Origin of the sequence: Colwellia asteriadis (genome assembly GCF_039523295.1) — a bacterium.
In the GTDB taxonomy this organism is placed as follows: Bacteria; Pseudomonadota; Gammaproteobacteria; order Enterobacterales; family Alteromonadaceae; genus Colwellia; species Colwellia asteriadis.
On the sequence record NZ_BAAAFA010000006.1, the window covers coordinates 230,685 to 288,355 of the forward strand.

General features: G+C 36.8%; 49 protein-coding genes, 1 tRNA gene and 1 pseudogene (2 of these 51 cut by a window edge). 29 read left to right on the forward strand and 22 right to left on the reverse strand.

Going from position 1 to position 57,671, the window contains the following annotated elements:
- Positions 1-157, reverse strand: the 5' end (the start) of a protein-coding gene (locus ABD005_RS10390) for an XrtA system polysaccharide deacetylase (protein ID WP_343817356.1). The gene continues 710 nt to the left of window position 1, outside the view; 157 of the gene's 867 nt are visible here — the first part of the coding sequence; the start codon lies at positions 155-157; its stop codon lies beyond the left edge, outside the window.
- A 4-nt stretch (positions 158-161) separates the two neighbouring features.
- A complete protein-coding gene (locus ABD005_RS10395) occupies positions 162-1,565 on the reverse strand; it encodes a TIGR03013 family XrtA/PEP-CTERM system glycosyltransferase (RefSeq protein ID WP_215981297.1) in 1,404 nt (467 codons plus the stop codon).
- A 199-nt stretch (positions 1,566-1,764) separates the two neighbouring features.
- On the opposite strand from ABD005_RS10395, the gene ABD005_RS10400 reads away from it, so the two are divergent.
- The 5 genes from ABD005_RS10400 to ABD005_RS10420 all read left to right on the forward strand — a co-directional run bounded on the left by ABD005_RS10400 (position 1,765) and on the right by ABD005_RS10420 (position 7,576).
- Positions 1,765-2,400 (forward strand): XrtA/PEP-CTERM system exopolysaccharide export protein, encoded by a 636-nt coding sequence (locus tag ABD005_RS10400; protein WP_215981298.1) that lies wholly within the window; start codon positions 1,765-1,767, stop codon positions 2,398-2,400.
- Positions 2,401-2,493: 93 nt separating this feature from the next.
- On the forward strand, positions 2,494-4,080 hold the full coding sequence (locus ABD005_RS10405; protein WP_215981299.1) for an XrtA system polysaccharide chain length determinant: 1,587 nt from the start codon (positions 2,494-2,496) through the stop codon (positions 4,078-4,080).
- A 2-nt stretch (positions 4,081-4,082) separates the two neighbouring features.
- Entirely contained in the window at positions 4,083-4,964 is an 882-nt protein-coding gene (locus ABD005_RS10410; RefSeq protein ID WP_215981300.1) for an XrtA-associated tyrosine autokinase, read from the forward strand.
- Positions 4,924-6,531: a TIGR03016 family PEP-CTERM system-associated outer membrane protein gene (locus tag ABD005_RS10415; protein ID WP_343817357.1), complete on the forward strand. Its 1,608-nt coding sequence runs from the start codon at positions 4,924-4,926 to the stop codon at positions 6,529-6,531. Before ABD005_RS10410 ends, ABD005_RS10415 begins: the two co-directional genes overlap by 41 nt.
- A 1-nt stretch (position 6,532) precedes the next feature.
- Positions 6,533-7,576: an XrtA/PEP-CTERM system-associated ATPase gene (locus ABD005_RS10420; protein ID WP_343817358.1), complete on the forward strand. Its 1,044-nt coding sequence runs from the start codon at positions 6,533-6,535 to the stop codon at positions 7,574-7,576.
- 71 nt (positions 7,577-7,647) lie between these two features.
- On the opposite strand, the gene prsR is transcribed toward ABD005_RS10420, so the two are convergent.
- The 4 genes from prsR to ABD005_RS10440 are packed head-to-tail and all read right to left on the reverse strand — an operon-like array spanning position 7,648 to position 15,211.
- Complete coding sequence (gene prsR, locus ABD005_RS10425; RefSeq protein WP_215981303.1) at positions 7,648-8,997, reverse strand: PEP-CTERM-box response regulator transcription factor; 1,350 nt, start codon at positions 8,995-8,997, stop codon at positions 7,648-7,650.
- Positions 8,998-9,020: 23 nt separating this feature from the next.
- A complete protein-coding gene (prsK, locus tag ABD005_RS10430) occupies positions 9,021-11,051 on the reverse strand; it encodes an XrtA/PEP-CTERM system histidine kinase PrsK (RefSeq protein ID WP_343817359.1) in 2,031 nt (676 codons plus the stop codon).
- 41 nt (positions 11,052-11,092) lie between these two features.
- Complete coding sequence (locus ABD005_RS10435) at positions 11,093-14,146, reverse strand: efflux RND transporter permease subunit (protein WP_343817360.1); 3,054 nt, start codon at positions 14,144-14,146, stop codon at positions 11,093-11,095.
- A 6-nt stretch (positions 14,147-14,152) separates the two neighbouring features.
- On the reverse strand, positions 14,153-15,211 hold the full coding sequence (locus tag ABD005_RS10440) for an efflux RND transporter periplasmic adaptor subunit (protein ID WP_343817361.1): 1,059 nt from the start codon (positions 15,209-15,211) through the stop codon (positions 14,153-14,155).
- 264 nt (positions 15,212-15,475) lie between these two features.
- Between ABD005_RS10440 and ABD005_RS10445 the strand changes: the two genes are divergently transcribed.
- Positions 15,476-15,552, forward strand: a tRNA-Arg gene (locus ABD005_RS10445).
- Between the two features lie 206 nt (positions 15,553-15,758).
- Entirely contained in the window at positions 15,759-17,858 is a 2,100-nt protein-coding gene (locus ABD005_RS10450; RefSeq protein WP_343817362.1) for a TonB-dependent siderophore receptor, read from the forward strand.
- Between the two features lie 101 nt (positions 17,859-17,959).
- On the opposite strand, the gene ABD005_RS10455 is transcribed toward ABD005_RS10450, so the two are convergent.
- The 10 genes from ABD005_RS10455 to rpmH all read right to left on the reverse strand — a co-directional run bounded on the left by ABD005_RS10455 (position 17,960) and on the right by rpmH (position 27,349).
- Positions 17,960-18,874 (reverse strand): ParB/RepB/Spo0J family partition protein, encoded by a 915-nt coding sequence (locus ABD005_RS10455; RefSeq protein ID WP_343817363.1) that lies wholly within the window; start codon positions 18,872-18,874, stop codon positions 17,960-17,962.
- A 14-nt stretch (positions 18,875-18,888) separates the two neighbouring features.
- Positions 18,889-19,695, reverse strand: coding sequence for a ParA family protein (locus tag ABD005_RS10460; protein WP_215981309.1), 807 nt, complete (start codon positions 19,693-19,695; stop codon positions 18,889-18,891).
- A gap of 35 nt (positions 19,696-19,730) precedes the next feature.
- Positions 19,731-20,360: a 16S rRNA (guanine(527)-N(7))-methyltransferase RsmG gene (gene rsmG / locus ABD005_RS10465; RefSeq protein ID WP_215981310.1), complete on the reverse strand. Its 630-nt coding sequence runs from the start codon at positions 20,358-20,360 to the stop codon at positions 19,731-19,733.
- 46 nt (positions 20,361-20,406) lie between these two features.
- Positions 20,407-22,296, reverse strand: coding sequence for a tRNA uridine-5-carboxymethylaminomethyl(34) synthesis enzyme MnmG (gene mnmG / locus ABD005_RS10470; RefSeq protein ID WP_215981311.1), 1,890 nt, complete (start codon positions 22,294-22,296; stop codon positions 20,407-20,409).
- Between the two features lie 431 nt (positions 22,297-22,727).
- Positions 22,728-23,195 carry a flavodoxin domain-containing protein gene (locus tag ABD005_RS10475; RefSeq protein ID WP_215981312.1) on the reverse strand — a complete coding sequence of 156 codons (468 nt, stop codon included), beginning with the start codon at positions 23,193-23,195 and terminating at the stop codon, positions 22,728-22,730.
- 190 nt (positions 23,196-23,385) lie between these two features.
- Positions 23,386-24,789 (reverse strand): tRNA uridine-5-carboxymethylaminomethyl(34) synthesis GTPase MnmE, encoded by a 1,404-nt coding sequence (gene mnmE / locus ABD005_RS10480; RefSeq protein WP_343817364.1) that lies wholly within the window; start codon positions 24,787-24,789, stop codon positions 23,386-23,388.
- Positions 24,790-24,919: 130 nt separating this feature from the next.
- The gene (yidC, locus tag ABD005_RS10485; RefSeq protein WP_343817365.1) at positions 24,920-26,566 is read right to left on the reverse strand and encodes a membrane protein insertase YidC; all 1,647 of its coding nucleotides are present in this window, start codon (positions 26,564-26,566) and stop codon (positions 24,920-24,922) included.
- Positions 26,567-26,570: 4 nt separating this feature from the next.
- Positions 26,571-26,819, reverse strand: a complete 249-nt coding sequence (gene yidD, locus ABD005_RS10490) for a membrane protein insertion efficiency factor YidD (protein ID WP_215981315.1) — start codon at positions 26,817-26,819, stop codon at positions 26,571-26,573.
- Positions 26,786-27,172, reverse strand: coding sequence for a ribonuclease P protein component (gene rnpA / locus ABD005_RS10495; RefSeq protein ID WP_215981316.1), 387 nt, complete (start codon positions 27,170-27,172; stop codon positions 26,786-26,788). Before rnpA ends, yidD begins: the two co-directional genes overlap by 34 nt.
- A 42-nt stretch (positions 27,173-27,214) precedes the next feature.
- Positions 27,215-27,349, reverse strand: coding sequence for a 50S ribosomal protein L34 (gene rpmH / locus ABD005_RS10500; protein ID WP_068547039.1), 135 nt, complete (start codon positions 27,347-27,349; stop codon positions 27,215-27,217).
- A 439-nt stretch (positions 27,350-27,788) separates the two neighbouring features.
- Between rpmH and dnaA the strand changes: the two genes are divergently transcribed.
- The 10 genes from dnaA (at position 27,789) to ABD005_RS10550 (ending at position 40,171) form a co-directional block, all read left to right on the forward strand.
- A complete protein-coding gene (gene dnaA / locus ABD005_RS10505; RefSeq protein WP_215981317.1) occupies positions 27,789-29,180 on the forward strand; it encodes a chromosomal replication initiator protein DnaA in 1,392 nt (463 codons plus the stop codon).
- Between the two features lie 32 nt (positions 29,181-29,212).
- The gene (gene dnaN, locus ABD005_RS10510) at positions 29,213-30,316 is read left to right on the forward strand and encodes a DNA polymerase III subunit beta (RefSeq protein WP_215981318.1); all 1,104 of its coding nucleotides are present in this window, start codon (positions 29,213-29,215) and stop codon (positions 30,314-30,316) included.
- A 26-nt stretch (positions 30,317-30,342) separates the two neighbouring features.
- A complete protein-coding gene (recF, locus tag ABD005_RS10515; protein WP_343817366.1) occupies positions 30,343-31,452 on the forward strand; it encodes a DNA replication/repair protein RecF in 1,110 nt (369 codons plus the stop codon).
- Between the two features lie 72 nt (positions 31,453-31,524).
- Entirely contained in the window at positions 31,525-33,969 is a 2,445-nt protein-coding gene (gene gyrB, locus ABD005_RS10520) for a DNA topoisomerase (ATP-hydrolyzing) subunit B (RefSeq protein WP_343817367.1), read from the forward strand.
- A 159-nt stretch (positions 33,970-34,128) separates the two neighbouring features.
- The gene (gene glyQ / locus ABD005_RS10525; protein WP_215981321.1) at positions 34,129-35,049 is read left to right on the forward strand and encodes a glycine--tRNA ligase subunit alpha; all 921 of its coding nucleotides are present in this window, start codon (positions 34,129-34,131) and stop codon (positions 35,047-35,049) included.
- Positions 35,049-37,115, forward strand: a complete 2,067-nt coding sequence (gene glyS, locus ABD005_RS10530) for a glycine--tRNA ligase subunit beta (RefSeq protein WP_215981322.1) — start codon at positions 35,049-35,051, stop codon at positions 37,113-37,115. The genes glyQ and glyS overlap by 1 nt, the downstream gene beginning before the upstream one ends.
- A gap of 182 nt (positions 37,116-37,297) precedes the next feature.
- Positions 37,298-37,630 carry a TraR/DksA family transcriptional regulator gene (locus ABD005_RS10535; RefSeq protein ID WP_215981323.1) on the forward strand — a complete coding sequence of 111 codons (333 nt, stop codon included), beginning with the start codon at positions 37,298-37,300 and terminating at the stop codon, positions 37,628-37,630.
- A gap of 67 nt (positions 37,631-37,697) precedes the next feature.
- On the forward strand, positions 37,698-37,949 hold the full coding sequence (locus ABD005_RS10540) for an HP1242/YdcH family protein (RefSeq protein WP_215981324.1): 252 nt from the start codon (positions 37,698-37,700) through the stop codon (positions 37,947-37,949).
- Positions 37,950-38,196: 247 nt separating this feature from the next.
- Entirely contained in the window at positions 38,197-38,940 is a 744-nt protein-coding gene (locus tag ABD005_RS10545) for a metallophosphoesterase family protein (RefSeq protein WP_343817368.1), read from the forward strand.
- Between the two features lie 106 nt (positions 38,941-39,046).
- Positions 39,047-40,171 carry an acyltransferase family protein gene (locus tag ABD005_RS10550; RefSeq protein WP_215981326.1) on the forward strand — a complete coding sequence of 375 codons (1,125 nt, stop codon included), beginning with the start codon at positions 39,047-39,049 and terminating at the stop codon, positions 40,169-40,171.
- A 46-nt stretch (positions 40,172-40,217) separates the two neighbouring features.
- Here the strand turns inward: ABD005_RS10550 and lepB are convergent, their stop codons facing one another.
- Entirely contained in the window at positions 40,218-40,931 is a 714-nt protein-coding gene (gene lepB, locus ABD005_RS10555; RefSeq protein ID WP_215981327.1) for a signal peptidase I, read from the reverse strand.
- A gap of 222 nt (positions 40,932-41,153) precedes the next feature.
- Between lepB and ABD005_RS10560 the strand changes: the two are divergent.
- Positions 41,154-41,429, forward strand: a pseudogene (locus ABD005_RS10560) (hypothetical protein).
- Here ABD005_RS10560 and tusA read toward each other — a convergent pair.
- The gene (gene tusA, locus ABD005_RS10565; protein WP_343817369.1) at positions 41,406-41,651 is read right to left on the reverse strand and encodes a sulfurtransferase TusA; all 246 of its coding nucleotides are present in this window, start codon (positions 41,649-41,651) and stop codon (positions 41,406-41,408) included. The pseudogene ABD005_RS10560 and the gene tusA overlap by 24 nt on opposite strands.
- Positions 41,652-41,834: 183 nt before the next feature.
- Between tusA and ABD005_RS10570 the strand changes: the two genes are divergently transcribed.
- The 4 genes from ABD005_RS10570 to ABD005_RS10585 all read left to right on the forward strand — a co-directional run bounded on the left by ABD005_RS10570 (position 41,835) and on the right by ABD005_RS10585 (position 47,470).
- Positions 41,835-43,775, forward strand: a complete 1,941-nt coding sequence (locus ABD005_RS10570; protein WP_215981239.1) for a transglycosylase SLT domain-containing protein — start codon at positions 41,835-41,837, stop codon at positions 43,773-43,775.
- Positions 43,776-43,930: 155 nt separating this feature from the next.
- Positions 43,931-45,262, forward strand: a complete 1,332-nt coding sequence (gene pepQ, locus ABD005_RS10575) for a Xaa-Pro dipeptidase (protein ID WP_343817370.1) — start codon at positions 43,931-43,933, stop codon at positions 45,260-45,262.
- Positions 45,263-45,355: 93 nt separating this feature from the next.
- Positions 45,356-45,982: a YigZ family protein gene (locus ABD005_RS10580; protein WP_343817371.1), complete on the forward strand. Its 627-nt coding sequence runs from the start codon at positions 45,356-45,358 to the stop codon at positions 45,980-45,982.
- A 36-nt stretch (positions 45,983-46,018) separates the two neighbouring features.
- The gene (locus tag ABD005_RS10585) at positions 46,019-47,470 is read left to right on the forward strand and encodes a TrkH family potassium uptake protein (protein ID WP_215981242.1); all 1,452 of its coding nucleotides are present in this window, start codon (positions 46,019-46,021) and stop codon (positions 47,468-47,470) included.
- Positions 47,471-47,540: 70 nt separating this feature from the next.
- On the opposite strand, the gene trkA is transcribed toward ABD005_RS10585, so the two are convergent.
- The 4 genes from trkA to def form a co-directional block, all read right to left on the reverse strand.
- Positions 47,541-48,917, reverse strand: coding sequence for a Trk system potassium transporter TrkA (gene trkA / locus ABD005_RS10590; protein WP_215981243.1), 1,377 nt, complete (start codon positions 48,915-48,917; stop codon positions 47,541-47,543).
- Positions 48,918-48,973: 56 nt separating this feature from the next.
- Entirely contained in the window at positions 48,974-50,281 is a 1,308-nt protein-coding gene (gene rsmB, locus ABD005_RS10595) for a 16S rRNA (cytosine(967)-C(5))-methyltransferase RsmB (RefSeq protein ID WP_343817372.1), read from the reverse strand.
- 4 nt (positions 50,282-50,285) lie between these two features.
- A complete protein-coding gene (fmt, locus tag ABD005_RS10600; RefSeq protein ID WP_343817373.1) occupies positions 50,286-51,269 on the reverse strand; it encodes a methionyl-tRNA formyltransferase in 984 nt (327 codons plus the stop codon).
- A 61-nt stretch (positions 51,270-51,330) separates the two neighbouring features.
- The gene (def, locus tag ABD005_RS10605; protein WP_215981255.1) at positions 51,331-51,837 is read right to left on the reverse strand and encodes a peptide deformylase; all 507 of its coding nucleotides are present in this window, start codon (positions 51,835-51,837) and stop codon (positions 51,331-51,333) included.
- Between the two features lie 114 nt (positions 51,838-51,951).
- Here def and ABD005_RS10610 point away from each other — a divergent pair, with 114 nt between their 5' ends.
- From ABD005_RS10610 to aroE, 7 genes are all read left to right on the forward strand, one after another.
- Positions 51,952-53,073 carry a LysM peptidoglycan-binding domain-containing protein gene (locus tag ABD005_RS10610; RefSeq protein WP_343817374.1) on the forward strand — a complete coding sequence of 374 codons (1,122 nt, stop codon included), beginning with the start codon at positions 51,952-51,954 and terminating at the stop codon, positions 53,071-53,073.
- A gap of 59 nt (positions 53,074-53,132) precedes the next feature.
- Positions 53,133-54,287: a DNA-processing protein DprA gene (dprA, locus tag ABD005_RS10615; RefSeq protein WP_343817375.1), complete on the forward strand. Its 1,155-nt coding sequence runs from the start codon at positions 53,133-53,135 to the stop codon at positions 54,285-54,287.
- A 22-nt stretch (positions 54,288-54,309) separates the two neighbouring features.
- Positions 54,310-54,783: a DUF494 family protein gene (locus ABD005_RS10620; RefSeq protein WP_215981248.1), complete on the forward strand. Its 474-nt coding sequence runs from the start codon at positions 54,310-54,312 to the stop codon at positions 54,781-54,783.
- Positions 54,784-54,917: 134 nt separating this feature from the next.
- Positions 54,918-55,493 carry a DNA topoisomerase family protein gene (locus ABD005_RS10625; RefSeq protein ID WP_215981249.1) on the forward strand — a complete coding sequence of 192 codons (576 nt, stop codon included), beginning with the start codon at positions 54,918-54,920 and terminating at the stop codon, positions 55,491-55,493.
- 33 nt (positions 55,494-55,526) lie between these two features.
- Positions 55,527-56,099, forward strand: coding sequence for an L-threonylcarbamoyladenylate synthase type 1 TsaC (gene tsaC, locus ABD005_RS10630; protein WP_343817376.1), 573 nt, complete (start codon positions 55,527-55,529; stop codon positions 56,097-56,099).
- Between the two features lie 163 nt (positions 56,100-56,262).
- Complete coding sequence (locus ABD005_RS10635; RefSeq protein ID WP_343817377.1) at positions 56,263-56,937, forward strand: OmpW/AlkL family protein; 675 nt, start codon at positions 56,263-56,265, stop codon at positions 56,935-56,937.
- A 116-nt stretch (positions 56,938-57,053) separates the two neighbouring features.
- Positions 57,054-57,671, forward strand: partial view of a shikimate dehydrogenase gene (gene aroE / locus ABD005_RS10640; RefSeq protein ID WP_343817379.1) — the 5' portion only. 219 nt of this gene lie beyond the right edge of the window; 618 of the gene's 837 nt are visible here — the first part of the coding sequence; its start codon is at positions 57,054-57,056; its stop codon lies beyond the right edge, outside the window.

A 57,671-nucleotide genomic window follows, 5' to 3' on the forward strand; every position in this document is an offset into this window, starting at 1 on the left:
AAGTATTTTTTTCAACACGTAGCTCTAAGTTTTTCCAGTCTGATTTTTGAATATCATTCTCAAAAGCAGAAACATGGAAATAGTCTTCGACATCGACTGTCATTACTTGTTTTTGAGGCACGTTTAACGTATCTACAATATTACTATTAGACTGCATGTACTTAACGCCCCTTGCCAAACAAGACTACTTCAACGGTACGAATTAAAATAAGTAAGTCTAATAGAAAGCTACGATGCTTAATGTAATACAAATCGTATTTTAATTTTTCAAGTGAGTCGTTCTCAGTTGCACCATACGGGTACTTCAACTGTGCCCAACCAGTTAAGCCAGGCTTAACATTATGACGCTCGTTATAATAAGGGATGTTTTTAATCAGTTGTTGCACGAATTCTGGACGCTCAGGTCTTGGACCAACAAACCCCATATCCCCACGCAATACATTATAAATTTGAGGTAGTTCATCTATTCTATACTTACGTAAATAATTACCTACTTTAGTAATACGGTTATCATTTTCGCTAGCCATTTGCGCACCATTTTTTTCGGCGTCTAAACGCATACTGCGAAATTTAATAATATTGAATGGTTCGCCATCTAAACCAACACGCTCTTGACGATAAAAGACAGGAACATGCATTCCCTCTGTTAGTTTAATTATAATGACCGTAAGCAGCATAATAGGCCAGGTCACTAATAATAAACCTAACGCCATAAAAGCATTAAACACCCAATCTAAGGTGTTGCGCAGGTGATTGTTAGAAGCAAAGCCATTAGAATATATTACCCAACTAGGGTAAATCAGGTTAACCGCTATTTGACCGGTTTCACGCTCAATAAAGTCTAATATTTCGGTAATTTCAATACCGCGAATTTTACATGCAAACAATTCATCAACAGGTAAGTTATTACGTCGCTCATCGCTAGCAACAACAATTTCATCAATTTCATGCTCAAGCGCATAACTCACTAATGAACCATCAAGTGTTATACGTGTCTCTTCTCTAATGCCTTCCTCAGAATCACCTTCCATAACAATAAAGCCATGAACGGTGAAGTCTTGTCTATCGACATCTCGGCGCATTCTCTTTTCAATAATTGAAGCTCGCTGTCCTGCACCAACCACTAAGATTCGGCGCTTGCCAAAACCAAAAAAATCTATTTTAAACGTTAAATAACGAAATGAGCTAACAAGCACGACACTAAATAATGAGGCGATAGCAATTACTTCAATAGGTAAATGATATGCTCCGTAAAATGGGTTGATTAATGTTGCAGCAAAAAATCCTACGGCTACACACATTAGCATCCTGCGAAATATGCCACGAAAGCTCTCTCTTAATTTAGAGTTGTAAAGTCCTAAGGCTAAAGAACTTAATTGATTAATTAACGCAAAAATAATGGCGTACAATAATAAAAGACCGTTAGGTATATTATTATGTTCAACTAACCCTAACCACTCATTAAAATAAAGTGCTAAAAATAATGCGCTAACAAACAGTATTTGTTCGATGATAATTAGTGACTTACTTCCGGCGGATAAATCTCGAAATTTTGAACTAGACATGATCGGTCTGATTCCCTCTAACTAATGACTACAGCGTAACCATTTACCGATTAAAAACGACGCTTATTCTAACAAAATAATAACCAATGTTAATTGTTTATTTACATTGGTTAATTTAAATTGCTAAAAATAGCAAAAATGCCATACAATTAGGCTTTGAATAAAAAATAAATTTAACGTCAAAATGAAGGTATTAACCATGGATATACGTTTTACCGAAACAGCCAAAGTTTTCTTGGTGCTTATTACTGCTGCTTTATTTAGCGGCTGTAGTTCAAATACGCTACCTACCGCAACCGTACAGCCCTCAACTACTACAGATATTAATTCATACAAATATTTAATTGGTGCCGGTGATGTGCTTAATATTTTTGTCTGGCGTAACCCCGAAGTTTCAGGCTCTTTTGTTGTCAGACCTGATGGTATGATTACCACCTCATTGGTTGAAGACATTAAAGTCGCAGGAAAAACCCCCACAGAACTAGCTCGTTCAATAGAAGAAACTCTTGCAACTTATCTACGTGACCCGATAGTAACGGTAACCGTTCAAAGCTTTGTTGGCCCTTTTAGCGAACAAATACGTGTTATAGGTGAAGCAGCACAACCCCAAGCAATTAATTACACTCAGAATATGTCTTTACTTGACGTTATGATTCAAGTGGGTGGTTTAACTGAATTTGCTGACGGTAATGATGCCGTATTAATTCGTGTAGAGAATGGTAAGCAAAAACAATACGAAATAATGATTGACGATTTACTGAGAGACGGCGAAATTAGCGCCAATGTTGATATGTTACCTGGTGACATAATTATTATACCTGAAGCGTGGTTTTAATCATTTAGTAACCATCTACAAGCAAGCCTAGCAGAAAGACCCAAGGGTTTTCTGCTATTTATCATATAAAAAACATGGAGTTAAACGTTAGGAATGCAAGAAGTATTTGAAGACATTATTGATTATCTTAAGGGTATATGGCTAAAACGTCGTTATATTATTATTGCGACTTGGCTTATATGTCCTGTTGGCTGGTACTTAGTATCAATAATGCCCAATGTTTATAAATCTGAAGCTCGTGTTTATGTAGATACTCAATCGCTACTACGCCCTTTATTAAAAGGACTCACTGTTGAAACCAATCCAAACATCCAAATTAACTTAATGGTAAAAACCTTATTAAGCCGACCTAATTTAGAGCGAATTGCTCGTATGACTGATCTTGACGTACAAGCCAATACCCCTGAAGAGTTTGAAATTATTATTAAAGGATTAAAAGAAAAAATTAAAATTTCAAGTGGTGGTCGAGAGAACATTTATACTTTATCTATTCAGCATAAAGATCCTGAGATGGCTAAAAACATTGTACAGTCCGCACTAACTGTTTTTATTGAAAATACGCTGGGTGATACTCGTAACGATTCTGACAGTGCTCAAAAATTCTTAGATGCGCAAATTAAAGACCGTAAAAATGAGTTATTAGCAAGAGATGCGCGTTTAACTAACTTCAAACAAAGAAATAGTGACGTTTTACCGGGTCAATCAGGCGGTTATTACAATAAACTCAATAGCAGTAAAGAACAGCTAAAAGCAATAAACCTGGAAATATTAGAAAAAAAGACCCAGCTCGAATCTGCAAAACTACAGTTATCACAATCTGTTAATACTAAAACGACCGAAGGTAATGAAATCAAATCAGAAACCTCAATACAAACTACCTTTGATGATCGTATTAGTGAACTAGAAACTCAACTTGACGGTTTATCTTTACGCTATACCGACAAACACCCCGATGTAGTTGAAGTGACTCGTAGTCTTACTCATTTAAAAAAACAACGCTCGGATGAAATTAAAAAATATCTTGAACTACGTTCAGGTGATGACGGTACATTAAACCGATTAAGTACCAACCCTGTTATTCAAGAAGTGCAAATTCAAATCAATACCTTAGAAAACCAAATTGCCTCTTTAAATGTTAGAGCAAGTGACTATCACCAACAGGTTATTGATCTTGAGGGAAAAATACACACCCTACCTGAAGTAGAAGCTAAATTTAAAGAATTAACACGCGATTACGAACTTAAAAATAAAGAGTACTTACAGTTAATATCACGACGTGCCACGGCACAACTAGCCCAAGAAGCTAATGAAACCACGGATAAAATTCAATTTAAAGTGATAGACCCACCGCGAGCAGCAACCAAACCCTCAGGTCCTGCGCGATTTGTATTATTTGGCGTTGTCACCGTATTAGGTTTAGGTACTGGTGTTGCTTTATCATTTTTAATGAGCCAATTATCTCCTGTGGCAACCTCGGTAACTCAACTAGCTAAAGTCACTGGTGTGCCTATCTTTGGTGTTGTATCAGCAAATGCAAATCTGGGTTTACAAAACTGGAATAGAAAAAAGACCTTCATATTTATCGCCTCAAACATCATGTTACTGTTAGTGTTAAGTGCTTTTATTAGTTATTTTTTATTTCCTGACGCCATTCAAGCACCACTTAAAAGGATTTTTTAGCCATGAGTACTATTGAAAAAGCCTTGGCTAAACAAAAACAAGCTGAGCAATCAAATAATATTAACGACACTAAAGATAATAACGCAATAGAAGAAACTGTTGTGGTATCACCACAAACCGTCGCCAGCGAAAACATAGTAAAGAAAGACAAAATTATACTAAATGGTGAGCGCTTAAATGAACGCGGCTTTATTTATAGTGCGAATAGTACCCACCATATCCAAGAAGAGTTTCGCCATATAAAGCGTAAATTAATCAATAATGCCTTTGGTCTTGCAGCAAAAACATTAAACCATAGCAACCTCATTATGGTTAGCAGCTCAAGCCCCAATGAAGGTAAAACCTATATAGCTATTAACTTGGCGCTTAGTATTGCTTTAGAACAAGATAAAACCGTGTTGTTAGTAGATGCGGATGTATTACGCCCAAGTCTTCATAGAGAATTAGAGTTTGAAAGCAAAAAAGGGTTGTTAGAGTATTTACTTGCCGAGGTAACATCGTTATCAGATATTATTTATAGTACCAATATTGATAACCTAAAACTTATTCCAGCAGGTAAACCTCATCATTTAACCAATGAATTATTAGCCAGTGAACGTATGGCTAAGCTAGCAAAAGAGTTAGCTGAACGTTACCCAGATCGTATCGTTATTTTTGATTGCCCACCTATTATCGGTGTAACAGAAACACCAGTTTTATCTGACTTAGTTGGACAAGCTATTGTTGTTGTTGAAGAGTCTAAAACTAAAGTTGATGACGTGAAAAATGCAGTTTCACAGCTCAATAAAGATATAGCTGTTGGCATAGTGATGAACAAAACACTCAGGTCTAAAAAGGATGTCTATGGCTATTACGGTTATGGCTACGGTAGAAAAAATAAATAAAGTGGCAAAAAAACCAGCGCTTTTAGCTGCTTGCTTTATCTTATCACCAACAACACTAGCTGGAGAGTGGACTTTTGTTCCATCTTTAGGCTTCACTGAGACCTTTAGTGATAATGTAGAACTAACCAAGCAAGAGCAAACATCAAGCTTTGTTAGCCAGTTGATTTTTGGCTTTGATGCTAATTTTCAATCTAAAGATGCTTTAATTTCATTTTCAGGCACAGAAACCCTAGCGGCATACAGTCATAACAGTGATTTAAATGATGACTTTCAAACCATGCAGCTTGAAGGTTTATTTTCACTATGGTCATCAGGCCCTCAGCTTATTATTAGCTCAGACATTAGTAATGTAAGTCAGAGTAATAGCAATAACAGCCTTGCTGATTTAGTGTCTGGCGATACCGTACAACGACAGATCCATAGTGCAGGTTTGCAGTATAATATTCAAAATAGTCATCATATTCTAGATTCATCAATAATCTACAGCGTAACAGAATCTGAAGATAATATAGGTGATAGTAACGGGTATACTGCGATACTAAATAGTAAAAACGGTAACGCAGCTAGGGCTATTTTTTGGCAAATTACTGGCAATTTCTCTAACCTTAAAAATAATAGCTTACAGGGTGAGAACTATAGTTTAGAAAGTAAATTAGGGGCAATAACCTCTTGGCGACTTAATCCTTTTATTCGCTATTATAATGAAAGGATTACAGGAAACATTCCAGCTACCAACCCTGACACTACGCCATCATGGGGCCCAGGTGTTCAGTGGTTAGCGACCAAGAACTTTACGTTAGATGTTTCATACAACTACGTACAAGAAGGCAATGATAATAGTGATGACTATCTTGCAGCAAACGTTGATTGGCAGCCTTCCGCTAGAACTTCATTAAAAGCTGGCTACAATCAGCGCTTTTTTGGCGATTCATATAACTTTGAATTAACACATCAAACTAAACGCCTAAAGAACCTTATTTACTATACTGAAACTATTGAAATATTTGACCGATACTCTTATCAAGAAGAAAAGTCAGGCGATTTTTGGTGTCTATCACCAGTTTCACAAGATACAGCATCAAGCGACTGCTTATCCGCAGCACAACCACCTAGTGATACTACTAATTATCAATTAGTGGCATTCAACAATTTAGTGCCTGTTGAAAATAATGAATTTACTTTAAATAAGCGCTTACTTTGGACGTCAACACTAAACCTTTCACGTACTTCATTTAAATTTACCGCCTCAACGAGAGAAAGAGAGGCGTTAAGTACGCATATTATTGATGACTATATAACAGCTGACTTTAAAATATCTCGTAAAACTAGCGCGAGAAGTGCATTAGACTTTCTAGTGAGCTACAGTGAAAATACTTTCGATAAAAATAACCCTAATGGCAGCCGACAAAAAGATATTTATAAATCGATATCAACGACTTATTCTCGAGAGTTAGCTTCATCATTAAGTGCTTTCTTTACCTTAAGATTTCTAGATAGGGAGTCATCGGTCATTGATAGAACCTATAATGAAGTCAGAGCCTCTATCAATATAACAAAAGATTTTTAATATGTATGAAAGTTACTATGGCTTTACTGAACGACCATTTCAATTAAGCCCAGATCCTCGATTTTTCTTTGCGACAAGCCACCACCAAAGAGCGTTATCGTATTTACAATATGGCCTAGATCAAGGGGAGGGCTTTATTGTTATAACTGGCCCTATAGGTACGGGTAAAACCACTATAGCACGTAATTTATTAGCTAACCTTGGTGATGAAAATATTGTTGCTGCACAATTAGTTACAACTAAATTATCTCCTGAAGAACTACTTGAATTGGTCGCATCAGAGTTTAAAATTAATGTTAAAAGTAATAATAAAGCTGATATTTTACAAGCGATTGAAAACTTTTTAATTACGCTCAACAAACAAGGAAAGCGCGCTTTACTCTTAGTTGATGAAGCACAAAACTTACCTGCTGAGACCGTTGAAGAGCTGCGTATGTTATCTAACTTTCAATTAGATAATAAACCACTTATTCAAAGTTTTCTGTTAGGGCAAGAGGAGCTAAAGGGAATTATTTCGGCACCTGATATGGAGCAGTTTAGACAACGAATTATTGCTTCAGCTCACTTAAAGCCCTTAGATGTAGATGAAGTTAAAAATTATATTAATCATAGATTACAGCAAGCTAACTGTAATAAAGAAGCGCTTTTTTCTGATGATGCTTTTCAATTGATTTTTGAGAAAACTCTGGGTGTACCACGAAAAATTAATATTTTTGTCGATCGCTTATTACTATTTGGCTTTTTAGAAGAATTAAACACGATTAGCTGCGCCGCAATTAATGAAGTTGCCGAAGAAATGTCAGTTGAATTAACAGGCTCTTTAAACGGTAACCCAAATGAGGCTTTTGATAATAACACCACAACGCCAGTGGTTGTTAACTCAAGTGAAAACGTTGAACATATTAAAAATGTTTTACGTGAAGTCGAAGAAATATTAGAAACGACTATTCAAGAAAAAGTAAAAATGACACGCTATATAGATAAATTACTTAAGCAAAAAAGTAAGCAATACGCTGAATTACAAACAAAAGAGTCAGAAAGCTAAACACTTTCTGACTCAAAAACTTGCTATTTTTTCTATCGGATAAAAAGGGAATTTATATTCCCTTTAATTAACTATACGTTAATCGCTATTCCATACTTTTCAATAAGCGAATAAAGAGTAGGGCGTGTAATACCTAAAAGCTCTGACGCTTTTGACATATTCCCCTCAGTTAATGCATAAGCTTTTTGAATTGCTATCGTTTCAGCCTGCTCACGCACTGTTCGTAAATTCAATGATAATTCATATTCAGCATTTTCTTTATCAAAAAAGCCTAAATCAAAGGCTGTTACTTGATTTGTGGTGCTCATAATTACCGCTGATTTAACTTTATTTTGTAACTCACGGATATTACCTGGCCAACGATGGCTTTTTAGTCCGTACATGGCATCATTAGCAAACGATTTAACATTTCTTTTATATTCAGCTGCATATTGCTGTAAGAAAAAGTTAGCTAAAATAAGTACGTCTTCATCTCTGTCACGCAACGGCGGAATATTTAGTGTTATCTCTGTTATACGATAAAACAAATCTTCTCTGAATGTTTTATTAGCGACCATTTCTTCTAAGTTTTGGTTGGTAGCGCAAACAACACGAACATCAACCGGGATTTCTTTTCTACCGCCTAAGCGCTCTATTACTTTTTCTTGTAAGAAACGTAATAGCTTTGCTTGCAGCTGATAAGGCATATCGCCAATTTCATCTAAAAATAGTGTACCGCCTTGAGCACATTCTATTTTACCTAATGTGGTTTTATGAGCACCGGTAAAAGCGCCTTTTTCAAAACCAAAGAGCTCACTTTCTAATAAGTTTTCAGGAATAGAGGCACAGTTAATGGCAACAAAAGGACTTTTGCTACGGTTGCTAACACTGTGAATTGCTTTCGCGGTCACTTCTTTACCCGTACCACTTTCACCTAGCAATAGCGCTGTAATCTCTGTAGGCGCAATTCTTTGCACCATAACACGTAAACGGTCTATGCTCTCACTACTACCAATAATACCGCTCTCACAGCCCGCTACAGACTTCATGCTGCGGTTATCACTTTCTATGGTAGATAAACTAAAGGCTCTTGAAACAATAACATTGATAATATCGGAATCTACAGGCTTTTGATAAAAATCATACGCGCCCATTTCAATGGCCTTTAATGCATTAGTACGGTCATCATTACCCGTAATAACAATCACTTTAGTATGTGGCGCTATTTCTAATATTTCTTTAAGTGCTGCTAACCCTTCACTGGCATTAGCAGCATCAGGTGGTAGACCTAAATCTAAAGTAACTACCTTAGGCTCATGGCGTCTTACTGCAGCAATAGTGCTTTGTCTTGAGTCAGCTAATACAACCTCGTAATCTGCTAAGCTCCACTTTAGTTGCTTTTGAATACCTATATCATCATCAACAATCAATAACTTTTCCATTGCGACGCTACTTCCTTTGTCTATTAATCTTTTGTTATTGTCGGGATATTTAACGTAAAAATAGTCCCTTTATTTTCAAAACTAGTGACTTGCATATTACCGCCAATACTTTCAATAAATTGCTTGGCTTCGTATACACCAATTCCCATACCTGCATTACCTTTAGTGGTATCAAATGGTTTAAATAGTCTTTGTTTAATAAAATCAGCTGACATACCACAACCATTATCAATAATGGCAATATGCAGGTTTCCTTCTATTATTTCTGTGTTTATTTTAACCCAGCCATTTTCATTTGTCGCTTCTTGTGCGTTTTGTAGTAAATGATTCAATACCGATGAAAATGTCTCTAGGTCTATTTCTATCGTACTATCAATAAGTGTTTCTATAGATACAGTAGGTAGTTGAATATTACGCTGTGAAATAACTTGGCGGATAACCTCCGCAATATTTATTTTTTTCTTTTCAGATTCAGCAACTTGTTTATTTCTTAATTGATTAAGAACTTTATCAAGTCGCTCGTTTGCTGATTCAATGGTTTCAAAAACGTCATCAATAAATGCTGGATTATTACGGTGACGTATAGCGTTACTGTTAATCAACCCGAGTTGTGCTTGGATATTCTTTAAATCATGTACCAAAAAAGCAGACATACGATTAAAAGCATCAAACTGCTTAGACTCGGCAATGCGTGCATTAGCCTCATTTAACGATAAATAGTTACTTAATTGTTTAGATAAGGCGAATAATAAATCTCGATCTTCAAAGTTTAATAATCCTTGGTCTTCTGGCATCGCGAGTAAAAAGAACCCATAAACCTCTTTTTTCATAAAAATAGGAATAATAATATCAATGTTTTGAGAGTTAAATTGTTCGTAGTCTATTGATAAACCTGGGTAGCTTTTTTCAACAATAGCAAGTTCTCGGACATCAATAATCCAGCCGTGTTGCTGACAAAAATCATCTACCTCTGTTAAGTAGTGCAATTGTGCCGCAAGTGTATAATGATATTGATACTGACATTCATAATTTCCTTTCGCTATTTTTTTTACTAACGCACCTTGATGAATATTCAATGAAGAGCAAATAATTTGCGTCGCGGTTTGATAAAAATCATCACTAGCGCCTATTTCAAGCTGTTCTATCGACTTTAACCACTCTGCGCGATAGTCATATTTGTTAGCAAAAAAGTGTTTAGTAATAAATACTTTAACTTCTCTTCTTAGTTTTTCTGTTATTAATAATGCCGCTAAAACTGAGCCGCCCAAAATAATAAAAGCAATACTGATTACTTCACCCCAAGCACCACCAACATAGTTAATAACATAACCAGCTAATGCTAATAACAGTAAATAAATCCCTGAAATTAATAGCATAGAGCTATAAAAAACCACTTCTCTTGAAACAAAAACATTAACCGACCAGTCTTTAATACGTCGGGTACTTATCAGAATAAGCGGCATGCCTATCGCTATGATAAAGCCTCGCGCATACCAATAAGAAAAGTCGAGTTGATTAACCATTGCCGCTTGTGCAAATAACACAAAATCAAATACAGTGATCATGCCAAGCGCTATCACTAAAGACCAAAGCGCCCACTTAACTTTAACGTCAGCATTACGATAGAGTTGCTCTAACAACACCAATAGCCATAAATTCAGTAATAAAAATAATGAAAATAAGTATTTAGTACTATCGGGAACATATAACGCCATTCCCCAACAACCCAGTGATAATACAGCCCAAATAAGTAAATATTGTTTAACTTTTTTATTACTAACCAGCGCTTTAACATTTTGTAAATTTTCTTGGGTACTTAATATTAATACCGACCAAGCCGCTAATTTAAAGGTTTCAATAGCAAGTACAAAAATTAATGAATAAGACCCTAAGGAGTGAAATGCAGCCATTAAGGTTGAAAATAACGTAAGCACTGCAGTGAATAGTATTAGTCGGCCAGATAAGGCTTTATTACCTGCCGCCAGCAATAATAAAATAAAAATAAGATAAGCACAGGCCGCGAGAAAATAACCTGATGTGCCAATAACTTCCATGAAAACTCCCTAGGTACTACTAATAAACACACAACCGATGTTTAGTAATCCTTTAAATTTGTATTTTTTGTGAAAACGTCAGTCAATATAGGAACGAGTATAAAGCTAGATAACGCCGAAATAAAAAGCCCTGAAATTAATACTACGCCTAGAGGTTGCCATAATACACCACCCAATAGCGTTAACGGTATTAATCCACCAATGGTTGTTAATGTGGTTAGTAAAATAGGGGTAAAACGGGTTGAGCTTGCTTGTAGTATGGCTGATTTTTTATCAAGCCCTGAACGTAAATTAGTATTACTGCAATCAATTAAAATAATCGCATTATTGACCACAATACCAAATAAACTAATTAAGCCAACAAATGCCATCATCGAAAAAGACAGCCCCGTAATATATAAACCAATAATAGAGCCTGCCATGGCAAATGGAATAGAGCTAAAAATAATAATGGGCTGTAAAATAGATTTAAATTGCAGTACTAATACCGCAAATATGCCAATAGCGGTAATTAGCATTATTTGCGTTAAACCGGCAAAGTTTTTTTGTCTTGATTCTTCCTCACCTCCTAAAGTGTAATGCATACCCAGCGGTAAGTTATATTGTTCTAAATAATCAACTAACTGCTGTGTTAACACTCCAACAGAGTGTCCGGTTGCCACATCGGCAGAAACTTTAGCCATACGTAATTTTTGATAATGAAAAAAATCGCTACCTGCTTTTTTAAGTTCAAGAGTAGCTAACTGCTCTAACGGTATGGCAACCCCTTGATTATTGATTATTTCAACCGCCGATAAACCATTAATATCAGGATTATTTCGGCGAACCACTATAGGGTAGTCTTCACCGTTAACATCATTAAACATTCCAATTTGTGTACCCGACAATATTGTTTTTATTGATGTGTCTAAACGGTGAATATTAACGCCGCTTAAGGCAGCTTGTTGGTAGTTAATGTCTAAAACAAGCTCGGTATTTGCCATACCAATAGGGTTGTCTATATTCACCACCCCTTGAGTTTGTCGCATTTTATTTTCTAAATCGTTAGCCACTTGTGCTAAGTCAGTAAGGGATTCACTCAATAAACGAATGGCAATCACTTGATCGGTAACAGGGCCTTGAGTGAATTCTTTTACGGTTATTTCAGCTTGTTGCCAATGATTAAAATCTTCGCGTAGTTTACTGACTAATTGGTTCACCTCATCAGTATCATAATGAGTTAGTGTTACTAACGCTTGACCTAAACGAGCCATACCACGCTTAGGCACTTCGTTGTAATAAATACGCGGGTTAGAGTTGCCTATATTCAACGCCACTTTATCAACCAAAGTAAATTGCTTCATATGAGCACTGACTTGCTGCATAACCTCATTAGTGTATTGAAGCGATGAGTTTTCTGGGGTCATGACATTAATTTGCAACATCGGCTTTTCAGCCTTAGGAAATAAACTGACACCCACTTTGCCAAATAAAGACAACATAATAACTAAACAAATAAGGCTAGCAACAATCACTAAAAAGCGTTGATTAATTAGCTTACTTAAGAAACTTACGTAACTACCATGAGCAAAGCGATTAACGTAATGCTGTAAAGTTTTAAACCCTTTATCTTCAACGTTTTTTGACTGATAAGCGAGTAATTTACTTGAGAGCAACGGTGTTATCGTTAAAGCAACAAGTAACGAAGCAAAAAGCACTAAAACAACCGTTACTGGCATAGAACGAATAAAGTCTCCGGTATTACTTTGAATCATCAACATAGGTAAAAAAGCCAGCATAGTGGTAATCGTTCCGCTTGAAATAGCCCAAGCCACCTTACTTGTACCTTTAGCCGCTGCTTGCTTGATATTTTTTTCTGATTTTTTCTCTTGGTGAATACTCTCTGTAACCACTATGGCGTTATCGACTAACAAACCTAGCGCAATAATAAGCCCGACAATAGACATTTGCTGCAAGCCGTAACCACTAAAATCTAACCAACCAATAGCAATAAGAAAAGAAACTGGAATAGCGGTGATAACCACTAAAGACTCTCTCACTCCTAAAAAGAGTAATGCTAATATCCCAACAATCACTAAACCCTGAACTAAATTACTAAAAAAACCATTAACCCGAGTATTTACACTGTCAGCTTGTTGAAATATTTTTGTCAGTTCTACTCCTGCTGGTAAGGTTTCTTTAAAGCGCTGTAACTCAGTATCTATGGCTTTAGTTAGTGAAAATATATTGGTTTTCTCTCGTTGCTCCACAGTAATAAAAATAACTGGCTTATCATCAAAATACGCTAAGTAATCAGGCTCCGCATCAGCAAAACCCACCTTAGCTATATCCGTTACTCTAACTACGCCATATTCGCCGCTTGTAATCACTGTTTTTTCAATATCAGCAAGCTCAGTGAAGTTACCGCTAGCCTTAACGTTAAAGCGTCGTATATTGGCATCAACGAACCCTGGAGTAATATTAAGTGCACGCCCCTCTAAAAGTTGATTAACATCACTTATGGCTAAACCATATTGCTTTAAAGCAGCCAAATTAATATCAACCGCAATAATTTGTCTTGGATAGCCCCAAATATCAGCCTTACGAACACTGGCAATAGTTTCAAGACGCTTTTCAAGTAGTTTGGCCTGAAACTCCATGGTTTTATAGTCAACAGGATCGGTCCATAACGCCAACTGCATAATAGCGACACCACTTGGGGTAATTTTTACTACGCGTAATTGAGCAATCCCGCTAGGTAAGGTTGGACGTACGGTTGATACAGCTTGTTTTACTTTATTAAAAGCCGCTTCAGAGTTGGTACCATGTAAAAAATCAATTGTGATCCGTGCAGCCCCGTCATGTATTTTTGATTCTATTTTTTTAATGTTTTCAATATCGTTAATTTCTTGCTCAAGGGGGGTTACTACAAGCGTTTCAATATCGCTAGGTGACGCTCCAGGGTAAACCACTTCAATAATACTTACGGGTAAATCAAATTGCGGATCTTCAGAGCGAGGCATATTTAAATAAGAAACCACACCGACAAGCACTAAAAGTAAGGCAATGGTTAACGTAAACTGTGCGTTTTTTATCGCTAAAGTAGGCAGTTTCATTATAAATTACTCATGGCTTGCCGAAGTGTTAGTTGTAATACTTTCAGTTGCGGAATCATTAAGTAATTTTTGCCAGCCATTAGTTACCACAAATAAGGGTAGGGAGCCTGCTTGAGCTGCTAAATAAATATAATCATTACTTAATTTAATAATTTTAAAAGCTTGAGTATAGTGGTTTGGCGAAGATTCATTTTGATTATCATTGTTAATCAGTGTTATTAATGCATTCCCTTCATCATCAATACTGTTTAACGCGGCAATAGGTAAGCGGTAAGTATAATATTCACTCTTAGTATTTATCATTACATCAACAAACTGACCCACAGCAACTTTTGTGGCATCAATATCGGGTAATAGTACTTCTAAAGTAAATAATTGACTGCTTTGATCAGCAATCACCGGAATTTTACTGATGAAGCCCGTAACTTTTCCATAAGGAGTCAAGTTTACATTAACCTTTTGATTAAGTGTCACCATACCTATCTCATTGGTAGTTACCGTCACTCTAGCAACTAAGTTATCGGTTAATGCTGCTAATTGTAATGCTGTCTGACTTGGATTTTGTAACTCACCTAACTCAGTAAAACGCCTTAAAACAACACCATTAAAAGGTGCAATAAGCTGTGCTTTAGTTAAATTATATTGCGCAACTTTATAGCGAGCGCGAGTAGTTTCAACCGCGGTTTTAGCGTTATCGAGTGCTTGTTGTGAGCTAAGCTTTTTTGCTAAGAGTAATTCTGTGCGCTGCACATTTTGTTTTGCTTGTAATAAACTTGCGTAAGTAGAGTTTTTTTCAGCGATTAACTCAAAAGCATCTAGCTCTGCCAATATTTGTCCTGCAGAAAAGCGATCCCCTTCATCAACATTTAATTCTTCTAAGAAGCCACTGGTTTTAAATGAAAGGTTCAACGTTCTTTTAAATGCTAATTTACCTGTACGGTTAATTTCATAAATAAAAGGCTCCGCTTTTATTGCGTTAACTTTATAAGATTGGGCATGACTAATATTTGAAAAAAAACAATATATCAATAGACTACAAGTAAGATAACCAAGAAATTTTTTCATAATTCACATAAGACCAACAGGTTCAATAGCGTATCCATAACTTTAGGCAGTTTTAACTATAATACCAAGCCCATAACGTACATTATTGCGACAAATAATTGAATATCGAGAGGTTATAGTAAAGCAAGTGAAAGAAAGTAGGGCAAATATATTTATCTTAGCTAGACAAATTTATCGGTAGGTTATAGTATTTGCGCCGCTTGCGGTAATAAGCGTTATATCGGTAATTTAACTATTACTCGCTGTAAGTAATATCCTCAATAAGCACCCTTAGCTCAGCTGGATAGAGCGTCGCCCTCCGGAGGCGAAGGCCACAGGTTCGACTCCTGTAGGGTGCGCCATAATCTCTTTTTCATACCAGCATATCCCAATTTAATACCTTATCACTTAGCATGAAAAGAGTTTAAGTATTAAACTATTTCTTCTACAATTCACACCCATAAAACACGAAGAAAAATGATAATCACTATCATTTACAGTTTTGGATTTATTCCTATATAATATCGCCAATTATTTTAAGCCGTAATATTATTAATTAAGGGTAATCATGAAATTTAAGCTCCATTTTGCACTGTCTTCGCTCGTGTTGGCTATGGGTTTTCCTGCCTATGGGCAAGAATCATCACAAGAAGAAAATATTAAAAAAAATGATGAGAAAATAGAGAGCATTTCAATTGTTGGTGTACGTCAAAATCGTGTAAGTAAAGGCGCTACAGGGTTAACAATGGAGCTTAACGAAACACCACAATCGATTAGCGTTATAAGCTCTGAACAAATTGAAAACTTTGCTGCTAATAGCATTAATGATGTTATGAAGATGGCAACAGGGATTACCGTTGAGCAAGGTGAAACTAACCGTACTCGTTATACTGCTCGCGGTTTTGATATTAAAAGCACTCAAATAGATGGTATTGGCTTACCTAATGATTGGGGTCTTGTAACTGGCGTAATGGAAAGTTACGGCTATGAAGAAGTAGAAGTTATTCGTGGCGCTAATGGGCAATTAACCGGGGTAGGTAATGCCGCAGGTACCATTAATTATGTACGTAAACGCCCAACTAATGAAAATGAAGGGGAGGTTGCTCTAACACTAGGTTCAGATGCGCTTAAACGCTTACAAGCCGATTATTCATTATTTCTAACAGAAAGTGGCAGTTGGGCTGCCCGTGCTGTTGCTGTTTTAGAAGATTCTGAATCATACCTTGATGGTTTAGAAGATGACCATGCCTACTTATCTGTTGTTGTTGATGGTCAAGTTACTGACAATTCAACAATAACTTTTGGGGCTTCATATCAAGATGCAAATAGTGATGGCGTTATGTGGGGTGGTTTACCTTTAGCGTATGCTGATGGAACACAAGGTGATTATGATGTAAGTACGAGTCCAACTCAAGACTGGACAATATGGGATACAGAAAATATAAGCGCGTTTGTTGAGTATTCTTATATATTCGATAATGACTGGGAAATAAAAACAACGTACAACAGACAAGAATCTGACAGCTATAGTAAGTTATTTTATGTGGCTGGCTTAGACAATAGTGAAAGCAATAGGGTGACAAGAAACTCTGTTGGTAGCTACGATGGTGAATTTAGCGCTAACTTATTTGATTTAACAACAAAAGGGCAATATGAGTTATTTAATCAAACACATGAGTTAATGTTTGGCACAAGCATATCAAAAAGTAACGATCTATCTTTTAATAACCCATACGATAAAACAACAACACCTGCTTACGGTATTAATCCTGTTTTCCCTTATCCATTAGATTTAACTCCCGAACCAATATGGCAAGAACAAGTTGAAACTGCAAACTTAGACGTAACTTTACTACGTATTTTTGGTTCAACTAAATTAAATATTAATGATGATTTATTTGTTATCGCAGGTTTCAATGCCATTGATTATACCCGAGAAGGTTACAATTCTGGTGGCTCCGTTGATAATGAAGAGAGTGAGATTAGTCCTTATCTTGCAGCAACTTACTCAATTACTGAAGATATGAATGCATATATCAGTTATTCAGATATTTATGAACCACAAGACCGATATGACTATAACTTTCAGTATTTAGACCCTAGTAAAGGCGTTAACTATGAAATTGGTATAAAGAGCCAGTGGTTAGATGATGCTGTACTTACTAGCTTTGCTCTTTTCAGTGCTAAGCAAGATAATATTGCAGTAAGAGCCGGAATAAATGACTTAGGTAAGACTTATTATGAAGGTACTACAATGAAGTCAGAAGGGGTAGAACTAGAAGTAATAGGTTCATTAACTGAAAATATTAATGCTACTTTTGCCTATACATATATGGATATAGAAGATGCCGAAGGCGAAAACACAAGTGCATGGGAGCCAAAAAATTCCGTTAAATTCTCGCTAGATTACACGTTGCCTACAATGCCTGAATTAATGGTGGGCTTAGGTGGTAGATGGCAATCAAAAACCGAAAATGCAACCGGTGTGGTAAAACAAGGTTCATATTTACTTGTTAATGCATTTGCTCGCTGGAATGTCTCAAAAAGTTTTGCAATTCAAGCAAATATTGACAACATCACTGATGAAAAATATATCACTAGTTTAAAAAATGTTGGCTTCTATGGCGCTCCAATTAACGGCAGCGTTAAAGCAACTTACAGCTTTTAATTATTTCTAGTTTTAGTAAGTAAAAAGACCTATAAAATCTATTATAGGTCTTTTTAAATTAGTTATTGATTATAAACAGGTTAAATACATGTTATTTTTGACTAATTTATTTTTTCAAGTATCTCTTCTAACTTAGCTAAATTAGCGTAAGAAATAACAAGTTTCCCTTTACCTTTTTTATTATGACTTATCGCAACTTTAGCGCCTAACTTACTCGCTAAATTTTCTTCAAACTCAATAGTTTTTCTATCTTTTTCAACCACTTCTTTAGCTGCTGTTGGATTTTGAATTTGTTTAATTAAATTTTCAGTTTCTCTAACTGTTAATTCTTTAGTTGCAACTGTTTGCGCCGTAGTGGTTTGTATTTCACCTTCAAGTGCTAATAAAGCACGAGCATGACCCATTTCAATATCGCCATTTTCTAAAAATGTTTTTACTTCATCATTTAAATTGTTCAGGCGTAGTAAGTTAGAAACCGTTGTACGTGATTTACCAACGGCGGTAGCAACTTCTTGATGCGTTAAATCAAACTCATTTAATAAACGATTCAAGGCAATCGCTTCTTCCATTGCGTTTAAGTCTTCACGTTGAATATTCTCAATTAACGCAATAGCAACGGCTGATTCGTCAGGTACGTCTTTCACCAAGCAAGGTACAATGGCTAGTTGCGCTAACTTTGCTGCACGCCAACGACGTTCACCGGCAATAATTTCAAATTGATCATCAGCAATAGCACGTACAACAATTGGTTGAATAATACCTTGTGCTTTAATTGATAAAGACAGCTCTTCAAGAGCATCATCCGACATATCTCGTCGTGGTTGATACTTACCTGGTGCTAAGCTATCAATCGCTAATTGTCGTAGTTCATTTTCTACGATTGGCGTCGCTGAATTTTCTTCTACATTATTTTCAGTGTTAGTGCTGTTTTTTTCTGATGGCGCAGGTGCTGTTGATAAAAGCGCGTCTAATCCGCGACCTAAACGACTTCCACCTTTTCGTTTTACTGAACTCATAATTTTCCTTTGCGCTAGTTAACAGCGGGTTGTGCTGTTGCTTGATCTTTTTTGGCTTGTTCACTTTTACGTATAATTTCACCGGCAAGGGCTAAATATGCTTTAGCGCCCGTAGATGATTTATCGTAATACATAGCAGGTGCACCAAAACTTGGTGCTTCTGCTAAACGGACATTACGCGGAATAACGGTACGATAAACTTTATCACCAAAATGACGTTTTAATTGCTCTGATACATCATTCGCTAAACGATTACGAGGATCGTACATCGTTCTTAATATACCTTCTATATGCAGCTTATCATTGACGACAGCCGTTAATTTACTAATGGTGTCCATAAGTGCTGTTAACCCTTCCAATGCATAATATTCGCACTGCATAGGTACTAATACTGAATCTGCTGCAGTCATCGCATTAACCGTAAGCATATTAAGTGAAGGAGGACAGTCAATAATAATAAAGTCGTAATAGTCTTTTACTGGGGCTAGCGCTACTTTCAGTCGCTGCTCACGGGCAAAAACTTCCATAAGTTTAATTTCTGCCGCAGTAACATCAGTATTGGCTGAAATGAGATGATATAAACCAGAGGTTTCTTCTACCATCACTTCTTGCACACTTTTTTCTTCAACTAATAATTCATAACAGGTGGCATGAACTTCATATTTATCAACGCCACTTGCCATAGTAGCATTGCCTTGAGGATCTAAATCAATTAAAAGTACTTTGCGCTTAGTCGCTGCTAAGGATGCTGCTAAATTAACCGCGGTTGTTGTTTTGCCAACACCGCCTTTTTGGTTTGCAACCGCTATTATTTTTCCCACAAGCGCCTCTATAATTTATGCTTTAATTGTTATTTTTACGCTAGTTTTTTTAGTTCGAGTACATGTCTTTCACCAGTTAAGTCAGGTACATGTATTTCGTAACTTTTAACTAACTCAATATTATCAGGTAATTGCGTAATTTCATCGTGAGGATATTGTCCTTTTAAGGCAAAGAATCGTCCTTGTTCACAAGCAATAAGATGCTTACACCAGCTTACCATATCATTTAAGGAAGAAAAGGCTCTACTAAGTACGCCATCAAATGGTATTTCTGGCTGATATTCTTCAACTCTAGATTTTACGGGGGTTACATTAGCGAGTTTAAGTTGAAAAACAACCTGTCTTAAAAAGGTTATACGCTTACCTAAGCTGTCTAACAATACAAAGTTTTTTTCAGGAAATAAAATAGCTAAAGGTATCCCTGGTAAGCCAGGCCCTGTACCAACGTCAATAAAGTTATCGCCTTGCAATACTTCACCAACCATTAGGCTATCCATAATATGTTTAACAACCATATCGCTAGGATTACGTACAGAAGTTAAATTATAAGCTTTATTCCATTTGTGGAGTAACTCTACATATTGAATAAGTAAGTTAATTTGTTCTGTTGATACTGACAGTGTGGTTCTACTAATCAGCGTTTCTAGTTGTTCTGTTAACGTCATATTATATTAGACGAACTGCCAGTGCAGTTCGCCCCTACCTTTGCTATTACGCTAATTTACGTAATAGACCGTGTTTTTTTAAGTAGACTAATAATAACGAAATTGCTGCCGGAGTAATACCAGAAATTCGCGATGCTTTACCAATAGTTTCAGGTCGAGCATCTTGAAGTTTTGCAACAACTTCATTTGAAAGGCCTGATATTTGTTGATAATTAAAATTATGCGGGATCATAGTGTCTTCATTGCGCTGTTTTTTAGCGATTTCATCAAGCTGACGATCAATATAACCTGCGTATTTAATTTGAATTTCTATTTGTTCTGATGCTTGTGTATCTTCAATCGCTGGGCCTAAACCTTCAATTTTAACTAAGTCGTTATAACGTACTTCAGGGCGGCGAATAAGATCTTCAATACTCGCTTCTTTACTCATAGGTGTTTTTAATAACTCATTAATTTGATCAACATTATGATGATCTTTTTGTACCCATGTTGAACGTAAACGTTGTAGTTCTAATTCAATATTTTCCATTTTTTCATTAAAACGTTGCCAGCGAGCATCATCAACTAAACCAACTTCACGACCTTTTTCGGTTAAGCGAATATCAGCATTGTCTTCACGCAGTAATAAACGGTATTCTGCACGTGAAGTAAACATACGATAAGGTTCTTTGGTTCCTAATGTTGCTAAGTCATCAATTAGAACGCCCATATAGGCTTGATCTCGTCCTAATAGAAACTCATCTCGCTCTTTTACGCGGTTAGCTGCATTGGTGGCTGCAATAAGCCCTTGAGCTCCAGCTTCTTCATAACCGGTTGTGCCGTTAATTTGTCCTGCAAAATAAAGATTTTCAACAAACTTGCTTTCTAAACTTTGTTTTAAGTCACGAGGATCAAAGTAATCGTATTCAATGGCATAGCCTGGACGAGTAATAAAAGCGTTTTCAAAACCTTTGATTGAGCGCACTAAGTTCATTTGAACATCAAAAGGTAAACTCGTTGAAATACCATTAGGATAAACTTCGTGAGTGGTTAAGCCTTCAGGCTCAACAAATATTTGATGTGAATCTTTATCGGCAAAGCGCGTTATTTTGTCTTCAATTGAAGGGCAGTAACGAGGTCCAACGCCTTCAATAACACCGGTATACATTGGTGATCTATCTAAACCATCTCGAATATGTTGATGGGTTTGCTCGTTGGTGTGCGTGATATAACAAGATATTTGTTGTGGGTGATCTTTTTGAGAACCCATAAATGAAAATACAGGTCTAGGATCATCACCTGGTTGTTCTTCCATTACTGAAAAATCTAATGATCTTGCATCAAGTCTTGGTGGAGTACCTGTTTTTAATCGATCCATTCTAAATGGCATGTCACGCATTTTAGTGGCTAAGTTAATACTTGCAGGATCACCAGCTCGACCACCTTGATAGTTGTTTAAGCCAATATGTATTTGGCCTGAAAGGAAAGTACCTACGGTAAGAACAACAGTTTTTGCTTTAAATTTTAAACCCATTTGGGTTGATACACCAACAACGCGATCATTCTCTAAGATCAAATCATCACAAGGCTGTTGAAATATAGTTAAATTTTCTTGATTTTCTAATGCGTTACGTACAAACGATCGATATAAAATACGATCAGCTTGAGCACGGGTAGCGCGTACCGCTGGGCCTTTACTGGCATTTAATGTTCTAAATTGAATAGCGCTATGATCAATCGCCGTAGCCATTAAACCACCTAAGGCGTCTATTTCTTTAACTAAATGGCCTTTACCAATGCCACCAATGGCTGGATTACATGACATTTGTCCAAGGGTGTCAATGTTATGGGTCAGTAGTAAGGTTTTACAGCCCATACGTGCTGCTGCTAACGAGGCTTCTGTGCCTGCATGTCCACCGCCAACAACAATGACGTCATAAGACTCTTGATACCACATAAAATAAAAATCCTGCTTGGCTAAACTTGGCTTAAAAACTAAAGCACTTAAAAATTAAGGAGACACATTTTACCGTTTTTTTCTCTCTAGGGATACGATCAAATACGTAAAAAAAGATCGGGGTAGATCTTTAATATATAAAAGAGATCTTTATAGAGATCTTATTGTTATTTACTATTAAGATCCTTTATTTCTGTGGGTAAGTGATATTTTCCTTTAGATATTAATAGTTAAGAGATCACTTAATGTTGTGATCAAACCTTGATCAGTTGGCAAATAAGCTCTGATCAAAAGGGATACTTATACACAGGGTGATATTTTTTTTATTTCATACACTGAATAATAATAGAAAAATAACTGCTTGATCACAGTTTTATCCACAATAGATATTTTTTAGATCGTAAATTGTTAGTAAGTTATGTGTAACTGATCTAAAGTTGATCGCTATTTTGCTTTATCCACTGTTGCGCAAGATCTTCTGGATCTATATCTAAAGACATATCTAACTCTTTAATTGCTACTATTTCTTTACAACCTATTGATTTTAATTGATTTGTTATGTTTTTAGCGGCGTAGCAAAAGGTATCGTAGTTTGAATCTCCGATCCCAATAGTTAAAAACTTAACGGTGGATAGATCTTGATCACATTCTTTAAGATCACTAACAAATTGAACAATATTGTCAGGAAAGTCGCCGGCTCCATGAGTGGAGGTACAAATGATCCAAATGTTATTTTCGTTGTTTTTTTCAGCAAAAGTTTCTGAAATTATGGTGTTTAGATCAGGTTTTAGGTGAACATTAACGTGATGATCTAGTGCGTTTAATGTTTCTTCACATGCTTCGGCAACGTATTCACTAGTACCTAACATACTACCAACAATGATTTGAATTGAGCTCATAATAAGGGTCTTTGAGTAATAATAATTGCAGCTATTGTATTACTTAAAGGGTGATAAACAAGCGGGTTATTTAACTTTTTATGAAGAGCATTGTTAAGAGGGAAGCCCTGAATTTAGTTTAATTCAGGGCGAGTTTTATAGTTTAAGCGTTTTATTGAAGGGGGAGTTGGCTAACTAACTCAAGCTCAGGTTATTTACCAATACAGAACGATGAAAATATTTTTCCTAACAAATCATCGCTGGTGAATTCACCGGTAATTTGATCAAGTTCTTGTTGGCAAATTCTTAACTCTTCAGCAAGTATTTCACCAGCAACATAAGATTCTAATTGTTCTAACCCGGTAAGTAAGTGTTGATGTGTGTTGTCTAAAGCGGCTAAATGACGTCTTCTGGCCATAAAGCTGCCTTCTACGCTACCTTGGTAACCCATGATTGCTTTTAAGTGCTCTTTTAGGCTATCTACGCCATCACCTGTTTTGGCTGATAAAGTGATAACAGTATGATCTTTATTATCACTATCGGTGAACTGTTGAAAGCCAGTGTCGTTGTTATTCACGTCAGCTTTATTGCGAATTAAGGTTAAGCCAATATTTTCAGGGAGTAATTCAAAAAACTCAGGGTAGTAGTTTTTAATATCTTGCTCGTCTTCAACGACACTGTGGTTTTCACTGCCATCTACCATTAATAAAACACGGTCAGCTTGCTTAATTTCTTGCCAAGCGCGCTCTATACCTATTTGCTCTACTTTATCGTCACTATCACGTAAACCTGCGGTATCAATAATATGCAATGGCATACCGTCAATATGTATTTGTTCAGCGAGTACATCGCGAGTAGTACCTGCAATGTCGGTAACTATGGCGCTTTCTTTGCCACTTAAGGCATTTAATAAACTTGATTTACCTGCATTAGGTTTACCGGCAATAACTACTCGCATACCTTCACGAATAATACTGCCTTGTTGCGCTTGCTTACGTACTTTTTCAACATTACTAATAATGTTTTTTAAATCTGTTACTATTTTTTTATCAGCTAAAAAGTCAATTTCTTCTTCGGGAAAATCAATAGCAGCTTCAACATACATTCGTAAATGAATGATACTTTCTACCATGTCGTTTACTAATTTGGAAAATTCACCTTGCAGTGAGTTTAGCGCTGAACGGGCTGCTTGCTCTGAGCTTGAATTAATTAAATCTGCAATTGCTTCTGCTTGTGTAAGGTCGAGTTTGTCATTTAAAAACGCCTGTTCACTAAACTCACCTGGCTTTGCCATTTTTATTTTAGGTAGGCTTAATATTGCTTTTAAAAGCATATCTAATACTACTGGGCCACCGTGACCTTGAAACTCGATAACATCTTCACCGGTAAATGAGTTTGGCCCTTTAAAGTATAAAGCGATACCTTGGTCTAGTACTTGTTGGTTTTCATCTAAAAAGGGCAGGTACTCAGCCTTTCTTATTTCAGGAATTTTGCCTAATACGGCTTGTGCTACGTTTTTGGCTTCTGGGCCTGAAACGCGAATAATACCAACACCACCACGTCCTGGTGCGGTTGCTTGTGCTGCAATTGTACTTTGCTTTGAAATAGAGGTCATGGGCTGCTTAGTGTGATTTAAGTAATCGAATTGTTTATATTTTACTATAAAAAATCCAAATAGAAAAAGGCGACCATTTTATACAAATGGTCGCCTTTAATATCAGCAATTAGATTGGGCTATAAAGTAGCTATTTTGCGTTAGCTAACTTTTTATCTTCAATGCCTTTAAATATAATTTTCATCTGAACAATAGAAACTACGTTACTGATTAACCAGTACAGTACTAAACCAGACGGGAACCAAGCCATAAATATTGAGAATACTACAGGCATGTATTGCATTATTTTTTGTTGCATTGGATCTTGAATAGTCATCGGCTGCATTTTTTGCATAACGTACATACTTACACCCATTAAAATAGGTAGTACAAAGTATGGATCCATTGCTGATAAATCTTGAATCCAAAATACAAATGGTGCGTGACGTAATTCAACACTTTCTAAAAATACCCAGTAAAGCGCTAAGAAAATTGGCATTTGTAATAACAATGGTAAACAACCACCGGCTGGGTTTACTTTTTCTTTGCGGTACATTTCCATTGTGGCTTGTGACATTTTTTGTCTGTCATCACCAAAACGCTCTTTTAGTTGCGCCATTTTAGGTGCTAAGTCGCGCATTTTAGCCATTGAAGTATATTGCGCTTTGGTTAATGGGTACATCACACCTTTAACAATTAAGGTAATGATGATAATTGCCACACCCCAGTTAACCACAAAACTTTGTATAGTTAACAGTAACCAGAACAATGGCTTACTGATCATAAATAAGAAGCCGTAATCAATTGTTAAGCCTAAGTTTTCAGCAATATCGTCAAGTACATATTGATCTTTAGGGCCCACATAAAAAATAGCAGAAGTTGTTTCTTCTTGACCAGCGTCAATTGTAATTGCAGGAGATTTGAAACCAACTACAGCTTCATGGCTGTTACTGTATTTTGTATATAATTCGTTAGTGCTTGCAGCATTAGGTACCCAAGCAGATACAAAATAATGTTCAAGCATAGCAACCCAACCGCCAGTAGTAGCTTTGTTTAGGTTGGCTTCTTGAATATCGTCAAAATCATATTTTTCATAACGGTCTTCAGTTGTAGAGAATGCAGCACCACGGTAAGTAGGTAACATCATGCTAGCTGCTTCAGAAACAATAGTAGATTGTCTTAATTGACCATACATCTGAACCGATACACTATTTGCAGTATTGTTAGTGACAATATAATCAACATCTATGCGGTAGCTGTTTTCTTTAAAAGTAAAACGTTTGATAACAAATAAGCCATTATCATCTTGAAATGCTAAATCAACGCTTAAGCTATCATTTGTTAATTCATAATTGCTTTGTGCACTTGTATAAATAGGGCGACCTTTACCTTGAGCTACGGATATACGGTCAACACCATTAGCACCTGTTAAACCACTTTGCGCAATATATTTACGATCACCATTTTGCATAAGCGTATATGGAATACCATTACCTTGCTCGGTGTCGTATTTATTTAGCTTAACTTCAACAATGTCACCACCTTGACTATTAATTTTTACAGTAAAGGCATCAGTAGCAACTGTAATTAACTTGGCACTTACCGCCAAAGGTTGAGTAATATTATCTAGCGTACTTGATGATTCAGGCACAAAGTCAGCACTGGGATCAGTATTGTTTTGTTCTTGACTGACCGTTACAGGCTGGGGAGCAGGAGCTCTTTCTGCTTGCCACTGACTAAATAGTAAGTAGGTAACAACCATAAGCGCAATAAAAAGTAGACTGCGTTGGGATTCCATAAAATTACTTCTCTTTTTTTTGGGTTGGCACGGGATCATCGCCCCCTGCGTTAAGTGGATGACATCTTAATATACGTTTAGCTGCTAACCAACAACCTTTTAATACTCCAAAGCGATTAACTGCTTCAATAGCATAGGTAGAGCAGGTTGGTTGAAACCGACAATTAGAGCCTAATAATGGGCTAATAAAGCGTTGATAGCCTCTTATAATGGTTATTATTAGTTTTTGTGGCGTTGAATTATTTTTCGCCATATTTTTTCTAATTCTTGGTTAATAGCTTTATTGTCAAGCTGATCAATACCAGATTTTACCATAACGACTATATCGATATCAGGTAAATTATGCTGATTAAGGCGAAAGCTTTCTCTGATTTGTCGTTTAATTCTATTTCGTTGCACAGCAAGTTTTACACGTTTTTTAGCAATAGCTAATCCTAAACGATTATTTGCCGTAGAATTATTATCAACAATTGAGGGAGTTTTTTTAGACTTTGTTATTAACAAAGTAAAGTGGCGAGAGCCAAAGCGAGTAGGTTCAGAAAATACCGCTTGAAAATGACCGGGAGTCAACAAACGTGACTCCCGATTAAATTTATAAGTAACCATAGTTAGGCTACCTTATTATCAAGTCTTGAAAACAAGAAGTGATTAAGCACTAAGCTTAGCACGGCCTTTTGCACGGCGACGAGCAATTACAGCACGGCCATTTTTAGTTGCCATGCGAGCACGGAATCCGTGGTTACGCTTACGCTTTAGTACGCTAGGTTGAAATGTTCTTTTCATTACGCTAATCCGTCGGTTGTTGTTGCCCTGGCAAAACAGCCGTTTGAGCACACAGGTCTAAAAAAAGAGGGCGAATATTAAAGCTTGCTTGACTATTTGTCAATCGTTTATACGACCTATTTTAACGATGATCCTCATTTTATTTTAAGGATCTTAGCTATTTTAGTTTATTTGGTACTCTATCCACAGTTTTATCACACTACTGTTTTATTAACTTAATAACTATTCTCATAACAAGGTTAAAAAGTCATCATCACTATTGATTTTTTCTTTGATATTTACAAGCATATTTTTTATTTTAAGTTGTTGTTATATATTAACTTGTTTGTTTTTGTGTTTAATAAATAAAGAAATATCAAAAGTCAATATTGCACTTGTGGATAACTCCATAGATAATAGCGAAGATAATAAAAATATTTGTTTACCTTTGGAGTTCTGGTTGGATCTTTCACCTTGGCAACGTTGCCTATCTGTTTTACAAGAAGAGTTGCCTGCTCAACAATTTAGTATGTGGATCCGCCCATTACAGTGCGTTATTGATGAAAACATCATGACATTATATGCACCTAATCGTTTTGTGCTTGACTGGGTTAGAGACAAATATGTAAATCGTATCAATGAGTTACTTACCATAAACGAAAGTTCTAATCCTTTATTACTTCGTTTTGATGTTGGTAGTAAACCTATAGATCAAAGCAGTGTTGGTGCGAGTAGTAGCCCTGCTAATTATTCAAATAATACTAATGAAGCGCTTTTTGCTCCTAAAGTCACTTCAGAAAAACCTTCAGAGCCTGAAAGTAATATTCCTAAAAAAACCAATGTTCGTGTTAATTATACTTTTGATAACTTTGTTGAAGGTAAATCAAACCAACTTGCGCGTGCTGCTGCTTCTCAAGTGGCCGATAATCCTGGTGCCGCTTATAACCCATTATTTATTTATGGTGGAACGGGCTTAGGTAAAACCCATTTATTACATGCCGTAGGTAATGGAATACTACTCAATAAACCTAATGCTAAAATTGCCTACATGCATTCTGAGCGCTTTGTTCAAGATATGGTGCGTGCGCTACAAAATAATGCGATGGAAAAATTTAAGCAATATTATCGTAGTGTCGATGCATTACTTATTGATGATATTCAATTTTTTGCTGGTAAAGAACGAACTCAAGAAGAGTTTTTTCACACTTTTAATGCCTTATTAGAAGGTAATCAACAAGTGATCCTAACCAGTGATCGTTATCCTAAAGAAATTGACGGTGTTGATGATCGTTTAAAATCTCGCTTTGGCTGGGGCTTAACCTTAGCGATAGAGCCTCCAGAATTAGAAACACGTGTTGCCATTCTTAAGCGTAAAGCGCAAGAAAGCAGTATTAACTTAGCCGATGAAGTCGCCTTCTTTATTGCTAAGCGTTTACGATCAAATGTTCGTGAGCTTGAGGGTGCTTTAAACCGCGTTATTGCAAATGCTAATTTTACTGGTCGTGCTATTACCATAGATTTTGTTAGAGAAGCACTTAGAGATCTTTTAGCGCTACAAGATAAGCTGGTGACTATTGATAATATTCAACGCACTGTTGCTGAATATTATAAAATAAAAGTGGCTGACTTATTATCTAAGCGAAGAAACCGATCTGTTGCTAGACCTAGACAGATAGCAATGGCATTATCTAAAGAATTAACAAACCATAGCTTGCCAGAAATTGGCGATGCTTTTGGCGGTAGAGATCATACTACTGTATTACATGCTTGTCGTAAGGTAAAATCATTGCGAGAAGAGACGCATGATATTAAAGAAGATTATTCAAACTTAATCAGAACGCTTTCGTCATAATAATAAAACTTAATACTTACATAGGTATAAAAATGAAGTTTTCACTTAATAGGGAATTGTTACTAAAACCATTATTATTGGTTTCAGGTGCTGTCGAGCGCAAGAGTACATTACCAATTCTAGGTAATATTCTTTTTGAAGTAAGTGGTCAATCACTTACCTTAACCGCTACAGATTTAGAACTTGAAATGGTGTCATCTGCCATAATTGATAACCAAGGCGAAGATGGAAAAGTAACTATTCCGGCGAGAAAATTGCTTGATATATGTAAGAGCTTACCTGAAAACTCAGAGATAACTTTTTCAGCCAGTGAAGATACTATTAAGTTATCTTCAGGGCGTAGTCGTTACTCTCTTTCAACATTACCAGCGAACGATTTCCCAAATATAGAGCAATGGCAGGGCGATGTTGAATTTAAATTATTCAAATCTGAATTACTTCGCTTAATAGAAAGTACCCATTTCTCAATGGCCAACCAAGATGTTCGTTATTATTTAAATGGTATGTCGATAGAAAGTGAGGGTAATGAAATACGCTCTGTTGCTACAGATGGTCACCGTTTAGCTATTTGTAAAATAAGTAATGATTCGTTAGCGTTGCCAACAAGACAAGTTATTGTACCGCGTAAGGGTATTTTAGAAATTATTAGACTGTTGTCTCCGGTTGAAGAAGAAGTACAAGTATTTTTAGGTTCAAATCATATCCGCATTATTGATCAAGAATTTTCATTTACTAGTAAATTGGTTGATGGCCGTTTTCCTGATTACCGCAGAGTATTACCGCGTAATGGTGACAAAGTTTTTGAAACGAATAAAGACCAGCTAAGACAAGTGTTATCACGCGCATCTATTTTATCTAATGAAAAATTTAAAGGTGTACGTCTTAACTTTAGTCATTCATTACTTAAAATTACTGCGAACAACCCAGAGCAAGAACAGGCTGAAGAAGAAATTGAAATCAACTTCCCATATGATGATTTAGAAATAGGTTTTAATGTTAGCTATGTACTTGATGTACTAAGTGCGATAAAAGATGAAAGTGTTAAATTTACGCTAGCAGATGCTAATAGCAGTGTCATTATTGAAGGCAGCAATTCAGGTGAGGCATTATATGTAGTTATGCCTATGCGCCTGTAATTAGTTTATAGTAGCCATAGCATTAGATGAGTGTAGCTAAATTAATAGTACAAAATTTTCGTAATTTAGCTACCAAGTCAATAAGCCTACACCCAGAATTAAACTTCATTCTAGGAGATAATGGCAGCGGTAAAAGTAGTTTATTAGAAGCTATTTTTTTTATTGGTCATGGCAAGTCATTCAGAACCAGTAAAATAGAACATTTAGCGTGTTACAATGAAGATGTTTTTACCGTAAGTGTTAAGGATAACAATGACTTACAGTTAGGTTTGAGTAAGGATATACGCTTAGGCATAACAAATATTAAGATTAATGGCGACAGACATACGCGATTATCTGATTTAGCTAGTAATATAGCCGTGCAAATCATTACACCTGAAAGCTTTAAGTTATTTTTTGGTGGTCCTAAAGAACGTAGACGTTTTATTGATTTAGGAATGTTTCACGTGAAACAGGACTTCTCTCATCAATGGCGAGAGTTTTCACGGGTACTTAAACAGCGTAATGCGTGTATAAGATCAGGTACAGATAAAGCAATACTGTCTTATTGGTCTACTGTTTTTTGTGAGCTCTCTGTTAAAGTTGCTCATGTGAGACAGACTTATGTAGAGAGCCTTATTGAAGAGTTACGAGTTTGGTTAGCGTTATTATTACCAGAGCTTGTTGATTTAGTTAATGTGCAATATCTACAAGGGTGGCCACAAGCAAAAGAATTATCTGAAATATTAGATAAAAATTTTGAGCGTGAAAAAAGCTATGGTTATAGCTTATATGGTGCACATAAGTTTGATGTTAAATTTCTCTTAGGGAAGCAAGTTATAGATACTCAGCTTTCAAGAGGACAACAAAAGTTGTTTTTACTGGCGTTAACTTTTGCTCAAGCAAAATTAATTTCAAGAGTTAATCGAGTAAAACCAATTTTATTAATTGATGATATTGGCGCAGAGTTAGATGTTAATTCTCGTTTATCATTGGCTAGAGCAATTAATCATTTAGATTGCCAAGTTATAATTACGGCAATAGAGGAAAATGTTTTAGCTCCTTTTATATCGTTATTTGAAGAAAATTCAGGTAGCAATAAAGAGGATAAATATAAAATGTTTCACGTGAAACAGGGTGATGTTGTTGAAAAATAAAATGCATTTTGCAGGTACATTTAGCAAATACCAATTTAGAACTAAAAAGCAATGAGTGAATAGGCTAAAACTATGACAGTAGAAAATGATTATGGCTCGTCCAGTATTAAAGTACTAAAAGGACTTGATGCAGTACGAAAAAGACCAGGCATGTATATTGGTGACACAGATGATGGCACCGGTTTACATCATATGGTTTTTGAAGTACTAGATAACTCAATTGATGAGGCATTAGCTGGTCACTGTAAAGATATAATAGTAACCATTCATCTTGATGGTTCAGTATCTGTTAAAGATGATGGCCGTGGTATTCCAACTGAAATTCATGAAGAAGAAGGTGTTTCAGCAGCAGAAGTTATCATGACAGTATTACATGCTGGTGGTAAATTTGGTGGTGAAGACTCAGGCTATAAAGTTTCAGGTGGTTTACATGGTGTTGGTATTTCTGTTGTAAATGCATTAAGTGAAAAACTGAAACTAAATATCAGACGAGACGGCAAACTATACGAACAGTTTTATAATATGGGTGAACCAGTTTCACCATTAACGGCTGTAGGTGAAAGTGAAAACACCGGAACAGAAGTTCGTTTTTGGCCAAGTAGTGAAACCTTTACTGACGTATTATTTCATTACGATATTTTAGTTAAAAGAATTCGTGAATTATCATTCTTAAACTCAGGTATTTCTATTCGTTTAATTGACCAACGTGAAGAAGGCCGAGAAGATCACTTCCATTATGACGGTGGTATTCAAGCGTTTGTTGATTATTTAAATACCAATAAAACGGCCGTAAATGATGAAATATTCTATTTTGATCTAGCACGTGAAGATGGCATCGTCGTTGAAGTTGCAATGCAGTGGAATGATGGTTTCCAAGAAAATATATTTTGTTTTACTAATAACATCCCGCAAAAGGATGGTGGTACCCATTTAAGTGGCTTTAGAACAGCATTAACTAGAACCTTAAATTCTTATATGACCAAAGAAGGTTTAAATAAGTCTAAAAAAGGTGGTAATACTGAAACTAATGCGACGGGTGATGATGCTCGTGAAGGCTTAACTGCAGTTATTTCAGTTAAAGTTCCAGACCCTAAATTCTCTTCACAAACTAAAGATAAGCTAGTTTCTTCAGAAGTTAAAACAGCTGTTGAGCAAGCAATGGGTGAGAAGTTAGGTGAATACTTATTAGAAAACCCTGCTATTGCTCGTACTATTATTATGAAAATAGTTGATGCAGCAAGAGCACGTGAAGCGGCTCGTAAAGCTCGTGAAATGACTCGTCGTAAAGGTGTTTTAGATATTGCTGGCTTACCAGGTAAGTTAGCTGATTGTCAGGAAAAAGATCCTGCACTTTCTGAAATATATATTGTGGAAGGGGACTCTGCTGGTGGTTCAGCCAAGCAGGGACGAAATCGTAAAAACCAAGCAATATTACCATTGAAAGGTAAAATTCTTAACGTTGAAAAAGCACGTTTTGATAAAATGATATCATCACAAGAGGTTGGTACTTTAATTACCGCGCTAGGTTGTGGTATTGGTCGAGATGAGTATGACCCTGAAAAACTACGTTATCATAGTATTATCATCATGACCGATGCTGATGTCGATGGTTCTCATATTCGTACTCTATTACTGACATTTTTCTATCGCCAAATGCCAGAAATTATGGAACGTGGTCATATCTATATTGCACAGCCACCACTTTATAAAGTTAAAAAAGGTAAGCAAGAGCGTTATATAAAAGACGACGAAGCATTAACTGAATACTTAACTACCTTAGCATTAGATAGTGCATCTATACATGTTAATGAACAAGCTCCTGCTATTTCTGGTGTCGGTTTAGAGCAATTAGTTAAACAGTACCGTGCTACCATGGAAACTATTAAACGTATATCAAGACAAATCCCTGCAGATATTCTTGAGAAAATGGTTTATAGCAATATTATCAATAAAGATGATTTTAATGATAAAGCTAAAGTAGAAGAGTGGACTCATAGTTTGATTTCTCAACTTGAAAACCAAGATGGTAATGGCTCTATTTATACCGTAACTGTTGAACTCGATCCTGAGCGTAATATTTATTACCCTAAATTTAATGTGCGTAAACATGGTATCGATACGCCTTATAGTTGTGGTTATGATTTTATTGAGTCAAAAGAGTTCGTATCAATTCAATCACTGAATGAATCTATAAATGGCTTAATGGAAGATGGCGCGTATGTAAAACGTGGTGAAAAAACTACTCCGGTATCAAGCTTTGAAGACGCATTAGAATGGTTAATGGCAGAGTCAAAACGTGGTCAATATATCCAACGTTATAAAGGGTTAGGTGAGATGAACCCTGAGCAACTTTGGGAAACAACTATGGACCCTGAAACTCGCCGTATGCTACAAGTGACTATTGAAGATGCCATTGCTGCTGATCAGTTATTCACAACACTTATGGGTGATCATGTAGAGCCGCGAAGAAACTTTATTGAAGATAACGCATTACGTGTTTCTAACTTAGATGTTTAATCTAAAATAAATAAAGTTTAATATGCCCGGTCATCGTATCGGGCGTTTTTTTAAGTACAATTTGATAATGTTATCGATTAGATTAAATACTCTAGTAACGCTATAATCGATAACATTCTGTGATGAAAACAACTTTAGATAAAAGTGAATTTAAAAACCATGACAACTTACAACAGTAAAACTTTTCAAGGCCTAATCTTGCAGCTGCAAGACTATTGGTCACGTCAAGGTTGTGTAATAGTACAGCCATTAGACCTAGAAGTAGGGGCTGGTACTTTCCACCCAATGACTTTCTTACGTTCAATTGGACCTGAGCCAATGAGCAGTGCTTATGTACAACCATGTCGTCGTCCTACTGATGGTCGTTATGGTGAAAACCCAAATCGCTTGCAGCACTATTATCAATTTCAAGTAATGCTAAAACCATCACCAAAAAATATCCAAGAGCTTTACCTAAACTCATTAAAAGAGCTAGGTATAGACCCTTTAGTGCATGATATTCGTTTTGTTGAAGATAACTGGGAATCGCCAACATTAGGTGCTTGGGGTTTAGGTTGGGAAATTTGGCTTAACGGCATGGAAATCACGCAGTTTACTTATTTCCAACAGGTAGGTGGTTTAGAGTGTACGCCTGTAACTGGCGAAATTACTTACGGCTTAGAGCGTTTAGCTATGTACATTCAAAATGTAGATAGTATTTATGACTTAGTGTGGACAGACGGCCCATTAGGTACCGTTTATTATCGTGATATTTTCCACCAAAATGAAGTTGAACAATCAACTTATAACTTTGAGCATGCTGATGTTGATGCTTTATTTAAGCAATTTGATCAATGTGAAAAAGACAGCGAAAAATTAATTGAGGCAAACTTACCATTACCGGCATATGAGCAAGTAATGAAAGCCTCTCATGCCTTTAACTTACTTGATGCGCGTCATGCCATTTCCGTAACAGAACGCCAACGTTATATTTTACGTGTACGTACTTTATCTAAAGCTTGTGCGCAGGCTTATTATGCAAAACGTGAAGAACTTGGTTTCCCTTTATGCAAAGACAGCTCAACGAAAGGAGAGAAATAATGACCACAGAAACACTCCTTATTGAACTTGGTACTGAAGAATTACCACCAAAGTCACTTAAAACTTTAGCTACAGCATTTTATGACGGCATTAAAACCCAGTTAGACAGTAGTGACTTGAGCTATAGTGAAATTAAATGGTTTGCTACACCACGTCGATTAGCTGTTCAAGTTATTGATTTGGTTACTAAGCAGCAAGATAAAATCGTAGAAAAACGTGGTCCAGCAGTAAATGTAGCATTTGACGATGCAGGTAATGCCAGTAAAGCGGCACAAGGTTGGGCACGTTCAAACGGTATTACGGTAGAAGAAGCAGAACGTTTAACTACTGATAAAGGCGAGTGGTTGCTTTACCGCGCAACCGTTGCTGGTAAAAGCGTTGAAGAGCTTATTCCTGACATGGTAACAACAGCGCTAAACAAACTACCTATTGCTAAACCAATGCGTTGGGGTAATGAGCGTATTCAATTTATTCGTCCTGTGCATACATTAACTATGCTATTTGGCCGTAATATTATTGCCGGTGAAGCGCTTGGTGTTAGCTCAAGCAATCAATTACAAGGTCATAGATTTCATAGTGAAGGTTTAGTAACACTTGAACATGCTAATGACTATCAAGCGGTATTAAAGTCAGCACACGTAGTTGTCGACTTTGGTGAGCGCCAAGCACAAATTGTTAAACAAATTGAAGCAGCAGCACAAAATATTGGTGCCGTAGCATTAATTGATGAAGAGTTACTTAATGAAGTAACGGCTTTAGTTGAGTGGCCTGTAACATTAGTTGGTACATTTGATGAAGATTTTTTAAATGTACCAGCTGAACCGTTAATTTACTCAATGAAAGATCACCAAAAGTATTTTCCTGTAACGGATAAAGCGGGTGAGCTAGTTAACAAATTTATTTTTGTTGCCAACATTGAATCAAAAGAGCCTAACGCGGTTATCTTTGGTAATGAAAAAGTTATTCGTCCGCGTTTAGCTGATGCAGAGTTTTTCTTTAAAACGGATAAAAAGCAAAGTTTAGAGTCAAGACTAGCCAGCTTAGAATCCGTGCTTTTCCAAAAGCAATTAGGCACACTAAAAGCAAAGTCTGAACGTATAGCATCACTGAGCCAATACATTGCCGAGCAATTAAGTGAAAACTCAGCAGATGCTTACCGAGCAGGTTTGTTGAGTAAAACAGATTTAATGTCTGAAATGGTATTAGAATTCCCACAAGTGCAGGGCACTATGGGTAAGTACTATGCACTACACGATGGTGAAAATAACAACATAGCACAAGCATTAGAAGATCAATATCGCCCACGTTTTGCTGGTGACAGCTTACCAGAAGCTAATATTGGTTGTGCAGTTGCCATTAGTGACAAAATAGACAGCCTTGTTGGTATCTTTGGCATTAATCAGCCACCTAAGGGCGATAAAGACCCATTTGCGCTACGAAGAGCAGCAATTGGTTGTATACGTATCATTATTGAAAAACAGCTTGATTTAGACCTGTTATCGCTTATTAACAAGAGTATCGAACTTTTCGGTGACAAGTTAGTAAACAATAACACGGCTAACGATGTGCTTGACTTCATCATGGGTCGTTTCCGTGCTTTCTATCAAGAGCAAGGTATTAGTGTTGACGTTATTCAAGCTGTACTCGCTAAAAAGCCAAGTGCACCACTTGATTTTGAAAAACGTATCAAAGCGGTAACTTACTTTGGTGAACTTGCTGAAGCAGCAACATTAGCCGCAGCCAATAAACGTGTAGGTAATATCTTAGCGAAATTTGACGGTGAGCTATATCAAGTATTTAATCTTGAATTAGCAAGTGAGCAAGCAGAACGCGATTTAGCAGATGTTTACCAAAAAATAAGTTTAAAAGTAGCGCCATTAATGGCAGATAAAAACTATCAGGCCGCACTAACTGAACTAGCAGCATTAAAAGCACCTATCGATACCTTCTTCGATAATGTTATGGTGATGAGTGATGATGAAGCAGTTAAAATTAACCGCTTAACCTTACTTAACGAAATTAGAAATAGCTTCTTTGCTATTGCCGATATTTCAGTGCTCCAGTAGCATAACCGTTAAATAAACTGAAAAGGTCATGGCAACATGGCCTTTTTTTATGCCTGAAGAAAAGTGAGGAAATAAGCTATCAGATGGTTTATTTGTTGAGCTAGATCAACAACTCAATTAACCAAAGGCGTACAGTGTTTATAGAGCAAAAATAACACGACATAGATGTTAGTGAGGTAACTATGAGCACTGAAGAAATTATTACTACCAAAGCGGTAGCTAAATTACTCAATGAGAAGAAAGCGCAGTTAAGTAAACGCATTAGTGCTATTGAGGCTGATTTTCATAAAGGACGTTCACAAGACTTTTCAGAGCAAGCGACCGAAACAGAAAATGACGATGTTTTAGATGAAATTCATCATGAAGCAAAAGCTGAACTTAAGCTTATTAACGATACACTCAGTAGAATAGAACAGGGACTTTATGGCCAGTGTAGCCAATGCGAAGAGGCAATTAATCCAGATAGGTTAAATGCCATACCTTATACAACAACTTGTATTCACTGTGCGGTATAAGTAAAAACGCGAGTAATAAATTTAAAAAGAACACTGAGAAAATAAAAAGAATGATTAGGAGAAAAACATGACATTAGAAAAACACGATTTACACCACGAGTTTCCAGAGTTTACTGACGAAATTCATCACCTTAAAATGAACGACAATCACTTTGCGCGTTTATTTGCCGAGTATCATGATATTGATCAAGAAGTTCACCGTATCGAGCAGGGTGTTGAAAATACAAGTGATGAATATTTAGAAGGTAAGAAAAAAGAGCGCTTAAACTTAAAAGACAACCTTTTTATTATGCTAAAAAAAGCACAAGTAACGGCATAAATTAGCAAAAATTATATTAACCTTAACTCGGTTATATTAGGCTCGCTAGTGACTACAGTGTCATTAGCGGGCCTTTTTGTTGCCTTGATGTAAGTCGAAAAGAGAAAGGGTAATTTATTTGATAACTCATTGAAATAATGGTAAAAATTGAGTGGTTTTAAGGAGGTATAAACCTAAACATAGGTGTTCTCATGTTAAGGGCGTGTGTCTTTCAACCAGTGAAATTATTAAGAGGTAAGAGTGCCCAATGAAGATTGCCGTATTATCAGACATCCATAGTAATGTTTTTGCTTTAGATGCTGTTATTAAAGACTTAACAAAGCACTCAGTAGATTTAAAAGCAAACCTTGGTGATATTCTATATGGCCCTGTTGCTCCCAAGTTTACTTATGAACTTTTAATGGAACATGATTTTATTACAATTTCAGGTAATCAAGATCGTCAAATATACCAATCTACAGAAGAAGAAATAGAATTAAACCCAACCATGCAGTTCATTTTGAACGACTTAGGCTCTAAGCCATTAGCGTGGATGAAATCACTACCTTTTGATAAACAAGTAAATGAGGATGTTTATTTTTGTCATGGTACTCCTAAAAGTGACTTAATTTATTTATTAGAAGATGTGAGTAAAGGTTATGCTTTACTTCGCTCTGATAGTGAAATTATAGATTTACTTGCAGGTCAAAAGTCTAAGCTAGTATGCTGTGGTCATACTCATACACCTAGATCCGTAAGTTTAAGTACTGGTCAACTTATTGTTAATCCTGGAAGCGTTGGTTTGCAAGCATACACAGACGAAGAGCCAGTGCTTCATTCTATGGAAAATTTTAATCATCATGCGTCATACTCAATAGTTGAGAAAATTGACTCTGAATGGATTGTTCAAAATATTAAAGTTCCTTATGATTACCAGCGTGCTGTAAATGAAAGTAAAAAAAGGAATCGTGAAGATTGGGTTCATTTTTTGTCAACGGGAAGAAGAATATAGTAAATATTTAAACTGAATATTTATAGCTGATTAACTTTACCGCTTAATATGGCGTTATAAGATAAGCCACACAGATCGTGCACCTGATAAGTTTTAAGGTTATTAAATGGAATTGAAAAGCGCTGTAAGGTTTTCTGAATTAGATTGGTTACGGGTGATATTGATTTTTGCCGTATTCCTTCACCATGTCTGTATGCCTTTTAATGGCGATAATTGGCACATTATGAATAACGACTCGAGTAAGCTACTCGATGATATTATGGTGTACTTTGAACAGTTTAGACTACCAATACTGTTTTTCATTTCAGGTGTCGGCTCTGTCATTTTGCTAGCTAAAGTCACGGTAGTGAAATTTATTAAGGATAAATTTTTAAGGTTATTTATTCCTCTTCTGGTTAGCTCTTTAGTAGTGATCCCTCCACAAATTTATATTGAAAATATTGCTGAGATGCAATCATGTTGGCAAGAATACCCAGCACTTGCCTTAAAATTTGAAACTAATCACCTTTGGTTTATAGAGTACCTTTTTGTATTTTTCTTACTTGCTATCCCATTAAATAAACTGTTTAACTCGCCTGTAGGTACATTAATAGTTAATTTTGTACAAACATTAGCAAAACACAACGTAGGTCTGTACCTACTGGTAATATTGTTAATAATCATAAAAGTGTATTTTTCGTTAACGTTTCCAGGTGACGATAACAAGATAGAAAACCTATCTTCTTCAGCTTTCTATTTTTTCTTCTTTATTGCCGGTATGCTTTTTGTCCGCAGTAAGGTTATCTGGCAAGCAATATATGAACAACGATTTTATAATTTAATGTTATTAGTATTTAGTACGGTACTTTTTTACTCGTATTACTATTCTCCTGACTTGAGTGAATATTTGTCATTGAATATGCGCTGGTCTATTTGGTGGCTGGTTTGTTGCTTAGTTGCATGGTCTGCTTTTTTAACTATTTTAGGTTATGCGCAGTCGTACTTTACCCAAACACCGAGATGGTTAAGCCTAAGTAATGAGTTGATTTACCCTTTTTACATTTTTCATCAAACTGTGATTGTGGTGATAGGCTATTACGTTATCGCATGGCAAGCACCAATATTGTTAAAGCTTATTGTTCTTTTTGTTTTGTCGCTTTTAGTCACCAGCGGAATTTGTTGGTTTATGATTAAACCATCAAATACTTTAAGGTTTCTGTTTGGTTTAAAAGCTAAAAATAGTATTGTGTAAGTGGCTTATAATAAGCGACTTACACAGAGTTTTTTAACCGCTTACACTACAGGTACAGGCTTTGAAAGAAGCGTTCTTTTTTAGGTAAGTAGTAATTGTCGTAATCAACAGAAAAAGCAATTGCGGTGGCTTTACCTTTTAATTCTTCTCGCGGTACAAAACCATAAACACGTGAGTCTGCACTATGTCTGCGATTGTCACCCAGTACTAAATAATGCCCTTGAGGAACAATAACTGGGCCAAAACTACTTAATTGGTTGCTAGCATTATTATCAATTTTAATTTGATGTGTTATATCCACTAAATTTTCATTAAGTAACGTTACCGCGTTTTGAGTATGATTGTTTTGTGAACTATTGCTGTCTAAATTATTGTTTTGAGTACTTCGCTGATATGTTTGCGCAATACCGTTGATATACAGCACTTCATTTTTCATGGCGATAGTATCGCCAGGTAAACCAACTACTCGTTTAATTAGTCGCATATTAGCGGCTTTTGACTCAAAAACAATAATCTCACCGTGTTTAGGCTCACCAGTATTTAACAATGACACGTTGCTAAAGGGCAGCCGTAAATCATAAGCCATTTTATTCACGACAATACGATCTCCTTCTTCAATGGTGGGTTGCATTGAGCCCGTAGGTACTGTGTACCAATCAGCAAAAGCACTTCTAAATACAGACATTAATAGAATAAACAAAAATAGTTGTTTATTGTTTTGATAAAACTGACGCAGTGAAAAATTTTTAATAAATCTCATTAATTTAACTCCATTTTATTAACTAACCAGAACTTGAGGTAAAAGTCGGTGACTTGTGATGTATTAATTATGGCAGTGATTAAAATGGAAAGTTCCGTCAGTACATATTCACTTACAAATTGCAGAATATATTATGTAGTAAATATCAGTATTGCTTAGGGGCTATTGACCTTTCGCGGTTAAATTTTGTTCGAGATAAAAGCGTTTTAATCACGGCGGACAGTGTGTTGCCTAGTCATTCTAAGCAAATACTGTTCAACAAAGAGTAAAACGCTTTTAGCCGAATCCTTCGGACAGCGTTTGTTGGTCATTTTTACTGCGTTATCACCTTTTTAGGTAACGCTACATGGATGTAGTTTATTAGACAATGCAGGAGCTTATTGTCCTGAATAACTACATTACAAAGGCTCTGCCTTGTATAAATGCCTAACAAAAAGCTGCAAAAATAATCTCGAAAGATCAACAGCCCCTGGGTTAGTTTTTCTTTATTACGTATAAATAAGGTAAGGTTTCAACTTGTTTAGCAACAAGTTCATGTTCCATAAAAAGACAAAAGCTTGGAATATCACGTGTGGTTGAAGGGTCATCACATTGTACTAATAAGGTTTCACCACTGGCGATTTTTCTAATGTGCATACGAACCATCATTACGGGCTCAGGGCAACGTAAGCCAAGGGCGTCTAAAACATGGTCGGTATTTTCAAAAATTGCAGCAGACATAGAAATAAAAAGAGTAAAGTAAATAAGTGATAGTGTTAATTATACCTAAATTATTTTTAAATTATCGCTAAAAGCAGTTGGGTAATACTACTATTCACTATAGATTAGTTAAGCAAATCGCTATACTCAGTAGGCTAGTGAATTTAATTAAGTAGCGAGAGTTAATCAAAGAATGGAGTTTAAGTGAAATTTATTGTGAAAAAACTAGCTTGGCAAGGGGTTTTAGTAAGTTGTTTACTAAGCTCAGCTGTCGCTCAAGCCAGTGAGCAGTTAAAAATATCGACCGACAGGGAACAACAAAAGCTTTTTATTAAAGCAGAAAAGTTAACGTCAAAAAGTAGTAGTCCACAATATAAAAAACTGTATAACCAATTACATTATTACCCGTTACAGCCGTATTTAGATCAAAGACGTTTATTAAATAACATGCGTTTGAGTGATGCTAAAGCCATAGACGATTTTTTAAATAAGTACGAAGGCTCACCATTGGATTGGTCGTTAAGAAAACGTTGGCTGCAATATTTAGCTAAAAAACAACAAGGTGCGCTTTTTTTACAGTTTTTTAAACCAACCTCTAATGCCGAATTAACCTGTCAAAATTACAAATTTTCATTAGCTGCTGGCACGCCTGAAAAAGACATTTTACCCAAAGTTACTAAATTGTGGTTAGTCGGTAAGTCGCAAGACGATGCATGCGACCCCCTATTTGAGCGTTGGCAAGCCGCTGGTTACAGAACCGATGATATTGTTTGGCAACGTATCGCTTTAGCAGCTGATGGCGGTAAGCATACATTATTACCTTATTTAACAGGCCTATTACCTAAACAAGAACAGTACTTGGGTAAGCTATGGCATAAAGTACGACGCGACCCCTCATTAGTTACACGACTTAAAAACTTCCCTAAAAAATCAGCGAAAGAGCAACAAATTTACCTTTACGGTATTAAGCGCTTTATTTGGAAAGATCAAAATAGAGCAATTAACGCTTATCAAAAGGCATTACCGCTATTTAACTTTAGCGAAGCGCAGCAACAACAAGTTATTCAAAAGTTTGCTCTAGCATTAGCTAGTAAAAATCATGAAGCAGCGAGTGAGTGGCTAGCCTTAGTTGATCCACAACGTTTAGATGACAAATTATTTCAATGGCAGTTAACAGATTTACTTAAGCAACAAGACTGGCAACGTGTTGTTGAGGTGCTTAAACAACTGCCCAAAAGTCATCATAGTAATTTACAGTGGCAATATTGGTATGCACGCGCGTTAATTGAAACCGAACAAACCGCTCAAGGTCATACTATGATGAATAGCTTGGCTCAGCAAAGACACTATTATGGTTTTTTAGCCGCGAGTCATGCTAAGGCGTCGGTAAATTTACAAAATAAGCCGTTAGCTATTACGAAAGAAGAAAAGCTTAAGGTGATAAATTATCCCGCAGCTAAACGTGCGTTTGAGTTTTTTCACTTAAAACGCTACCACCAAGCTCGTCGAGAATGGAATTTTTGGCTTGCTAAGTTAACCGATAGAGAAAAGTTAGTTGCCGCCAAAGTTGCCAATGAAAATCAATGGTTTGATCGCGCAATATTCACTTTATCTAGAGTAGGCTATATGGATGATGTCGCTTTGCGATTTCCTAAAGCTTTTGGTGAAGAAATTAGTGAACAAGCCTTAAAGCAAAAAATAAACCCAGCTTGGGCGCAAGCAATTACGCGTAGAGAAAGCTCGTTTATGTCTGATGCACAATCGTCAGTTGGGGCAAGGGGGCTTATGCAATTAATGCCGGGTACCGCGAAGCAGCTTAAGCGGGGTAGTGTTAGTCGCAAGTACTTATTTAATGCCGAAAATAATATTAAATTAGGGACTAAATATTTACGTATTTTATTAGAACAGAATAAAGGTAATCATATTTTAGCAACGGCTGCATATAACGCCGGCCCATATCGCGTGAAGCGTTGGTTAGCTAATAGTGAACCATTACCAGCTGATATTTGGATTGAAGCAATTCCCTTTCACGAAACACGTAATTATGTGAAAAGTGTATTGGCTTATCAGGAAATATACCAACATAAACCCGGTCAGATCAGTTTGATTTTTGATGAGGTCATTAATATGAGTATTGGAGATTAAAAAGCTAGGTAGAGTTGAGGGTTATTATCGCAAAGTTTTATGCACAAAATAGTTATTCTCTCGCTTACTGTAACCAGCAGAAATGGCGAGAGTTTATTGGTATATGCTATGATATGGCAAATATCTTAAGACTAGATTCTTGGAGACTACGTTAAATGACAACATTACACGCTAACCTAGCGACTCATTACCCAGCTCATATTGCGCAATTACAAAAAACCAGTAAAGCCGCATTAACTCGTGAAAATTTAGAAGGAGTAGTTATTCATTCAGGCCAAGAAATTAAAGCGTTTCTTGATGATAATAGCTACCCATTTAGAGTGAACCCACATTTTAAATATTGGCTACCGTTATTAGATATTCCTAACTCTTGGTTAATTATTAATGGTGAAGACAAGCCAACACTTATTTATTACCAACCAGTTGATTTTTGGCATAAAGTAACGCCATTAACCGATGATTATTGGAATGAATTTTTTACCATTAAAATACTCACCAAAGCGAGTGAAGTAGATAAGCTATTACCTTACGATAAAAAAGGTTTTGCTTATATTGGTAGTCATATTGAAGTTGCTAAAGCGCTCGGTTTTGAAACGATTAACCCAGAGCCACTTTTAAACTTTTTTCATTACCATAGAGCATACAAAAGCAGTTATGAGCACGAGTGTTTACGTCAGTCTAATATATTAGCGGTAACCGCGCATAAAGCAGCACGCGATGCTTTTTTACAAGGTAAAAGTGAGTTTGAAATTCAACAGGCTTATTTAACTTCTATCGGTTATAGCACTAATGATACGCCATACGGCAACATAGTTGCGTTAAATGAAAACTGTTCTATTTTGCACTATATGACTTTAGATAAAGTTGCACCGCCAGCCCATCGTTCTTTTTTAATTGATGCGGGTGCTAACTTTAATGGCTATGCCGCTGACATTACACGTACGTATTCATTCAAACAAGACCAGTTTGCTGAATTAATTGCTCGCATGGATAAGCTGATGCTCAATGCTGTTGACGGCTTAAAGCCTGGCGTTAGCTATGCTGATTTACATGTAGATACTCACCGTGCTATTGGCGGTGTATTAAATGAGTTTGGCTTAATTAATGTTGATGCAAATACTGCGGTAGAGTCGGGTATTATTTCTACCTTCTTCCCGCATGGTTTAGGGCATCACTTAGGCTTACAAGTACATGATGTTGGTGGTTTTATGGCTGATGAACGAGGCACTCACGTGAGCAGCCCTGAAGCACATCCATTTTTAAGAACATCACGTGTTATTGAAAGTGGTCAAGTGTTTACCATTGAACCCGGTTTATACTTTATAGACTCATTGCTAGGGGATTTAAAAGCCTCTAAAAATTCTGATCAAATTAACTGGCAAAAAGTTGATGAAATGCGTCCATTCGGTGGTATTCGCATTGAAGATAATATTATTGTGCATCAATCGCATAATGAAAATATGACCCGAGATTTAGATCTTAACTAATCTTATACAATTCAAAGTATTAATTATCGAGTATGGGTTTTGTTTAAAGTAAACTGAGCCCATACGTTTATTGAATAAGGTCTATTTTTTATTGTGACCAAGTCCTACCTTATTGCGACTAATGATGTTGAAGACGAACTCATTGTTAGTCGCAGTCGTTTTATTTGTTATTTACGTCCTTGTACTTCCATAGCCCAAGCAAAGTCTATGCTTAAAGAGCTACAGCAGTTACACCCACAAGCTAGTCATCATTGTCATGCCTTTTTAACCAAAGCCGCGGATAATAGCCAAGGTTATGGCTTTTCAGATGACGGCGAACCTAGCGGTACCGCGGGAAAACCTATGCTATCTGTGCTACAAGGTGGTGGTATAGGCGAAGTTTGTGCGGTTGTTGTGCGTTATTTTGGCGGCACTAAACTGGGAACCGGTGGTTTACAGCGTGCTTATGGCGGCAGTGTTCGACAAGCGTTAACTTTTTTGCAGTCAAAAATAAAAATAGCCATGGTGCATAAAACCTTAGCATGTCAATATAGTCAGGTTGATGATGTTTTGCATGTACTAAAGCAGTTTAACGGAGAAGTATTAGCTCAAGATTATCAGCAGCAAGTATTTTTTCGTTTAGCGATCCCAGCAGATAATTTATTATTAATGCAAACTCAGTTACAAACTATGTCAGTCGGGCAGTTAGTGCTTATATCGGAAAATAACACGATAACCTAACCCTATAACAACATTACATAAAAAGAATATAAATCAGTGCAATATAAAAATATTATTCGAATTATTGGTTTACTGGTTGCACTGTTAAGTGTCACCATGTTACCGCCAGCATTAATTTCGTTAGTGTATCGTGATGGCGGCGGTGTACCTTTTTTAATGGCATTTTTAGGTTGTATTTTTACAGGGTTCTTAGCTTGGTACCCTAATCGTCATGAAAAAACAGATTTACGGGCTCGAGAAGGGTTTTTAATCGTTGTTTTATTTTGGATAGTATTAGCAAGCTTTTCAGCTATTCCGCTCATTCTGCTCGAGCAACCAAGTTTATCTACCACTGATGCATTTTTTGAGTCATTCTCAGGGTTAACTACAACCGGTGCTACCGTTTTACAAAATATAGAAGGCTTACCTCATGCGGTACTTTGGTATCGCCAGCAATTACAATGGCTCGGTGGTATGGGTATTATTGTTTTAGCTGTTGCGGTATTACCTATGTTAGGTATTGGTGGTATGCAGCTCTATAGAGCCGAAACCCCTGGGCCAGTTAAAGACTCAAAAATGACGCCACGTATAGCCGATACCGCAAAACATTTATGGTATATCTATTTAGGGTTGACCGTTGCTTGTGCCGTTGCATATTGGCTGGCAGGTATGTCGATTTTTGATGCGGTGTGTCATTCCTTTTCAACCGTAGCTATTGGTGGCTTTTCAACTTATGACGCTAGCATGGGTTACTTTAACAGTCCTGTAATCAATTTGGTTTGTGTGTTTTTCTTGATTATTGCAGGTATTAATTTCGCACTACATTATGCGGCAGTGCAAAGTCGCTCCTTAAAAAGTTATATATATGATCCTGAATTTAAAGTATTTATTGCTATTCAGGTAATTCTGACCCTGATTTGTTTTATTGTATTAATGAGTGCTGGTGTTTATCAAGATGCCGATCAAGCGTTAGACCAAGCATTATTCCAAGCAGTTTCTATTAGCACTACCGCAGGCTTTACCACAACATCTTTTGCAGACTGGCCAACGCTGTTACCTATGCTACTTATTTTTGCTAGCTTTATTGGTGGTTGTGCGGGGAGTACTGGTGGTGGTATGAAAGTGGTGCGTGTTACTTTGCTTTATCTTCAAGGGTTACGAGAGCTGAACAAGCTAGTACACCCTAAAGCTATTTTTAGTATTAAGTTAGGTCGTAAAGTATTACCTGATCGCGTTGTTGAAGCTGTTTGGGGTTTTTTCTCTGCCTACGCAGCGGTATTTGTTATATGTATGTTATTACTATTAGCCGCTGGTATGGACGATATAACCGCCTTTACAGCGGTTGCTGCGTGTATTAATAATTTAGGTCCAGGCTTAGGTGAGGTTGCTGCTAATTTCGCGAGTATTAATGATATGAGTAAGTGGGTATTGATTGTTGCTATGTTGTTTGGTCGTTTAGAGATATTTACTTTATTAGTACTCTTCACGCCGGCATTTTGGAAGGCTTAATAGCCTTTTATAAACATGTATATACAATACACCTTGTTGTATATACATGTTTGGTAAGTATTTAAAATAATTAAAAATAAATAACGCTAACTTGAAATAGTTTTTCAACATCGCTGATGTATTTTTTATTCACTAAGAATAAAATAACATGATCTTCTTCGTGAATAAGCGTATTAGAGTGGGCAATAAGTACTTCATTACCACGTACAATTGCGCCTATAGTTGTACCTGGTGGTAACTTAATTGATTTAACCGCACGCCCGACAACTTTAGAAGATTTTTCATCACCTTTGGCGACAATTTCAATCGCCTCAGCAGCCCCACCACGCAAACTATACACATTATCAATGGTACCGCGCCTTACATGGGTTAATAGTGCTGAAATAGTTGCTTGCTGAGGTGATATTGCAATATCAATAGTACTACCGTGCACTAAATCAATATAAGCATCACGCTGAATTAATACCATGGTTTTACGTACGCCTAAGCGTTTTGCTAGCAATGACGACATAATATTTGCTTCATCATCATTGGTTACGGCAATAAAAACATCAAACTGGTCGATATTTTCTTCAGTCAATAGTTCTTGATCAGAAGAGTCTCCTTGAAAAACTAAGGTATCATTAAGTTCTGAAGTTAACTCTTCAGCCCGTTGAGCCGAGCGTTCAATCAGTTTAACTTGATGGTTTTTCTCTAATATACGCGCTAAACCTGCGCCGATATTACCACCGCCCGCAATCATAATGCGTTTGTAAGCAGATTCGAGTTTTTGTAACTCATTCATTACCGCGCGAATATGCACACTGGCTGCAATAAAAAATACTTCATCATCAGCTTCAATAACCGTAGTACCTAATGGTCTTATCGGTTTACCGTTACGATAAATGGCCGCAACACGAGTATCCACATTAGGAATATGATCGCGCAAGGTTGATAGAGCATGGCCAACTAATAAACCACCATAGTAGGCTTTAACTGCGACTAAGCTGACTTTTCCGTCTGCAAACTCGAGTACTTGCAATGCGCCAGGGTAGTCAATTAAACGAGCGATATCACGGGTTACAAGCTCTTCGGGAGCAATAACATGATCTACCGGAACATGCTTTTTGTGAAACAGTTGCTCTGAATACTTTAAAATTTGATTGGAGCGAATACGAGCGATTTTTTTATGGGTATTAAAAAGCGAAGAGCATATTTGGCAGGTGATCATATTAGTAGCGTCATCACTAGTTACGGCAATAACCATATCTGCATCTTCAGCGCCGGCATTTTTTAAAACTTCAGGATAGCAGCCTTGACCAACGACTACTTTTAAATCCATTTTATCCTGTAACTCACGTAATTTTTCACCGTTAATATCAACAACGGAAATCTCATTGTTTTCGCCAACAAGGTTTGCCGCTAAGGTTCCTCCAACTTGTCCAGCACCTACTATAATTATTTTCATGTGCTATATAACTCTCACTCGTTATTATTTTATTTAACTTGGTCGATTCAGGTAATTTAGTGTGTTTTAACTAATTTAGCGTAATAAAAACCATCCATATTCTTTTCATCTGGCAATATTTGCCAGCCGATATTTTCAGCGCTTGCTTGAGGTTCACTGATTGAAACAAGTTTGGCATCTGCTGTTTGCGCTACAAACTGCTTTATTTGTTCAGCATTCTCTTGTGGTAAAACACTACAAGTTGCATACAGTAACGTACCTCCAGGTTTTAACAAAGACCAAATATTAGCTAATATTTGTTGTTGTAAAAGTACTAAGTTATCAATGTCACTGGCTTTTCTTAACCATTTGATATCAGGGTGACGACGTATAACACCAGTACCAGAACAAGGAGCATCTAATAGAATACGATCGAATAACTCACCAGACCACCAGTCTGTTTTTGCTGCGTCGGCGGCTATTACTTGTGCCGATAAGTTTAAACGAGCAAGGTTATCTTCAACACGAGTTAAGCGGCTAGCCTCTATATCAATAGCAGTCATAGCTTTAATATCAGGAGTTTGCTCTAGAATATGACAGGTTTTTCCACCTGGGGCAGCACAACAGTCTAAAACATTATCGCCGGGCTGACAGTCAAGTAAGCGCGCCGCTTGTTGTGCTGCAGCGTCTTGAATAGAAACCCAGCCTTGTTCAAAACCGGGCAGTTTATTGACATCTATTGCTTTAGTTAACGTAATTGCCTGCGAGAGCGGGTCTATAGCAGCAATGTCAATATCTGCTTGCGCTAATAAAGCTTGATAGCTTTCACTAGTGTGATGTTGTGCGTTTACGCGTAACCACATTGGTGGTCGTTGCTGATTAGCGGTTAAAATATTTTGCCACTGTTCAGGGTAGCCTGCTTGTAGTTTTTTAATAAACCAACCAGGATGATTAAATTTTATTGGATCAGGCTGCTGAGTTTCTACTTGTTCTGCACTTTCGTCGCGGGCACGTACAAAGTTACGCAATACGGCATTAACCAATGCTTTCATGTGGTTATTTTTAAGTACTTTAGTAGCGGCAACTGTTTCGCTAACCGCTGCATGATCAGGAATACGCATATATTTAATTTGATAAACACCAACCAGTAATAAAAAATGAAATACACGTTGCTTACCTGTTAAAGGCTTTTGCATTAAACCGCGAACATCATTTTCTAATTCAGGTAAGTAGCGTAAAACACCATAACAAATTTCTTGTAATAAGCCTTTGTCTTTACCGATAAGTTTATCTTGTTGTTTTGGTAGTTCATCATTAAGGCTGCGACCTTGGTCAATGACGGCATAACAGCATTTGGCAGCAAGTGCGCGGATATTTAAGGTCATAATCTTAGCCTAATTTATTAATATTGCTGCCAACGACAAACCAGTCACTGCGGCCATTGAGAATGTCTTGTACGGGCAGTGCTTTTTTACCGGGTAGTTGCAATACCTCTAAACATAATGCACCGTCGCCCGTCGCAATAACAATACCGTCTTTACTTGTTGAGATAATAGTTCCTGCTGTTTGGCTGCTTTGTAATGCTTTTACTGAAGCTTGCCATACTCGAATACTATGTTGTTTAGTGTCAGACTCTTCTACAGTGAACTGTGCTACAGGCCAAGAGTTATAAGCACGAATTTTTCGGTGTAGTTCAGTGGCACTTAACTGCCAATTAAGCTCAGATTCTGTTTTTTCGAGCTTTTTCGCATACGTTGCTAGGTTTTCATCTTGTGGGATATTATGTTCGCTTGCCAGATAAGATGATTGTGCCATGATGGCAATAGTTTCAATTAATGCACTCGGTCCTATTTGGGCAAGTTTTTCATATAAACTAGCGCTAGTATCCGTTATCTCTATTGGGCACTCAGCTTTTAAAATCATATCACCGGTATCTAAACCTTTGTCCATTTGCATGATAGTGACACCGGTCTTTTCATCTCCAGCTTCTAATGAGCGCTGAATAGGGGCAGCCCCACGCCATAGTGGTAATAAAGAGCCATGTACATTAATACACCCTAGACGCGGTGTATTTAAAATCACTTCAGGTAATAATAAACCGTAGGCAACCACAACCATTAAATCAGCATTGTATTGCGCTAATATGGCTTGTTCGTTCGTTTCTTTAAAGTTTACGGGTTGTTCAACGGTGATGTTATTTTCAAGTGCTAGCTGCTTTGTTGCGCAAGCTGTCATTTTTTTCCCGCGCCCAGCAGGTTTATCTGGCGGACAGTATACGGCAACAACATTGTGTTCAGACGCCAGTAACGCCGCTAAGTGTTCTGCAGCAAAGTGAGGTGTGCCAGCAAAAATAATATTTAAAGGTTTCGACAAAAGAGTATCCTGTGGGTCATGTATTTAGATAATAATATTCAATAGTTAAGTGAATGTTATTTTATTGGGCTAATTTAGCTTCTTTCTCTAATTTCTTTTGAATGCGTTGACGTTTTAGTGGTGATAGGTAATCAACAAATAAAATGCCATTAAGGTGATCAAGCTCATGTTGCACACAAATACTTTGTAAATCAGTCGCATCAAGTGTAAATTCTTTGCCGTGACGATCTAATGCTTTAACCGTACAAGTATCGTGTCGGTCAACTTTTGCATAACAACCCGGTACAGAGAGGCAGCCTTCTTCATTAATAGAGGTACTGTCGCTGTGTGTGATTATTTCAGGGTTGATGAGTACAATAGGCTCATTTTGATCTTCAGAAGTATCCATAACAACAATACGTTGGTGAATATCAACTTGCGTTGCAGCAAGACCAACACCTTTTTCATCGTACATAGTGGCAATCATGTTATCGATGATAGTGGTGATACTGTCATTAATTTCAGTAACTTGTTTCGCTTTTGTGCGTAAGCGTGGATCAGGAAAACGTAAAACGGTTAATATAGTCATAATTGATAAAAGAGTTAGCGATAATTCATCTAGAGTGTTATGTTTTAATTTTAGCCATTTAATTACATTAATCATAGTGCTTTACCATAAAAGCCTTAAAAAGGAACAAGCTTTATGCTAAAAAAATTACTACTTTCACTGATTCTATTTACTCCTCCTTTAGTTTCTTTGGCTGATCAACTTAAAATTAATGATAATGCACCTAAAAGCTATATTGTTGAAAAGGGTGATACCTTATGGGATATTTCTAGTGTTTTTTTACAGCAACCTTGGTTATGGCCTAAATTATGGCGATTAAACCCTGAAATTAATAATCCTCATTTAATTTATCCTGGTGATGTTTTAAACCTAGTGCTTGATGAGCAAGGCGAACCGATGTTAGTGGTTGCCTCAACGACTAAAGAAGCAGGGACTGCACAAAAGCAGGCATTTAAGTGGACACCTACAATTCGTACAGAACTTAAAAACGATGACTCAATTAAGATGTTACCGCTACAAGTTGTTGCACCTTATATTGTCTATGACTCATTACTTTCAGAGGAGCAAATTGAAACTGCTCCACATGTTATAGGTAGCGATGAAGGTTATCGTATGTCTACGGATGGTTTTAAAGTTTATGTAAATAAAGATCTTGATCTTGCTAAAACCTACGCCATCTACAGTCAAGGTGAAGAGTTAATTGACCCTGAAACAGAAGAGCCTGTTGGTTACTACATGCATATTGTCGGTACTGCGCAAGCGATTACTACGGGTAATATGAGTCAAAAAACACCTGCAACGTTAAAAGTAAATGCTGTTAAACGCGAAATACATGCTGGAGATGTGGTTTTACCTGTGAATGAAGGGCAGCTGTTACCAGCAAATTTTTCAATGCAAGCGGGTGATGTATCACTTAAAGGTTCAATCATTAAAGCCGTCAGTGATAATCGTGAATTTGGTCAGTTTGAAGTGGTTATGGTTAACTTAGGTAGTGAAAAACAAGCTAAAATGGGCGATGTATTATCAATTAAGCGTGCTAGCCCACAAGTATTAAAAACGTCAAATGGTCCTGTTTACGAAATTGAAGCATCAAGCTTTAATAAAGTGCTCAACTCTGATCCTGACTATATAATGCCTGAAGAAGATTTAGGAAAAATGATGATATTCAGAGTGTATGAAAAAGCCAGCCTAGCGCTTATTTTACAAACGACTAAGCCGGCAAGGTTACAGGATATTATTACCTCACCACAATCATAAAATAATAAAAGCATAAGCGCTTATAGTTCTGCGTAAACTTGTTCTTAGGGAGAAGACAAGTGACTAAAACAACAACGCACTATTGGTTAGCATTAAAATTAGTACCAAGGTTAGCAACTCACAAAAAACTAACCTTGGTTAATGACTACGGTTTACAGTCGTTATTTGCTTCATCGAGTAAATCGTCGCCCTTAACAAGCGCTCATGGCTTATCGGCCACACACCTTAGTGCTTTCAATTACCCTAATTGGTCTAAAGTTAATGAAATTATTGAGCAGAGCGGTAACGCTAATGCTGATATTATTTCATTTGATGATGCTTACTATCCCGCACAATTAAAACAAATTTATGATCCACCATTAGTGCTCTTCACCAAAGGCAATACTAGTTTATTAAATTTACAACAAGTTGCTATAGTGGGTAGTCGTTTTTCAACCATTAAAGGGCGTGAAACCGCCTTTGACTTTGCGCAGCAACTAACTAAGAAAAATTATATTGTAAACAGTGGGTTAGCTATTGGTATTGATGCTGCTGCCCATCAAGGTGTTTTAGCCATACAAGGAAAAACTATAGCGGTTGTCGCGACTGGTGTAGATATTGTTTATCCAACAAGGCATCGCGATTTAGCGAGCGAAATACTGCAAAACGATGGGCTTATTGTTAGTGAGTTTTATCCTGCAACTCAACCTAGAGCAGGGCACTTTCCTAAACGAAATAGATTAATTAGTGGTTTAAGTGAGGGCGTTGTTGTCGTTGAAGCCGAATTAAAAAGCGGCTCGTTAATTACAGCAAGGTGCGCACTAGAGCAAAACCGTGAAGTTTTTGCAGTACCGAGCTCTATCGACAACCCACAAGCTAAAGGTTGTCATTGGTTAATTAAACAAGGTGCTAAGTTAGTTGAAAATTCTGCCGATATAATAGATGAACTAATGGAGATGACGGAGTCTAGTCTATACTCTAAAGAGAGTAACTCAACTTACGTTAATACAAAGCAACCTAAAGTAGTGATCGCAAGCAAAAAACCTAATGAAAAAAGTCCATCAAAAGACTTGTGCAATGATAATTTGTTGGCTAGTGTGGGATATGAAATTACACCAATAGATAAAGTAGTTTCACGTAGCGAACTTCCCGTAGAGGAAGTTATTACACGACTAACAATGCTTGAGCTTAGTGGCCTGATAACTGCAGTGCCAGGTGGCTATATAAGAGTGTAATAAGTAAGTAAAGGGGGCAATTATGTTTGATATATTAATGTATCTATTTGAAACGTATATTCAGAGTGAATCTGAAACCATGGTTGACCATGACTTACTCACCGATGAACTGGTACGAGCCGGCTTCCATCAAGATGAAATATACAAAGCATTAACGTGGTTAGAAAAGCTTGCTGCCTTGCAAGATACAGACGCTTATCCGTATATTACGCGTGTAGCGAGAAACTCCGTTCGTATTTATACCGATGAAGAAATGCAACTACTTGATACGCAAAGTCGAGGCTTTATTCTGTTTTTAGAGCAGGTTAACGTACTCGACTTTATTACCCGTGAAATGGTTATCGATAGAGTGATGGAGCTAGATACTAAGTACTTCACGATGGACGACCTTAAATGGGTTATTTTAATGGTATTGTTTAATGTTCCAGGCCATGAAAGTGCATACTCACAAATGGAAAACTTAGTCTTCGAAGAGCCGGAAGGTCCTTTACACTAAACTTTACTATTAGGTTGTATTAATGCCACTACCATATTAGTTTTAGGCTAACGGTAGTGGTGATATTTTTTATCGAATAGCTGTGGCATAATAAGGCATTATTTATTAACCATAGTTCGCACTATTTTAGCCTAATGACTAAAGCTGATAAGCCTTTATTTACCCACCATGAACATGCTTTAGAAAAAGCATACCAGGTTTGTCCTGAGTGTGGCTCTGAACTTACTATAAAAAATGGTAAATCAGGCGCTTTTTTGGGGTGTTCAAATTATCCTACCTGTCAATTTACGCGTGCTGTCGTTGAACATGAACGTGTAGAAGATAAAGTACTTCCTGGTAGCGAATGTCCACTATGTCAATCTCAGTTAGCGGTTAAGCAAGGTCGCTATGGTATGTTTATTGGTTGTACTAATTATCCGCAATGCCATCATATTGAAGACAGCCAAACTCATGAAGATATTGATGTCGATTGTCCATCGTGCGCGAGTAAAAAGCTATCAGGTAAATTAAAAGAAAAAACCAACCGTTTTGGTAAAACGTTTTATTCTTGTGATAACTACCCAAAATGTAAGTACGTACTGAATAATGAGCCGGTAGCGCAAACATGCCCAGAGTGCCAATGGCCTGTCTTAATCAAGCGTACTATGGCTAGTGGAGAAGTGTTAAGTTGTCCGCAAAAAAAATGTACCTATAAAGTAAAAGCGATATAATTAGATAATTTTTCGCTCTATAGAGTCACCAACATGTCAGTTACTTCACTATCGCCATCAATATTAGAGGCCTCTGAAGCTCTTCTTCAGGGAGGGGTTATTGCTTACCCTACTGAAGGCGTTTTCGGTTTAGGCTGCGACCCTGACAATAGCGTAGCGGTTGAGAAAGTATTAAAGTTGAAACAACGCTCTATAGATAAAGGACTCATCTTGCTAGCAGGGGACTATAGCCAAGTACAAAAATACATTGATGAATCCGTTATCACTTCAGAACAAATGACTATTATTTTGTCGCGCTGGCCTAATGCCATAACTCAAGTGCTTCCTGCAAAAGAAAGTGTGCCAACCTTATTAAAAGGTGTGTTCAGTACTATTGCTGTGCGTATCACCCAACACCCTGATGTTATTGCATTGTGCAAGCAAACTAATAAAGCCATTGTTTCAACCAGCGCCAACCTTTCAGGTCAACCATCAGCATTAACCTGGCAGCAAGTACTGGAGCAATTCCCTACAGAGCTTGATGGTTTGATTAAAACAAATACTTTAGGTAGAGCCAGCGCTTCAACTATTATTGATGGCATCACAGGGCAAGTATATAGAGGTTAGTGCTTTTACTGTTTAATAAAAGTTCAACTCAATAAACCTATTGTTGATCGAAATCAAATAATAAACCTTAATTACTCAATTGCACTGATAAAACTTGCGCTGGATCAACGTCCCTTTTGCGGTGAGTACTATGATGTCCTTAAATTAATTAAGGACACTCATCATGAAAAAAACATTATTAGCATTAACATTATTATCAAGCATTTCTACAGCTGCCTTTGCACATCAAGCTGGCGATATTCTGATTCGTGGTGGCGCAACTATGGTTGCTCCTGATAGCGGTAAAACACCTATATATTTAGGTGGTAGTGATGCTGCTGGCTTATCTTTGTCAGTAGATGACAATACTCAGTTAGGTTTGAACTTCGTTTATTTTGTTGATAACAACTGGGCGGTAGAGCTACTGGCGGCAACTCCTTTTACTCACGACATTACTATTCATGATCCAAATAATGCTCTAGGTGTTGACGGCGCCAAATTAGCTGAAGTAACTCACTTACCACCAACGTTAAGCGCATTATACTATTTCGATACCGGTTCAGCATTTAAGCCCTACCTCGGTTTAGGGGTTAACTATACTCACTTCTTTAAAGAAGAGTTTGAAGCTGCACCTAAAACTTTAGGCTTATCAAATTTACAGTTAGATAGTTCGTTTGGTTTATCAGTACAAATTGGCGCAGATTATGAGCTAACTGATAACTGGTCTATTAACGCTTCTGCTCGATATATTGATATCAATACTAAAGCCACCTTTGATGTTGGCGGAGATAGTATTGGTAGCGCTTCTGTTGATATTGACCCAATGGTTTACTCAGTAATGCTTGGCTATAAATTTTAATAGAGTTTTTTATTACATGTAATTAATTAAAAGCAGTAAGTTATTACTGCTTTTTTGTTTCTATAAGATAGTGATTCAGTTAGGCTGTAGCTCTTAATAAATCGATATAAATGCTTATGGAACCGTCAAATTTAGATAAATACTGTGTTTTTGGTAACCCTATTGCACAATCTCGCTCGCCTTTTATTCACCATGCTTTTGCTGTCGCTACTAATAAGAAAATTAGTTACCAAGCTAAATTTGTAGAGCTAGGTGAATTTACTTCAGCCATTCAAACATTTATTAAAGAGGGTGGAAAGGGCGCTAATGTTACCGCGCCTTTTAAAGAAGAAGCGCTACGTATTGCTGATCACTTAACTGAACGTGCTCGTTTAGCTGGCGCAGTCAACACCTTAACAATCAAAGATGGTAAAATTTACGGTGATAATACTGATGGCGAAGGGTTAGTTCAGGATCTTATTCGTAATAATATTATATTGGAAAATAGTCGGATATTGCTATTAGGTGCAGGTGGTGCAGCGAAAGGCGTTATACTCCCATTATTAAGCCAGAGTCCTAAGAGTATCACTATTGCTAATCGCACATTAAGCAAAGCAAGTGAATTATGTCAGCAATTTAATAATGATAAATTATTTTCATGTGAGCTTACAGAAGAGTCAGCGCAACCATTTGATATTATTATTAATGCAACCTCTGCTAGCTTGTCGGGTCAAACGTTTACATTATCGTCTTCT

Excerpts from the sequence above, each read along its gene's own strand:
- ABD005_RS10395 (WP_215981297.1), bottom strand. The coding sequence starts at position 1,565 with ATGTCTAGTTCAAAATTTCGAGATTTATCCGCCGGAAGTAAGTCACTA.
- ABD005_RS10400 (WP_215981298.1), top strand. The coding sequence starts at position 1,765 with ATGGATATACGTTTTACCGAAACAGCCAAAGTTTTCTTGGTGCTTATT.
- ABD005_RS10405 (WP_215981299.1), top strand. The coding sequence starts at position 2,494 with ATGCAAGAAGTATTTGAAGACATTATTGATTATCTTAAGGGTATATGG.
- ABD005_RS10410 (WP_215981300.1), top strand. The coding sequence starts at position 4,083 with ATGAGTACTATTGAAAAAGCCTTGGCTAAACAAAAACAAGCTGAGCAA.
- ABD005_RS10415 (WP_343817357.1), top strand. The coding sequence starts at position 4,924 with ATGGCTATTACGGTTATGGCTACGGTAGAAAAAATAAATAAAGTGGCA.
- ABD005_RS10420 (WP_343817358.1), top strand. The coding sequence starts at position 6,533 with ATGTATGAAAGTTACTATGGCTTTACTGAACGACCATTTCAATTAAGC.
- prsR (WP_215981303.1), bottom strand. The coding sequence starts at position 8,997 with ATGGAAAAGTTATTGATTGTTGATGATGATATAGGTATTCAAAAGCAA.
- prsK (WP_343817359.1), bottom strand. The coding sequence starts at position 11,051 with ATGGAAGTTATTGGCACATCAGGTTATTTTCTCGCGGCCTGTGCTTAT.
- ABD005_RS10435 (WP_343817360.1), bottom strand. The coding sequence starts at position 14,146 with ATGAAACTGCCTACTTTAGCGATAAAAAACGCACAGTTTACGTTAACC.
- ABD005_RS10440 (WP_343817361.1), bottom strand. The coding sequence starts at position 15,211 with ATGAAAAAATTTCTTGGTTATCTTACTTGTAGTCTATTGATATATTGT.
- ABD005_RS10450 (WP_343817362.1), top strand. The coding sequence starts at position 15,759 with ATGAAATTTAAGCTCCATTTTGCACTGTCTTCGCTCGTGTTGGCTATG.
- ABD005_RS10455 (WP_343817363.1), bottom strand. The coding sequence starts at position 18,874 with ATGAGTTCAGTAAAACGAAAAGGTGGAAGTCGTTTAGGTCGCGGATTA.
- rsmG (WP_215981310.1), bottom strand. The coding sequence starts at position 20,360 with ATGACGTTAACAGAACAACTAGAAACGCTGATTAGTAGAACCACACTG.
- mnmG (WP_215981311.1), bottom strand. The coding sequence starts at position 22,296 with ATGTGGTATCAAGAGTCTTATGACGTCATTGTTGTTGGCGGTGGACAT.
- ABD005_RS10475 (WP_215981312.1), bottom strand. The coding sequence starts at position 23,195 with ATGAGCTCAATTCAAATCATTGTTGGTAGTATGTTAGGTACTAGTGAA.
- mnmE (WP_343817364.1), bottom strand. The coding sequence starts at position 24,789 with ATGACCTCTATTTCAAAGCAAAGTACAATTGCAGCACAAGCAACCGCA.
- yidC (WP_343817365.1), bottom strand. The coding sequence starts at position 26,566 with ATGGAATCCCAACGCAGTCTACTTTTTATTGCGCTTATGGTTGTTACC.
- yidD (WP_215981315.1), bottom strand. The coding sequence starts at position 26,819 with ATGGCGAAAAATAATTCAACGCCACAAAAACTAATAATAACCATTATA.
- rnpA (WP_215981316.1), bottom strand. The coding sequence starts at position 27,172 with ATGGTTACTTATAAATTTAATCGGGAGTCACGTTTGTTGACTCCCGGT.
- rpmH (WP_068547039.1), bottom strand. The coding sequence starts at position 27,349 with ATGAAAAGAACATTTCAACCTAGCGTACTAAAGCGTAAGCGTAACCAC.
- dnaN (WP_215981318.1), top strand. The coding sequence starts at position 29,213 with ATGAAGTTTTCACTTAATAGGGAATTGTTACTAAAACCATTATTATTG.
- recF (WP_343817366.1), top strand. The coding sequence starts at position 30,343 with ATGAGTGTAGCTAAATTAATAGTACAAAATTTTCGTAATTTAGCTACC.
- gyrB (WP_343817367.1), top strand. The coding sequence starts at position 31,525 with ATGACAGTAGAAAATGATTATGGCTCGTCCAGTATTAAAGTACTAAAA.
- glyQ (WP_215981321.1), top strand. The coding sequence starts at position 34,129 with ATGACAACTTACAACAGTAAAACTTTTCAAGGCCTAATCTTGCAGCTG.
- glyS (WP_215981322.1), top strand. The coding sequence starts at position 35,049 with ATGACCACAGAAACACTCCTTATTGAACTTGGTACTGAAGAATTACCA.
- ABD005_RS10535 (WP_215981323.1), top strand. The coding sequence starts at position 37,298 with ATGAGCACTGAAGAAATTATTACTACCAAAGCGGTAGCTAAATTACTC.
- ABD005_RS10540 (WP_215981324.1), top strand. The coding sequence starts at position 37,698 with ATGACATTAGAAAAACACGATTTACACCACGAGTTTCCAGAGTTTACT.
- ABD005_RS10545 (WP_343817368.1), top strand. The coding sequence starts at position 38,197 with ATGAAGATTGCCGTATTATCAGACATCCATAGTAATGTTTTTGCTTTA.
- ABD005_RS10550 (WP_215981326.1), top strand. The coding sequence starts at position 39,047 with ATGGAATTGAAAAGCGCTGTAAGGTTTTCTGAATTAGATTGGTTACGG.
- lepB (WP_215981327.1), bottom strand. The coding sequence starts at position 40,931 with ATGAGATTTATTAAAAATTTTTCACTGCGTCAGTTTTATCAAAACAAT.
- tusA (WP_343817369.1), bottom strand. The coding sequence starts at position 41,651 with ATGTCTGCTGCAATTTTTGAAAATACCGACCATGTTTTAGACGCCCTT.
- pepQ (WP_343817370.1), top strand. The coding sequence starts at position 43,931 with ATGACAACATTACACGCTAACCTAGCGACTCATTACCCAGCTCATATT.
- trkA (WP_215981243.1), bottom strand. The coding sequence starts at position 48,917 with ATGAAAATAATTATAGTAGGTGCTGGACAAGTTGGAGGAACCTTAGCG.
- rsmB (WP_343817372.1), bottom strand. The coding sequence starts at position 50,281 with ATGACCTTAAATATCCGCGCACTTGCTGCCAAATGCTGTTATGCCGTC.
- def (WP_215981255.1), bottom strand. The coding sequence starts at position 51,837 with ATGACTATATTAACCGTTTTACGTTTTCCTGATCCACGCTTACGCACA.
- ABD005_RS10610 (WP_343817374.1), top strand. The coding sequence starts at position 51,952 with ATGCTAAAAAAATTACTACTTTCACTGATTCTATTTACTCCTCCTTTA.
- ABD005_RS10620 (WP_215981248.1), top strand. The coding sequence starts at position 54,310 with ATGTTTGATATATTAATGTATCTATTTGAAACGTATATTCAGAGTGAA.
- ABD005_RS10625 (WP_215981249.1), top strand. The coding sequence starts at position 54,918 with ATGACTAAAGCTGATAAGCCTTTATTTACCCACCATGAACATGCTTTA.
- tsaC (WP_343817376.1), top strand. The coding sequence starts at position 55,527 with ATGTCAGTTACTTCACTATCGCCATCAATATTAGAGGCCTCTGAAGCT.
- ABD005_RS10635 (WP_343817377.1), top strand. The coding sequence starts at position 56,263 with ATGAAAAAAACATTATTAGCATTAACATTATTATCAAGCATTTCTACA.